The sequence below is a fragment of the Sporanaerobacter acetigenes DSM 13106 genome (assembly GCF_900130025.1).
Classification (GTDB): domain Bacteria; phylum Bacillota; class Clostridia; order Tissierellales; family Sporanaerobacteraceae; genus Sporanaerobacter; species Sporanaerobacter acetigenes.
This window is the reverse complement of record NZ_FQXR01000003.1, coordinates 171,670-229,340: the sequence shown is the minus strand read 5'-3', so window position 1 is coordinate 229,340 and position 57,671 is coordinate 171,670. Positions and strand designations below refer to the sequence as shown.

Annotated in this window: 61 protein-coding genes and 1 riboswitch (2 of these 62 only partly in view); of the genes, 57 read left to right on the top strand and 4 right to left on the bottom strand. The window is 31.5% G+C overall.

The genetic code is table 11. The features are described from left to right. The 9 genes from BUA21_RS03440 to spoVAE form a co-directional block, all read left to right on the top strand. Positions 1-317: the final stretch of a bifunctional 5,10-methylenetetrahydrofolate dehydrogenase/5,10-methenyltetrahydrofolate cyclohydrolase gene (locus BUA21_RS03440; protein ID WP_072743274.1), read on the top strand. The gene continues 532 nt to the left of window position 1, outside the view; 317 of the gene's 849 nt are visible here — the last part of the coding sequence; the start codon falls outside the window, past its left edge; it ends in the stop codon at positions 315-317. Positions 318-431: 114 nt separating this feature from the next. Beyond that, positions 432-776 (top strand): STAS domain-containing protein, encoded by a 345-nt coding sequence (locus BUA21_RS03435; protein WP_072743273.1) that lies wholly within the window; start codon positions 432-434, stop codon positions 774-776. A gap of 7 nt (positions 777-783) precedes the next feature. Beyond that, positions 784-1,224, top strand: a complete 441-nt coding sequence (gene spoIIAB / locus BUA21_RS03430; RefSeq protein ID WP_072743272.1) for an anti-sigma F factor — start codon at positions 784-786, stop codon at positions 1,222-1,224. Between the two features lie 5 nt (positions 1,225-1,229). Further along, positions 1,230-1,988: an RNA polymerase sporulation sigma factor SigF gene (sigF, locus tag BUA21_RS03425; RefSeq protein ID WP_072743271.1), complete on the top strand. Its 759-nt coding sequence runs from the start codon at positions 1,230-1,232 to the stop codon at positions 1,986-1,988. A 239-nt stretch (positions 1,989-2,227) separates the two neighbouring features. After that, a complete protein-coding gene (locus tag BUA21_RS03420) occupies positions 2,228-2,851 on the top strand; it encodes a stage V sporulation protein AA (protein WP_072743270.1) in 624 nt (207 codons plus the stop codon). A gap of 14 nt (positions 2,852-2,865) precedes the next feature. Then, entirely contained in the window at positions 2,866-3,282 is a 417-nt protein-coding gene (locus BUA21_RS03415; protein ID WP_072743269.1) for a stage V sporulation protein AB, read from the top strand. A gap of 18 nt (positions 3,283-3,300) precedes the next feature. Continuing rightward, the gene (gene spoVAC / locus BUA21_RS03410; RefSeq protein WP_072743268.1) at positions 3,301-3,750 is read left to right on the top strand and encodes a stage V sporulation protein AC; all 450 of its coding nucleotides are present in this window, start codon (positions 3,301-3,303) and stop codon (positions 3,748-3,750) included. Between the two features lies 1 nt (position 3,751). Further along, positions 3,752-4,768, top strand: coding sequence for a stage V sporulation protein AD (gene spoVAD / locus BUA21_RS03405; RefSeq protein ID WP_072743267.1), 1,017 nt, complete (start codon positions 3,752-3,754; stop codon positions 4,766-4,768). 14 nt (positions 4,769-4,782) lie between these two features. Next, positions 4,783-5,139: a stage V sporulation protein AE gene (spoVAE, locus tag BUA21_RS03400; RefSeq protein WP_072743266.1), complete on the top strand. Its 357-nt coding sequence runs from the start codon at positions 4,783-4,785 to the stop codon at positions 5,137-5,139. A 15-nt stretch (positions 5,140-5,154) separates the two neighbouring features. On the opposite strand, the gene BUA21_RS03395 is transcribed toward spoVAE, so the two are convergent. Next, complete coding sequence (locus tag BUA21_RS03395; protein ID WP_072743265.1) at positions 5,155-8,136, bottom strand: penicillin-binding protein 1A; 2,982 nt, start codon at positions 8,134-8,136, stop codon at positions 5,155-5,157. A 166-nt stretch (positions 8,137-8,302) separates the two neighbouring features. Between BUA21_RS03395 and yunB the strand changes: the two genes are divergently transcribed. From yunB to BUA21_RS03365, 6 genes are all read left to right on the top strand, one after another. Continuing rightward, positions 8,303-8,947 carry a sporulation protein YunB gene (gene yunB / locus BUA21_RS03390; RefSeq protein ID WP_072743264.1) on the top strand — a complete coding sequence of 215 codons (645 nt, stop codon included), beginning with the start codon at positions 8,303-8,305 and terminating at the stop codon, positions 8,945-8,947. Between the two features lie 65 nt (positions 8,948-9,012). Next, positions 9,013-10,299, top strand: a complete 1,287-nt coding sequence (hflX, locus tag BUA21_RS03385; protein WP_233242582.1) for a GTPase HflX — start codon at positions 9,013-9,015, stop codon at positions 10,297-10,299. 8 nt (positions 10,300-10,307) lie between these two features. Beyond that, positions 10,308-10,964 carry a HEAT repeat domain-containing protein gene (locus BUA21_RS03380; RefSeq protein ID WP_072743262.1) on the top strand — a complete coding sequence of 219 codons (657 nt, stop codon included), beginning with the start codon at positions 10,308-10,310 and terminating at the stop codon, positions 10,962-10,964. Positions 10,965-11,087: 123 nt separating this feature from the next. Beyond that, complete coding sequence (locus BUA21_RS03375) at positions 11,088-11,531, top strand: NUDIX hydrolase (protein WP_072743261.1); 444 nt, start codon at positions 11,088-11,090, stop codon at positions 11,529-11,531. A gap of 387 nt (positions 11,532-11,918) precedes the next feature. Then, complete coding sequence (locus BUA21_RS03370; RefSeq protein WP_072743260.1) at positions 11,919-12,563, top strand: hypothetical protein; 645 nt, start codon at positions 11,919-11,921, stop codon at positions 12,561-12,563. A gap of 107 nt (positions 12,564-12,670) precedes the next feature. Beyond that, positions 12,671-13,318 (top strand): YigZ family protein, encoded by a 648-nt coding sequence (locus tag BUA21_RS03365; RefSeq protein WP_072743259.1) that lies wholly within the window; start codon positions 12,671-12,673, stop codon positions 13,316-13,318. A 23-nt stretch (positions 13,319-13,341) separates the two neighbouring features. On the opposite strand, the gene BUA21_RS03360 is transcribed toward BUA21_RS03365, so the two are convergent. Continuing rightward, entirely contained in the window at positions 13,342-13,692 is a 351-nt protein-coding gene (locus BUA21_RS03360; RefSeq protein WP_072743258.1) for a sulfite exporter TauE/SafE family protein, read from the bottom strand. After that, positions 13,689-14,048, bottom strand: coding sequence for a sulfite exporter TauE/SafE family protein (locus BUA21_RS03355; protein ID WP_072743257.1), 360 nt, complete (start codon positions 14,046-14,048; stop codon positions 13,689-13,691). The genes BUA21_RS03360 and BUA21_RS03355 overlap by 4 nt, the downstream gene beginning before the upstream one ends. Before the next feature lie 119 nt (positions 14,049-14,167). On the opposite strand from BUA21_RS03355, the gene cysK reads away from it, so the two are divergent. The 23 genes from cysK to BUA21_RS03250 all read left to right on the top strand — a co-directional run bounded on the left by cysK (position 14,168) and on the right by BUA21_RS03250 (position 37,468). Then, positions 14,168-15,085, top strand: coding sequence for a cysteine synthase A (gene cysK, locus BUA21_RS03350; RefSeq protein ID WP_072743256.1), 918 nt, complete (start codon positions 14,168-14,170; stop codon positions 15,083-15,085). A 17-nt stretch (positions 15,086-15,102) separates the two neighbouring features. Next, entirely contained in the window at positions 15,103-15,822 is a 720-nt protein-coding gene (nadE, locus tag BUA21_RS03345; RefSeq protein ID WP_072743255.1) for an NAD(+) synthase, read from the top strand. Between the two features lie 64 nt (positions 15,823-15,886). Next, entirely contained in the window at positions 15,887-16,633 is a 747-nt protein-coding gene (locus BUA21_RS03340) for a YebC/PmpR family DNA-binding transcriptional regulator (RefSeq protein ID WP_072743254.1), read from the top strand. A 124-nt stretch (positions 16,634-16,757) separates the two neighbouring features. Continuing rightward, a complete protein-coding gene (locus BUA21_RS14870) occupies positions 16,758-16,931 on the top strand; it encodes a hypothetical protein (protein ID WP_199228949.1) in 174 nt (57 codons plus the stop codon). Between the two features lie 50 nt (positions 16,932-16,981). Beyond that, a complete protein-coding gene (locus BUA21_RS03335) occupies positions 16,982-17,629 on the top strand; it encodes a TIGR01906 family membrane protein (RefSeq protein ID WP_072743253.1) in 648 nt (215 codons plus the stop codon). Continuing rightward, positions 17,622-18,554, top strand: a complete 933-nt coding sequence (locus tag BUA21_RS03330; protein ID WP_072743252.1) for a restriction endonuclease — start codon at positions 17,622-17,624, stop codon at positions 18,552-18,554. The genes BUA21_RS03335 and BUA21_RS03330 overlap by 8 nt, the downstream gene beginning before the upstream one ends. 48 nt (positions 18,555-18,602) lie before the next feature. Continuing rightward, positions 18,603-18,695, top strand: a riboswitch (THF riboswitch). Positions 18,696-18,762: 67 nt separating this feature from the next. After that, a complete protein-coding gene (locus BUA21_RS03325; protein ID WP_072743251.1) occupies positions 18,763-19,524 on the top strand; it encodes a folate family ECF transporter S component in 762 nt (253 codons plus the stop codon). A 9-nt stretch (positions 19,525-19,533) separates the two neighbouring features. Beyond that, on the top strand, positions 19,534-20,127 hold the full coding sequence (locus tag BUA21_RS03320) for a flavodoxin family protein (RefSeq protein WP_072743250.1): 594 nt from the start codon (positions 19,534-19,536) through the stop codon (positions 20,125-20,127). A gap of 38 nt (positions 20,128-20,165) precedes the next feature. Beyond that, positions 20,166-21,290, top strand: coding sequence for a chorismate synthase (aroC, locus tag BUA21_RS03315; RefSeq protein ID WP_072743249.1), 1,125 nt, complete (start codon positions 20,166-20,168; stop codon positions 21,288-21,290). Between the two features lie 4 nt (positions 21,291-21,294). Then, positions 21,295-22,338, top strand: coding sequence for a 3-dehydroquinate synthase (gene aroB, locus BUA21_RS03310; RefSeq protein ID WP_072743248.1), 1,044 nt, complete (start codon positions 21,295-21,297; stop codon positions 22,336-22,338). Beyond that, entirely contained in the window at positions 22,332-23,588 is a 1,257-nt protein-coding gene (gene aroA / locus BUA21_RS03305; RefSeq protein ID WP_072743247.1) for a 3-phosphoshikimate 1-carboxyvinyltransferase, read from the top strand. Before aroB ends, aroA begins: the two co-directional genes overlap by 7 nt. Positions 23,589-23,678: 90 nt before the next feature. Continuing rightward, complete coding sequence (pduL, locus tag BUA21_RS03300) at positions 23,679-24,251, top strand: phosphate propanoyltransferase (RefSeq protein ID WP_072743246.1); 573 nt, start codon at positions 23,679-23,681, stop codon at positions 24,249-24,251. A gap of 16 nt (positions 24,252-24,267) precedes the next feature. Continuing rightward, the gene (deoC, locus tag BUA21_RS03295) at positions 24,268-24,924 is read left to right on the top strand and encodes a deoxyribose-phosphate aldolase (protein WP_072743245.1); all 657 of its coding nucleotides are present in this window, start codon (positions 24,268-24,270) and stop codon (positions 24,922-24,924) included. Positions 24,925-25,311: 387 nt separating this feature from the next. Beyond that, positions 25,312-26,535 carry an ABC transporter permease gene (locus BUA21_RS03290; RefSeq protein ID WP_072743244.1) on the top strand — a complete coding sequence of 408 codons (1,224 nt, stop codon included), beginning with the start codon at positions 25,312-25,314 and terminating at the stop codon, positions 26,533-26,535. 17 nt (positions 26,536-26,552) lie between these two features. Further along, positions 26,553-27,248 carry an ABC transporter ATP-binding protein gene (locus BUA21_RS03285; protein WP_072743436.1) on the top strand — a complete coding sequence of 232 codons (696 nt, stop codon included), beginning with the start codon at positions 26,553-26,555 and terminating at the stop codon, positions 27,246-27,248. Continuing rightward, positions 27,232-28,503, top strand: a complete 1,272-nt coding sequence (locus tag BUA21_RS03280; protein WP_072743243.1) for a radical SAM protein — start codon at positions 27,232-27,234, stop codon at positions 28,501-28,503. The genes BUA21_RS03285 and BUA21_RS03280 overlap by 17 nt, the downstream gene beginning before the upstream one ends. Before the next feature lie 205 nt (positions 28,504-28,708). After that, positions 28,709-29,830, top strand: a complete 1,122-nt coding sequence (locus BUA21_RS03275; protein WP_072743242.1) for a P-loop NTPase family protein — start codon at positions 28,709-28,711, stop codon at positions 29,828-29,830. 11 nt (positions 29,831-29,841) lie between these two features. Continuing rightward, positions 29,842-30,099 (top strand): hypothetical protein, encoded by a 258-nt coding sequence (locus BUA21_RS03270; protein ID WP_072743241.1) that lies wholly within the window; start codon positions 29,842-29,844, stop codon positions 30,097-30,099. Positions 30,100-30,145: 46 nt separating this feature from the next. Further along, positions 30,146-30,319: a hypothetical protein gene (locus BUA21_RS14655; RefSeq protein ID WP_158281633.1), complete on the top strand. Its 174-nt coding sequence runs from the start codon at positions 30,146-30,148 to the stop codon at positions 30,317-30,319. Between the two features lie 116 nt (positions 30,320-30,435). Next, a complete protein-coding gene (locus BUA21_RS03265; RefSeq protein WP_072743240.1) occupies positions 30,436-32,301 on the top strand; it encodes an FtsX-like permease family protein in 1,866 nt (621 codons plus the stop codon). A 19-nt stretch (positions 32,302-32,320) separates the two neighbouring features. Then, the gene (locus BUA21_RS03260; protein ID WP_072743239.1) at positions 32,321-33,523 is read left to right on the top strand and encodes a S8 family serine peptidase; all 1,203 of its coding nucleotides are present in this window, start codon (positions 32,321-32,323) and stop codon (positions 33,521-33,523) included. Between the two features lie 30 nt (positions 33,524-33,553). Next, positions 33,554-35,263, top strand: coding sequence for an ABC transporter ATP-binding protein (locus tag BUA21_RS03255; protein WP_072743238.1), 1,710 nt, complete (start codon positions 33,554-33,556; stop codon positions 35,261-35,263). Positions 35,264-35,602: 339 nt separating this feature from the next. Continuing rightward, a complete protein-coding gene (locus BUA21_RS03250; protein WP_072743237.1) occupies positions 35,603-37,468 on the top strand; it encodes an FtsX-like permease family protein in 1,866 nt (621 codons plus the stop codon). Positions 37,469-37,532: 64 nt separating this feature from the next. Here the strand turns inward: BUA21_RS03250 and ychF are convergent, their stop codons facing one another. Beyond that, a complete protein-coding gene (gene ychF, locus BUA21_RS03245; protein ID WP_072743236.1) occupies positions 37,533-38,627 on the bottom strand; it encodes a redox-regulated ATPase YchF in 1,095 nt (364 codons plus the stop codon). Positions 38,628-38,817: 190 nt separating this feature from the next. On the opposite strand from ychF, the gene BUA21_RS03240 reads away from it, so the two are divergent. The 19 genes from BUA21_RS03240 to ftsA form a co-directional block, all read left to right on the top strand. Next, positions 38,818-39,303, top strand: coding sequence for a YhcN/YlaJ family sporulation lipoprotein (locus tag BUA21_RS03240; protein WP_072743235.1), 486 nt, complete (start codon positions 38,818-38,820; stop codon positions 39,301-39,303). Between the two features lie 103 nt (positions 39,304-39,406). After that, entirely contained in the window at positions 39,407-40,678 is a 1,272-nt protein-coding gene (yfmF, locus tag BUA21_RS03235) for an EF-P 5-aminopentanol modification-associated protein YfmF (protein WP_084604120.1), read from the top strand. A gap of 17 nt (positions 40,679-40,695) precedes the next feature. Then, entirely contained in the window at positions 40,696-41,982 is a 1,287-nt protein-coding gene (gene yfmH, locus BUA21_RS03230) for an EF-P 5-aminopentanol modification-associated protein YfmH (protein WP_072743234.1), read from the top strand. A 70-nt stretch (positions 41,983-42,052) separates the two neighbouring features. Beyond that, positions 42,053-42,790 (top strand): prolipoprotein diacylglyceryl transferase, encoded by a 738-nt coding sequence (gene lgt, locus BUA21_RS03225; protein WP_072743233.1) that lies wholly within the window; start codon positions 42,053-42,055, stop codon positions 42,788-42,790. A 223-nt stretch (positions 42,791-43,013) separates the two neighbouring features. Continuing rightward, positions 43,014-43,445, top strand: a complete 432-nt coding sequence (gene mraZ / locus BUA21_RS03220; RefSeq protein WP_072743232.1) for a division/cell wall cluster transcriptional repressor MraZ — start codon at positions 43,014-43,016, stop codon at positions 43,443-43,445. 17 nt (positions 43,446-43,462) lie between these two features. Continuing rightward, the gene (gene rsmH / locus BUA21_RS03215) at positions 43,463-44,395 is read left to right on the top strand and encodes a 16S rRNA (cytosine(1402)-N(4))-methyltransferase RsmH (protein ID WP_072743231.1); all 933 of its coding nucleotides are present in this window, start codon (positions 43,463-43,465) and stop codon (positions 44,393-44,395) included. Positions 44,396-44,425: 30 nt separating this feature from the next. Further along, positions 44,426-44,899 carry a septum formation initiator family protein gene (locus BUA21_RS03210; protein ID WP_072743230.1) on the top strand — a complete coding sequence of 158 codons (474 nt, stop codon included), beginning with the start codon at positions 44,426-44,428 and terminating at the stop codon, positions 44,897-44,899. Positions 44,900-44,911: 12 nt separating this feature from the next. Further along, on the top strand, positions 44,912-47,086 hold the full coding sequence (locus BUA21_RS03205; protein WP_072743229.1) for a stage V sporulation protein D: 2,175 nt from the start codon (positions 44,912-44,914) through the stop codon (positions 47,084-47,086). Positions 47,087-47,157: 71 nt separating this feature from the next. Further along, positions 47,158-48,624 carry a UDP-N-acetylmuramoyl-L-alanyl-D-glutamate--2,6-diaminopimelate ligase gene (locus tag BUA21_RS03200; RefSeq protein ID WP_072743228.1) on the top strand — a complete coding sequence of 489 codons (1,467 nt, stop codon included), beginning with the start codon at positions 47,158-47,160 and terminating at the stop codon, positions 48,622-48,624. Positions 48,625-48,650: 26 nt separating this feature from the next. Beyond that, entirely contained in the window at positions 48,651-49,616 is a 966-nt protein-coding gene (mraY, locus tag BUA21_RS03195; RefSeq protein ID WP_072743227.1) for a phospho-N-acetylmuramoyl-pentapeptide-transferase, read from the top strand. A 22-nt stretch (positions 49,617-49,638) separates the two neighbouring features. Continuing rightward, positions 49,639-51,003, top strand: a complete 1,365-nt coding sequence (murD, locus tag BUA21_RS03190) for a UDP-N-acetylmuramoyl-L-alanine--D-glutamate ligase (protein WP_072743226.1) — start codon at positions 49,639-49,641, stop codon at positions 51,001-51,003. Continuing rightward, positions 51,003-52,106 carry a putative lipid II flippase FtsW gene (gene ftsW, locus BUA21_RS03185; RefSeq protein WP_072743225.1) on the top strand — a complete coding sequence of 368 codons (1,104 nt, stop codon included), beginning with the start codon at positions 51,003-51,005 and terminating at the stop codon, positions 52,104-52,106. Before murD ends, ftsW begins: the two co-directional genes overlap by 1 nt. A gap of 6 nt (positions 52,107-52,112) precedes the next feature. Further along, the gene (gene murG / locus BUA21_RS03180) at positions 52,113-53,216 is read left to right on the top strand and encodes an undecaprenyldiphospho-muramoylpentapeptide beta-N-acetylglucosaminyltransferase (RefSeq protein WP_072743224.1); all 1,104 of its coding nucleotides are present in this window, start codon (positions 52,113-52,115) and stop codon (positions 53,214-53,216) included. A gap of 84 nt (positions 53,217-53,300) precedes the next feature. Then, complete coding sequence (gene murA / locus BUA21_RS03175) at positions 53,301-54,554, top strand: UDP-N-acetylglucosamine 1-carboxyvinyltransferase (RefSeq protein WP_072743223.1); 1,254 nt, start codon at positions 53,301-53,303, stop codon at positions 54,552-54,554. A 53-nt stretch (positions 54,555-54,607) separates the two neighbouring features. Then, entirely contained in the window at positions 54,608-55,390 is a 783-nt protein-coding gene (locus BUA21_RS03170) for a cell division protein FtsQ/DivIB (RefSeq protein ID WP_072743222.1), read from the top strand. Next, positions 55,377-56,108, top strand: coding sequence for a DUF881 domain-containing protein (locus BUA21_RS03165; RefSeq protein WP_072743221.1), 732 nt, complete (start codon positions 55,377-55,379; stop codon positions 56,106-56,108). Before BUA21_RS03170 ends, BUA21_RS03165 begins: the two co-directional genes overlap by 14 nt. A 16-nt stretch (positions 56,109-56,124) precedes the next feature. Next, entirely contained in the window at positions 56,125-56,853 is a 729-nt protein-coding gene (locus BUA21_RS03160) for a DUF881 domain-containing protein (RefSeq protein ID WP_072743220.1), read from the top strand. Between the two features lies 1 nt (position 56,854). Continuing rightward, positions 56,855-57,199 (top strand): small basic family protein, encoded by a 345-nt coding sequence (locus tag BUA21_RS03155; RefSeq protein WP_072743219.1) that lies wholly within the window; start codon positions 56,855-56,857, stop codon positions 57,197-57,199. An 81-nt stretch (positions 57,200-57,280) separates the two neighbouring features. Then, positions 57,281-57,671, top strand: the start of a protein-coding gene (ftsA, locus tag BUA21_RS03150; RefSeq protein ID WP_072743218.1) for a cell division protein FtsA. Its footprint extends 854 nt past the window's final position; only the first 391 of its 1,245 coding nucleotides appear in the window; the start codon lies at positions 57,281-57,283; the stop codon falls past the right edge of the window.

The window sequence follows — 57,671 nt, the reverse complement described above, 5'->3', positions numbered from 1 at the left end:
TTTTAGGTAAAAATGCTACAGTGACTATTTGTCATTCAAGAACAAAAGATTTAAAGAAAGTTACAAAAAGTTCTGACATAGTAGTTACTGCTCTTGGAAGAGCTAAATATTTTGATGAAGGATATTTCAATGAAAATTCAGTGATAATTGATGTGGGGATTAGTTTAGATAAAGGTGGAAATATTTCTGGTGATGTAGATTTTGACAATGTAAATACAAAAGTAAAGAGTATAACTCCTGTACCTGGAGGTGTAGGCAGTGTGACAACTTCTATACTATTGGGTCATGTTGTAGTTGCATGTAAACATTTAAAATAGAGTCCTTTGACTCTATTTTTCTTTTTTTTACAAAACTAGTCATTTTTCATTGAAGGAATATTCATAAGCTTTGTAGAATAGTTAATTTAAAATTCAAGGTCAGGAGGCGGTATTTTGCGACTTATTTTAGATACCATTGAGGATATTTTGATAGTTAAGTTTAAGGGGGAATTAGATCATCATAGTACAGAAGAGGCAAGAGAGAAAATTGACATTTGGTATTTGGATGAAGGAAAGAAAAATATTGTATTTGATTTAAGAGAGTTAAATTTTATGGACAGCTCAGGAATTGGACTTATCATGGGAAGGTATAAGATGTGTGAAGAAAATGGTGGAAAAGTTTCTATTGTTAGTTCTAGTTCGAATGTGATTAGAATATTACGTATGTCTGGAATTCTAAAAATAATTGAGCTATACGATTCTATAGAAAATGCTATAAATAATAGTTTAGAGGGGTGAGAATACTATGAATAATAAAAATTATATGAAACTTGATTTTTTGAGCAAATCAACAAATGAGGCCTTTGCAAGAGTGGTTGTGGCTGCTTTTGCCTCCCAATTAGATCCTACCATTGAAGAAATATCTGATATAAAAACAGCTGTGTCAGAGGCAGTGACTAATGCTATTATACATGGATATGAAGATACAGAAGGAATTGTCACTATAGAGTCTAAAATAGAAAATCAAGAAATAGAGATATTAGTTTATGATAAAGGGAAGGGTATAGAGGACTTAGAAAAAGCTATGGAGCCTTTTTATACGTCAAAGCCTGAATTGGAGAGATCAGGTATGGGATTTACTGTCATGGAAACTTTTATGGATAAATTAGAAGTTGCTAGCCATATAGGAGAAGGAACAGTGGTCAAAATGAGGAAAAAGTTCCAAAGCCTTTCCAATAAGGAGTAGATAATATGGAGAATAGAGAATCTTATGAAAGCAATCTTTTGAGTCACGAAGAGACCATGAAATTGATTAAATTGGCTCAACAGGGAGATGAGGAAGCAAAAGAAAAATTGGTTTGTAGCAATCTAGGCCTTGTAAAAAGTGTTTTGAGAGGGTTTGCCAACAGGGGTTATGATATTGAAGATTTATTTCAAATAGGGTGCATTGGGTTGTTGAAAGCTATTGACAAATTTGATTCAAGCTATGATGTTAGATTTTCAACCTATGCTGTTCCCATGATTATGGGTGAGATAAAAAGATTTCTGAGAGATGATGGAATGATAAAAGTTAGTAGATCTCTAAAGCAAACGGCTACTAAAGCTAAATATGCTAAGGAAAAATTAACTAAAGAATTGGGTAGGGAACCTACAATACAAGAGATAGCTGATGAAGTTGATGTAGATAAAGAAGAAATAGTTGTAGCATTAGATTCAAGTTATCAGCCAGACTATCTGTACGATGTTATTAATCAAAGTGATGGTTCTCCATTGTATCTTATAGATAAGTTAAGCAATAAAGAAGACGAGATAGATGTTATTGATAGTATACTTTTAAAGGAACTCTTAAATCAGTTGAAACCTAGAGATAGACAAGTGATAGTCATGAGATATTTTAGGGATAAAACTCAAGTTGAAGTGGCAGAAATGCTGGGAATATCTCAAGTTCAAGTGTCTAGAATAGAAAAAAGAATATTGGAAGATATAAGAAATATGTTAGTTAAGGCATGAATACATGCCTTTTTTTTTGAATGAAAATTAAATAAGTGCAAATACTAAAATTAGAATTTTTAAATTGGAGTGATAGGGTGAAAAAATTTGCAACTAAAAAAATAATTATAGTTTTAGTTTTAGTATTATCTTTTTCAATTGGTTTAATATTTTATAGAACTAACAATTCTAACAAATATGTTCCTAAAAAAGCAAAATTCGTAAGTAAAATTACATATATAATTTAGGGAGTGAAAGACATGGATAAAGATCAAATATACATAAAATTAGAATCTAGGTATTCTGCTGAACCCAATAGTAATGTATTGCTAACAGATGTAGCTGAAATCTATTGCAAGAATTCTAATGTTCAAAAATATCTTGAAAATCTAAAAATATATAAAGCAAAAGAAGAAGAAATTTCGGATTTTGTTTCTGCCATAGATATTATCAATAAAATTGAAAATGAGAGAGATGATGTTGAAGTAAATATGGTGGGTAAAGAAGAAATACTTATTGAAGTAAAATCTTCAAAGAAAAAAAGCAATTTTTTTAAAATACTGAAGATGTTATTTGTATGTATAGCATTATTTTTAGGTGCAGGATTGGCGATAGTAAACTTTCATGAAGATGTAAATATGAAAGGTTCTATGGAAAAATTATATTTTATTGTGACTGGTGAAGGAAAGCACAATCCCCTCATAATGCTCATTCCTTATTCTATAGGAATAGGAATAGGAATGACAGCATTTTTTAGCTCCAATTTTAGCAATAGAACTAGAAGAAAAGAACCAGGACCACTGGAAGTGGAAATGGACTTGTACAATAAAAACGTAGATGAGTTTATCATACAAAAGATTAAAGATACAAATAATCCTCTTTAGAAGGTGGTAGGAAAATGCTAAAAAAGTTTTTCCTTATAGTTCTTTCTGTATCAGGGGGCATTGTTGTAGGAAATGCAGCAGCAGCTTTTATTACATTGCTTGGTATTATACCTAGACTTGCACAAATTTCAGATACTGACAAACATGTGGTATTGTATCAGAGAATGTTTACGTTGGGAATGTTTTTGTTTAGTTTAATTTTTTCATTAAACATTTCTTTTAAATTAAATAAATATATGTCAGTGTTCTTTGGATTGTTTTTTGGTATATTTGTTGGATTATTTGCATCCGCACTGGCAGAAGTGTTGAATGTAGTTCCTGTAGTAGCTAGAAAATTAGATTTAAGAGATTATGTTACTTATTTGATATTGGCAATAGTCATGGGAAAAGTGGTAGGTTCCCTTGCACATTGGCTAATACTTATAAAATGATATAGAAAGGAGTAAAATATGGATAAATTAAATAAAAAGGATTATCAAGAATATGCAGAAAGAAAAGTACCAAGACCTACTTATTTTAAAAATATATTTTGGGCTTTTGTAGTAGGTGGGCTTATATGTATATTAGGTCAAGTAATTAAAAATTGGCTTATAGGGAGAGGCTTGGATGAAAATGAAGTTGCAGCTGGAACATCTGTACTTTTAGTTTTTTTAGGTTCATTTTTAACAGGTATAGGGATTTATGATAAGATATCAAAGGTAGGAGGAGCTGGAGCTGCTGTACCTATAACAGGGTTTGCCAATTCCATAGTATCTCCTGCAATGGAATTTAAAAGAGAAGGATATGTATTTGGAGTTGCAGCAAAGATGTTCACTATAGCAGGACCAGTGCTTGTTTATGGTGTGGGAAGTTCTATAATGGTTGGAATTATCTATCTTTTGTTGGGAGGAGGTAAGTAATATGGCACTAAAAAAAATAGGAGAACAAACTATTAAATTTGAGAATCCTCCTTCTATTGTCAGCACAGCCACTATAGTAGGTCCCAAAGAAGGTGAAGGACCACTGAAAAATTATTTTGATTTAATTTTAGAAGATGATAAATGGGGACAAGAATCTTGGGAAAAATGTGAAAGTAAAATGCAAGAAGAGGCCGTCAAACTTGCTATTTCAAAAGGCAATTTGTCAGAGCAAGATATAGAATACCTTTTTTCTGGTGATTTGCTAAATCAAATCACAACATCTTCTTATTGTGCTAGGCAATTGGGTGTTCCCTATTTTGGATTATATGGGGCTTGTTCTACAATGTCTGAATCTTTGAGCTTAGGGGCTATGATTATAGACGGTGGTTTTGCTGACAAGGTAGCTTGTGCTACTTCCAGTCATTTTAGTACAGCTGAAAGACAATATAGATATCCTTTAGAATTTGGAACTCAAAGACCGTTTTCAGCTCAATGGACAGTTACAGGTGCTGGAGCTTCTATTTTGTCTTCAGAAGGTGGTGGCCCTTATATTACATATATTACTACTGGAAAGATTATAGATCCGGGAATAAAAGATGTAAACAATATGGGGGCAGCTATGGCACCAGCAGCGATAGATACTATTTCTATTCATTTTAAGGATACAGGCCATACACCAGATGACTATGATTTAATCATCACGGGAGATTTAGGGCATGTAGGAAAAGATATAGTCGTAGATTTTATGAAAGAGCAGGGATATGATATTTCCAAAGTATATACTGACTGTGGAATAAAAATATTTGATAGCAAAAAGCAGGATACCCATGCTGGTGGAAGTGGTTGCGGGTGTTCCGCCGTTGTATTCAATGGCTATATATACAATGAAATGTTGAATGGAAATTTAAATAAAGTGTTGCTCATTTCTACAGGGGCTTTACATTCACCAACTATGACACAGCAAGGTGAATCTATACCAGGGATAGCCCATGCAGTTACTATTTCCAATGAAAAATAATAGGAGGTAGAAATATGGAGTATTTGAGAGCTTTTATAGTTGGAGGACTTATTTGTGTTGTAGCTCAAATCATTATGGATACGACAAAATTGACTCCAGCTCATATTTTAGTCATATATGTCACATCAGGAGTAATTCTCACTGCTGTTGGAATTTATGAACCACTGATTAATTTTGCAGGTGCAGGGGCGTCTGTACCTCTCACAGGATTTGGGTATGCTTTGTGTAAGGGAGTATTTAAAGGGGTTGATAAAAGTGGGCTTATAGGAGCTTTTACAGGAGGATTGGAAGCTACAGCAGGCGGAATAGCGGCAGCTATTATTTTTGGATATATAATGGCTGTGGTATCTAACCCAAAAACAAAAAACTAAGGAAGAATATCTTCCTTAGTTTCCATTTCCATTATCATTTCCGTTATTTCCTGGAGTTTGGTCATTTTGATTGTTTCCATTTCCATTGTTTGGATTTTCCACATCGTTTTCTGGATTTTCTTCAATGGGTGGTTCTTCTTCACCATTGTTTTCTTCATTGAATTGCTCATCTATCCATTCATCTATAGCATTTTCTTGATTGTGTACAGGACAAATTTCCCATGGCGCAGTGTATTGATAATCTTTTGGCATAATGCCATTGTGATCTGCAGGATTGTATGGTGGTTCTCTCTTTATGAATACTTTACTTTGAATAAGCTCTTTAGGACAGTATTCATTTGCGATTTTTCCTGTAGTTGTGTCAATATCTAGTACTACATGAGTATTGCAATGTTCTCTAGGTTCAGTACCTTTGGCAAAGATTTCACTTATAATTGTATTTCCTCTAGGATCTCTGCTACATATTTCTGAAGGTAATTTTCCAGATTGACTACATATACTTACTTTTACTATATTTGGTGGCATTTCAAAATTTTGGGGCTCTAGATTTTCATGGACTTTTATCATTATATTTTTCCAAAGTTCAGCGGCCATGGCACTTCCTTTTGTTAACTTTATCGTAGGTGAGTCATTTCCTATCCATACAGCAGATACATAATATGGAGTGAATCCTACAAACCATGCATCTGCATTTTCTTGAGTAGTGCCAGTTTTACCTGCTGTAGGCATTTTGGGAATCTGCGCTCTTCCAGCAATTCCGTTAGCTACTGTAGTTCTTAAAATATCAGACATTATATAAGCTATTTCTGGTGATACCACCATATTTTGTTTAGGGTTGTTTTCAATAAGGACATTGCCATCTTTATCTAATATTTTTGTAAAAGTTATAGGTTCTGTGTAAGTTCCACTATTTGCAATTGCACCATAAGCTGCTGTCATTTCTAGTGGCGTTAATCCTTTAGTCATACCACCAAGGCCTAGTGCAGCTAAATTTTCATCATTATTTGCTTTATTTTCAGCTCTTGATATAAAATTGTCTTTTTCGGGATGTTCCTCATTAATTATCCCAAGGCGCTTTAAATATTCTAAAGAAGTATTTATTCCTATGGATTCTAGTACTTTTACTGAATTTACATTTATAGATTGTTCTACGCTATTCCTTAAAGTAGTAAGACCTCTATAGCCACTGTACCAGTTTTTTGGCCATAATTCTCCATTTTCGTTGTAGTGTGGAATATCATCTATGATTGAAGCTGCAGTAAATCCATTATCAAGAGCTGGAAGATATACAGCAATTGGTTTTATAGATGAACCTGGTTGCCTTTGAGAGGAAGTAGCTCTATTTAAAAGTTTGTTTCCTTTTATATCTCTTCCACCTACCAAGGCTTTTATTGCTCCGGTTCTATAGTCCATAATTACAGTTGCGGATTGTGGTTGCACAATTCCATCTTTACTCCTATAGAAATAATTTGAATTAATAATCAGATTGCCATTTTCATCAATTCTATGAAAATCTTCTTTTTGTGATAAAAAAGTATTTAGTATTAATACTTCACCGTTTTCTTCCATTCTAAATCCATCTTCAGGCAAAGTTAAACTGCCTACAGAATGAGTAACTAAATTTTTCTTATCATCAATAGCATAATAATCCCCAATATCTATATTATTTTTATATGGAGTAATTTTTTTATTGTTTATAGCTATATTTCCATCTCGAATTTCAAAAGTTCCCTTTTCTATTACAAGATTGAAATTTTCATCAAATAGATTTTCTTGTCTATAGTATATGATTTTTTTTCTTTCATCTACTATATTTTTGTTCTTGTCCAAAGACCAGTCAATAAGAACTGGACCTTTCAATTTTTGGGGATTTCCAAATAATATTTCAGTAAAATTCGTATAGATATCTTCTATCTTGTGTTGCATGTTTACATCCATAGTGGAATAGATTTTGAGTCCACCTGTGTACAATTCTTTTTCAGCTTGTTCTCTAGTATATCCCAATTTTCCCATCATTGCTTCTATTGCTTGTACTTTTACATAGTCTGTGAAATAAGAAGATATACCATTTATTTTCTTTTGTCCAGGTTTTAGAATTGTTTTAATATCTTCGTTTATTGCTTCGTTATATTCTTTATCAGTAATATATCCAAGTTCTTTCATTTTGCCTAAAACTACATGCTGTCTTTTAATAGCATTGCTATTACTTATGACAATGAATTTTTCTCCAAATTTATCTACTTGCCCAATTTCTTCTTGTGTATCACCATTAAAATCTTCAGGTCTAACTGTAAAATATGGTGAATACTTCGAAGGACTCTTTACTATTCCAGCCAAAAGAGCGCTTTCTGCAATGGTTAGTTCATCTACATTTTTTGAAAAGTATGTTTGAGCTGCCTCTTGAACCCCAAAGGCACCTTGACCTAAATCTATCCTATTTAAATAGGCCTCTAATATTTGATCTTTAGTCAAAGCTTTTTCCATTTGCATAGCAAGATAGGCTTCTTTTATTTTTCTATCTAATTTTTTGTCATTGTTTAAATATAAGTTTCTTGCTAATTGTTGTGTTATAGTACTAGCACCTCTGACAGTTGCACCGGCTTTTATATTATCAAACACGGCACTCATTATGCCCTTTGGGTCTACTCCAATATGTTTTCTAAATCTTTCATCCTCTATTGATATGAAAGCATTTTGTAAATGAGGTGGCATTTTTTCTAAGCTGACAATAGTTCTATATTCTTCTGTTTGAACTTTTTCTATTGTATTGCCATTTTCATCTAATATAAATGAAGTTTGACTAAGCAATGAACCAATATTAGTTGGATCTATTTGTGGGGCATCTTTTGCAATGGCTATGACCATACCAGTTACTGCACCAATTCCAACTACAAGAATCATCAACAATATCAATAAAAAGATTTTAAGTCCATTTTTTTTCTTCTTTTTCTTTTTCTTTTTTTCACTTTCTTGCTTTCTAGTATTATCTTCAGACATCAATATACCTCCTTAAATGAGAGATAGGTAAAATAATAGTTTAATTATACCACATAAAAAAAGCCTTGTTAACTCATAGAGTAGTTTCAATATTATTATAATATAAAATTAAAAAATACACACTATTAACTTTCGCTGCATATATTATATATAGGGGGGACTTTTTTTGAAATATAAAAACAAAAATAAAAGATTTATTTTATGGATAGTTTTGCCAGTTGTGATTATAGTATACATGTTCATCTATATAAATAACAATATAAAGGCTACTTTGATTGCTGTTTCTGAAATAAGGGCTAAGGCAGTTGCCACTCAAGCAATAAATGATGCAGTATCTCTAAAACTTGATGATAGGATAGATTATACAGATCTTATCTATGTAAAATATGATACAAAAGGGAAAGTGACTCTTATGCAAGCTAATACAATACTTATGAATAGCATAGCATCGGAAGTAGCTGTAGAAGTACAAAATCAACTTAAAAATATTTCAAAATCAGACATAAAAATTCCCTTAAATAATGCTTTTGACATTCAAATAGTGAAGCTTCCCAGTATAAAACTTCAAATAGTACCACAGGGTGCGGTATCTGTAGATTTTGCCACTGAATTTCAGGAGTCAGGAATAAATCAAACTAGGCATAGGATTTACTTGATAGTTGTGGCTGAAATAAAAATTATAGTTCCACTGGTATCAGAAAATATAAAAGTTACTTCCAATATTCCCATTGCTGAAACCATAATCATAGGAGATGTACCAAATCAATATGTAAATGTACCTAAAGATGATATACTAAATATTGTTAGATAATATTAGAAAAAAATGTTTAAATGTAATATAATAGTATATAATCTAATATAAAAATGGATGGTGATATTGTGGATTTTACACAAGATAAACTTGAAAGAGTGCTTGTTGTAGGTGTGGATTTGAAAAATGCTAAGTATGATATAGATAATTCCATGGATGAGTTGGAGGAACTTGTAAAGGCAGCTAATGGTGAAGTTATTGAAAGAATTATTCAAAAGAAAGACAGAATAGATGCAACTTTTTACATAGGTAAGGGTAAGGCAGAAGAAATAAAAAATTATTGCTATGAATTAGATATAGATACTGTTGTATTTAATGATGAACTTTCTCCTGCTCAAATTAGGAACTTAGAAAATATCATTGAAAAGAAAATAATCGATAGAACTAATTTGATATTGGATATTTTTGCAAAAAGAGCTACTTCGAAAGAAGGAAAACTTCAAGTGGAACTTGCTCAGCTTAAGTATAGGCTTCCAAGGCTCATAGGGCTTAGAGATTATTTGTCAAGAGAAGGTGGAGGAATAGGTACTAGGGGCCCTGGTGAGATGAAATTGGAAACTGATAGACGTCATATATTAAGAGAGATTGGGAATATTGAAAAACAACTAGATGAAATTGAAAAGGTAAGAGAAGTCAAGAGAAAAAAAAGAATAGATTCAAATTTGCCTGTTGTAGCATTGGTTGGATATACAAATGCAGGAAAATCTACTCTTATGAATAAAATACTAGAGTATAGTGAAGATTTTGATGAAGGAAAAGAAGTATTTGTCTATGATATGCTTTTTGCTACTCTAGATACTACTCTACGCAGAGGAAAATTATTAAATGGACAAGATTTTCTTATAACAGATACAGTTGGATTTGTGAGTAAATTGCCTACTCATTTAATTGAAGCCTTTAAGGGAACATTAGAGGAAGTTAAATATGCAGACTTGCTTCTTCATATAGTAGATGCTTCAAATAGTGATTTAGATATTCAAATAAAAACTACCTATGACATTTTAAAGGATTTAGATGTTTTAGATAAACCAATTGTCACTGTCTTTAACAAGATCGATATAGCGGAAATAGATAAATTAGTGTATGATAGTAAATTTGTAGATAAAAAAGTATTTATATCTGCTAGGGAAGGGCAAAATATGGATACCTTGCTTAAAATGATTGAAGAAAATTTGCCTTTTGAATATAGAAAAGTGACTATGCTAATTCCTTATGATAAGCAAAATATATTATCTTATATTCTTGACAATTACAATGTAGAAAAAATTTCACATAAAGAAGAAGGAACAGAAGTTATTGTTAGCTTAAATAGTATAGATTTTACTAAGTATTCTGATTATACATTGGAATAGGTGATATTATGCATGAAGATTTTTGGAAAAACATATCTAATGTAGACGATCATTATATAAGCTATTTTTTGTACAAAGAAGGAAAGTCATTAGAAACTATAGCTATTATCAGAAGAATGTCAAAGGGAGAAGTAGAGAAGGATATTATTAGATGTAAGATAGAGCAGGCAAACAAACAAAATAAAAAAGAAGAAAAAGAAGATGAACTGATAAAAATAATAAGTTTGCCTAAGAAAGAGAGATTATGTTATTTGAATAGTATGACCGATAAAGAAAAAGAATTTCTTTCCAAAGATATATATAAAAGGTATATAAAGTTTAAAAATCCAGAAGATAGAATTATACTCATATGGTTAATAGGAGAATTAAAAGATGAAAGCTTGATTCCTTTTTTGAAGATGGAGTTAAATAGCAAAAATGTCAACTATAGAAGGCTTTCTTGTTCAGCATTAGGAAAGATAAATAAAAAAGAGACAAAATCTTTGCTAGAGGAAAAGTTAAAAGATGAAAATTCTCAAGTTAGGCAATATGCTATAAAGGCACTGGCTTCAATTGGAGATAATAAAACTATAGAGTTACTTAAAAAAATAGTATTAAATGATGAGAAGGAGTATGTGAGAAGGAGTGCTTTAGATACTATAAACGAGATAAAAAATAATATATAAATATGATTAAAAACGTATTTATTACATAAGATATTATTAGAAGAATAATTTTCAGAAAAATATTGCAATTCTTTCTATTTTGGGGTATGATTATAATAATAAGAAAAAGGAGGCTGATTGCCAATGATAGTGAGAAGCTGTGCTGGCGGGATAGTTTTCCACAATGATAAGGTATTTATCTTAAAAAATGGAAAAGGCGAATGGGTTTTGCCAAAAGGTAAAATTCGTAACAATTCTCTACCTACGGATACTGCTTTAAACCGTATCAAGTTTGAAGCAGGGATAGATGCGAAAATTGTATCTACTGCAGGCGAGACTAGTTACGAATTTTATTCTTTATCGAGAAAACAGCCAGTATGCAATGTGATTACATGGTACATCATGGAGGCTCCTAGCAAAAAATATGAAGTGAATGAAGATGAAGGATTTTTGGATGGGGGATTTTTTAGTATAAAAGAAGCAATGGAAAGAATAACCTATAGTCAAGATAAATCTCTTGTAAATCTTTCTTTTAAAAAGTATTTAGTCTTTAAAGAATTCGAGAAAATGGAAGAAGTTTATGTTTAGGGCAGATATCTGCCCTTCTATTTTTTGGGGTTTTAAACACATGATACTAGAGGTACAAAATTATTTACATTGACTTTTTCTAAGACAAGTGGAACTAAATATGGATGAAATCATTGGTGAAAATTGAAGGCCCTAGGAATAATATTTTAGAAAACTCTTATGTATATTCTCATTATATAATCTATTAGTTTTACTAAATATTAATAAGCTTTATGCTATTAATATAAGTAGGACATGGCTGGAGGTGAAAATTATAATATATATTAGGGCAAAACCAAAGAAATTATAGGTATAATACTAGTGAAAGAATGTCTAAAAATTAAGGCGTAGGTGTCTAAATATATATTTGTATTTGACACTATAATTATGGAAAGGAGGAAGTTTTCTATGAGAGGTAAAAAAATATTATTGATGGTATTAGCTTTGATACTTACAACCATCACCGCTGCTAGTGCAACCAATATACCAAATAAAGAAAGTCCAGAAAATCAGCCAAAAGAAGCACTATATACATTGACAAATGATATGGGACATACAATAGAAGTTTATAATGGAATAGTTTATGAAGATGAGGAATTAGATACCAAGAAAGAAGAACGGATAAAATATATATTAAGAAATAAACAAACAGGACAATTTGTAAATGTCTATACTGGAACGGTAGATACTGAAGAAGTAAAAGATAATTTTGAAGTTATAATTCCAAGTGCACCTAGCAAACCTACAGAAATCAAATGGGAAGAATATACTTCCGATTGGAGTGGAACTGTTAATTTTACCTACACTAAATATGCATTTCCTAGTGGGGATTTTATAGCATGGGCTGATCAACCATTTTCTGTTGTTTTATATGATTACAAATATGATACTTCTTTTCCAAGGGTATATGCAAGACATACTAACGGACGCTATGAAGTAGAAACTGGTGGAGGAGATTTTACGTATTATTGCACACTTTCCAATACAAATAAAGGTGTGCCTATGACTAATGCGATTTATAAATCAATTCCATATTGTTGGCACAATAATTAATCATAGGAATAAAAATAGAGGCATGATTTGAATTTCAAATTATCCCCCTACTGAAATTGTTCATTTATAGTATAATATATTTAGCTTAAACATGAAAGGGGATTTAAATGAACATACGATATAAAACTATTCATAATATAGGAAAAGATGAAATAATTATAAATAAGTCTAGATTTATTGGATATGCTAAACCTATTGAAAATGAAGGAGAGGCTTTAGCTTTTATCGAAGAAATAAAATCTTTACATAAAGACGCAACCCATAATGTATATGCCTATGTAGTAGGAGATGACAACAATATTCAAAGATATAGTGATGATGGAGAGCCTAGTGGTACAGCTGGTATTCCTGCATTGGAAGTCATAAAGAAAGAGGATTTGAGAAATGTAGTGGTAGTAGTCACTAGATATTTTGGTGGAATAAAATTGGGAACAGGTGGGCTTATAAGGGCTTATACAAAAGGAGCAAAAATTGGATTGGAAGCAGGAAATATTATAGAAAAAGTACTTTTTAGGAAGGTTAAAATAAGGTTAGACTATACTCTATATGGAAAGGTTGAAAATTATCTAAAAACTAATGGAATCATAACAATAAATACTATTTATGATGACGCAGTAAATTTGTTTGTCTATGCAGATTATGATGATTACAATTCGTTTATAGGAATTATGGCGGATTTAACCAATGGTACAGTTATAGTTGATGATATTGGAGAAGAATATCTTTCTTTAAAAAATGGAGTAAAAATAGATTAGTCAAAAAAATGGGCTTTTATAGCCTATTTTTTTTGACTGAAAAATTCATATATTCCTATGATTAATAGAAATACACTGAATAACTTTTTAAGTGTATATGAATTTATATTGGTAGCTAATGTTGAGCCGATAAATGCTCCTACAATGCCGCCCATGATGAGATTAATTGCTAGCTTTAATTCTATATTTTTGTTTTTCAAATGAGTGATTAGAGCTACAAGTGCTATAGGGATAAATACAATTAAATTTATGCCTTGGGCTTCTTTTTGTGATAGTGTTGTAAAAAGCAGTAAGGAAGGTATAAGTATAGTTCCGCCACCAATTCCCATTCCACTGATTATTCCGGATAAAAAGCCAATGATGAGTAGTTTCATTTCATCAACAACCTTATTGCTGCAAATATCATAAATGAACCAAAAATTTTTCTTAAAATATTGGTAGGAACTTTGTTGAGTAAGTTAGAACCTATAAAACTCCCTGCAATTCCACCTATAGCTACTGTAAATGCCACATCATATTTTATAATGTTTTGCCTATAATATATTATAGTACTTATGATAGTTAAAGGAAGTATTACAGCTATAGCTGTTGCATGAGCTTTATGATCATCTATTCCTAATAAAAATATCATTGTGGGAACTATAATAGTACCACCCCCGGAACCAAAAAGTCCATTTATAAGTCCAGTTATAAGGCCTATGCTTATTATTTTAAGATTGTTTTTTTTCATATTTTCTCCTTTTAGAAACTTTATGATATAATATTATAAAAGTTATGTATTATATTTAATCTTGCCTAAATAAATTGACCTTATTCAAAATATTCAAATAAAAATTCTGGAGGTAAAAAATGAAAGTTGTAAACAATATTATAGAGCTCATTGGAAATACTCCTATGTTGAAAATTTCTCACATGACAGAAGAAAATTGGGCAGATGTATATTTAAAATTGGAATATTTTAATCCAGGAGGTAGCGTGAAGGATAGACCAGCGCTATATATGATAGAAGAAGCAGAAAAATGTGGAAAATTAAAAAGTGGTTCTGTAATCGTGGAACCCACTAGTGGAAATACTGGGATAGGTCTTGCAATGGTTGGAGCTTCTAAAGGATACCAAGTAATATTGGTTATGCCAGAAACTATGAGTATAGAGAGAAGAAATTTGTTAAAGGCCTATGGTGCAGAAGTATTTTTGACGCCAGGTGCTAGTGGAATGAGTGGTGCAGTAGAAAAAGCAGAAGAATTGGTTAGAGAAAATGAGAACTACTTCATGCCTTATCAATTTAAGAACAAAGACAATCCAAAGGCACATGAAAAGACTACTGCATTGGAAATAATAAATCAAATGGATGGTTCCATAGATGCTTTTGTTGCAGGCATAGGAACAGGTGGTACTATTACAGGTATAGGAAAAGTTTTAAAAAATGAAATACCAGATGCAAAAATAATAGGTATAGAACCAAAGTCTTCACCAATTATTTCTGGTGGCAAGCCAGGGCCTCATAAAATTCAAGGAATAGGGGCAAATTTCATACCTGAAATATTAGATGTTGAAATATTAGATGAGGTAGAAACTGTTTCAGATGAAGATGCGATAAATACTACAATTATGCTAGCTAAAAAAGAAGGATTGCTAGTAGGAATTTCTTCTGGTGCAGCAGCTTTTGCTGCTTTAAAGTGGGCTAAAAAAATGGGGAAAGGTAAAAAAATTGTAGCTATAGCTCCAGATACTGGGGAAAGATATTTAAGCACAGGTATTTATGAATGATATGGGGAGGAAAATACATGGAAAATGTTGAAAAAATATGTGATGAAATAGTTAAATGGATAAAAGAAAGAGTAGAGGAGTCAGGAAGCAAGGGTGTTGTATTTGGATTAAGTGGTGGAATAGATTCAGCAGTAGTAGCTGGTCTTTCTAAAAGGGCATTTCCAGAAGATAGTTTAGGAATCATCATGCCTTGCCATAGCAATCCAATAGACGAAAAACATGGCATACTAGTAGCTGAAAGTTTAAGTTTAAAGACTATTAAAGTTGATTTGACAGATACTTATGATGTTTTTATGAAAACTTTAATTGACAGTGGAGAAAATAAATTGGCAAAAGCTAATGTAAAACCAAGACTTAGGATGACTACTCTATATTATTTTGCTCAATTAAATAATTATTTAGTAGTAGGTCCAAGTAATAAAAGTGAATTGACTGTGGGCTATTTTACAAAGCATGGAGATAGTGGAGTGGATATACTTCCCATTGCTTCATTTGTGAAAAGCGAAGTGAGGGAAATGGCTAAATTTTTAAACATTCCAGAAATAATCATCACAAAGGCACCTACAGCAGGACTTTGGGAAGACCAGACAGATGAAAGGGAAATGGGATTTGGATATGATGTGTTGGATAATTATATAAAGACTGGTCGTGCAGAAGATGAATTAAAAGAAAAAATTGAGAGACTAAATAAAAGAAGTGAGCATAAGAGAAAATATCCTCCAATTTTCAAATTTTAGATGAAATAAATTGAAGTATATGTTAAAATATTTATGCTAGTAATTTAAGGAGGTAGAAACGACTATGTCAGGACATTCTAAATGGTCAAATATAAAACATAAAAAAGGTAAAGAAGATGCTAGAAGAGGAAAAGTGTTTACTAAACTAACAAGGTATATAATGGTGGCTGTGAGAGAAGGTGGAACTGATCCAGAATATAATACTGCACTCAAAGCTGCTATTGAAAAAGCAAAAGCAGAAAATCTACCAAATGACAATATAGAAAGAGCCATAAAGAAAGCTGCTGGAGATTTAGATGCAAACAATTTTGAAGAAATTGTATATGAAGGATATGGTCCTGCAGGCATAGCAGTGCTAGTATCTTGTTTAACTGACAACAGAAATAGAACTGCTTCAGATGTAAGACATGCCTTTGATAAATTTGGTGGAAATTTAGGTCAAACTGGCTGTGTTTCATTTATGTTTGACAGAAAAGGTGTACTTGCTATTGAAAGAGATGATAGTATAGACGAAGAAGAATTTATGATGGAAGCCATAGAACTAGGAGCTGAGGATTTTACAAGCGATGAAAATGGATATGAGATCATTACTTCACCAGAAGATTTCAATGGTATAAGGGATGCACTAAAAGAAAAAGGATTCAATTTTGTGACAGCTGAAATTTCACAAATACCACAAAACACAATTAGTTTGACAGAAGAAAAAGACATAAAAAACATGGTGAAACTCATAGATATCCTTGAAGATAACGATGATGTCCAAGAAGTTTACCACAATTGGGATATTCCTGATGATTTAGAAATTGAATAATCTTAAATATTTTTGTTAAAAAAGACTAACTTTAGAATTAAAGTTGGTTCTTTTTTTATTGAATAAAAAACGCTTTACTAAACATACTAAAAACATATAAATATATTTGCAGAGGAGTGTTGAAATGGAAAATGTGACTAATTTTGAGGAAATAAAAGAAAGGTTCAAAAATGCTAGCGTAGATGAGAAGATTGAAATATATACAACTGTTCAGGGGCTTACTGTAGAACAATATAAGGATCTACTCAGAATGTTTCCCATAAAATACTTAGACAAATTAGAACAGGCCATGTCTTAGACCCGATTTTTCGGGTCTTATTATTTATAACTTATTATTAGGAGGCATGTATGAAAAAAGGATTCTCAATAATGTTAGGAATATTTTTACCTATATCCATTTTTTTTATATGTATAAATTTTTTTGCATTCAATAAAAAATATTACGAAACCAAATATTTACAATACAACATTCCTAGTAGTACAGATTTAGAAATAAGTGAATTGATGAAATTGACCAATGAATTATTTGATTATTTTAGAGGACATAAAGACGAAGAATATTTAAGAATTTATTTCAATGAAAGAGAATTAGCTCATATAAAAGATGTGAAACTATTATTTAATAAGGGATTTTTAATTAGAGATATTTCAATAACTATATTTTTGACAAGTTTCACTTATTTATATTTAGTAGATTTTAATGTATTTATAAAGACTTTAAATTATTCTATTTGTAGTTCTTTTTTAGGTATAGGGATTCTATTTTTATTTTTAATTTTAGATTTTGATAAGTATTTTACCTATTTTCATTTGATGTTATTTAACAATGATTTATGGCTTTTAGATCCAAGTACAGATATTATGATTAGAATTTTTCCTGAAGAATTTTTTATTAGTATTGCAAGGAATATAGGGTTATTATTTATAACTTTCATGTCAATAATGCTAATAGTTATAAATTCATTGAAAGTGAGGATGAATAATAAAATTGAATGATGACTTATTAGATAAAATAAGTAGTTATATAAAAAAATTGAATAGGGATAAAAAAATCAAAAATTATTATTTGAAAAAAATGAAAGGTGGAAAAGGATATAATGCCGTTGTACTTGACAGTGTTTTGATTGAATTCATATTTTCCATTGTATTGCTTATTTATTTGTTTATACAAACTAATAATATTGTTTTTTCTATAATCATTTCAATATCAATGTTTATTTTTATTTTATATATAAGTTACTTTTTTAAAATGCAAAAATTCACGAAAAAAATATTCGATATAAATAATGACCTTAGCAAAAAGAAAATAATGAAAGAAATAAATACTTTTACCAATTATGAATTTGTCTTGTATGTAAAAAAAGCACTGGAGAAGTATTACAATGTATCTTTTATTGAATATGAAAATGATATTGATTTGATAGGGCAGATACATGACAAAATATATGCTGTCAAGTGTATAAGAATTGCACAAGATGAAAGGGTTACAACAAGGGACATTAAAAGTCTTAGGTATCATATGTCAATGATGGGGGTGGAAGAAGGAATTTGTATTACTAGTTCTTATTTTGTTGAAGGGCTAAAGGAGGAATATAAAAATATAAAGTTTATTGATTTTAAGAAATTACTTTCTATTTTAAAAGAAGTAGATATGTATCCATCAAAAGATGAGATAGAAGAGATAATTATAAGTAAATATGAAGAGGATAAAAACAAGTTTATGAATGTCAAAACTCATATTTTTAGCAGCGAAAAAGTATTTAGGTATTTATTTTTAAGTATGACTTTATATATTTTATCTAAAACTACGTCTTTCGGCTTATACTACAGGATTATGGCAATTTTTTCTTTGGCTTTTGGACTGATTTCAATATTTTATGGGGTAATTTATGAAATGATAATTAAAAAGTATATATATTGATTGTAATTTACAAAACAGGATTTTTCATGTATAATTCATATGAGAATAGACAGAGTAGATAGAGAGCGTTAAGTGTTAAGGGATGGGAAGTAGCCCTTAAACGAAAGATATTTTCTGCGGTTCTCTATTGCGTCCGCTGTCCATTAAAGAGCTTCCTTTTCTTTAGTGTGATAGTATGTCTATCACTAAAAAGAAGGGAGGTGTAGTCGTGGATAGAGCAAGAAAAAATATAACTACAAGAAAATTGGTAATGGCTAGTTTTTTGACAGCTTTAAGTGTAGTATTCACTAGATTTCTTTATTTTATGGTTCCCTTAGGAGGACTGCCAGCCATAAGGCTTAGTTTTGGTGAATCTCCTCTAATGCTTAGTGGTATATTGTTTGGGCCATTGGTTGGAGGTTTAAGCGGACTTGCAGCTGATTTGATAGGAGTAGTTGTGAATCCTCAAGGAGCATATTTTCCTGGAATTACATTGAGTTCTGTATTGTGGGGGGTTATACCAGGGCTTATTTCAAATTTCTTTAAGAAAAATAAAATTGAAAAAGATTATAGCATTGTCAATTCTGTCATTATTTTTCTTTTAGTTTTGGGTATGATAGGAGCTTTCTTTGAAGAAAAACTTCTATCAATAAATGAAGGTAAACTTTATCTTTATGAAAAACCTGTGTCATTATTGATTTCAATATTATTCATAATAATATTTGGAGCACTTGTATTTTTGCCAATATTTTTGAGAGGAAAAGAAAGTGGAAACAAGTTTTTTTCTTTTGACAAAGTAGTTTTCATGGTCAGTATTTCATATATTGTCATTTCCCTTGGATTAAATACTTATTGGCTATCTATAATGTTCAAGAAAGGTTTCTTGGTTCTTTTTCCTGGTAGATTACTAAGTAGTTTAGCAGCTATACCAATTCATTCTATGCTTATTTCAACCTTGCTTAGATATACCAAATATGCAATGAATGATTAGGAGGATTTTATGAAAAAAGTGATAGCCCTTATGGGGAGTCCAAGAAAAGGGCAAAATACAGATTTTATTTTGGACACTCTTTTAAAAGGCATGAGTGAAAATGATTATATTATAGATAAATTGTATTTAAAAGATTTAAAAGTATCTCCTTGTATTGCATGTGGATATTGTGAAAAGACTGGAGAATGTGCAATAAAAGATGATATGCAAATAGTTTATAAACATTTTGATGAGAGTGATATATTTATATTGGCTTCTCCACTATATTTTAATACAGTCAGTAGTTTGTCTAAAACAATTATAGATAGATGTCAAAAATATTTTTCATTAAAATATTCATTGAACAAGAAATATAGGAAAGATAAAGACAGGATAGGCGTTTTTTTGTCTGTAGGAGGAGCAACTTTTTCACATGATCAATTTGATGCTCCTGTGAAAACTGTTGATTTATTTTTTAAAGCTATTGATGTAAAATATTTAGGTAATTATTTTGTTTCTGAGACGGATGATTTACCTGTTCAAAGTAGAGAAGAAGTATTAAAAGAGGTATATAATATAGGAAAGAATATTGAAAGCATGAAAAACTTCTACCTTCATAGGTAGAAGTTTTTTGGTAAAATATATATAAGGGTGGTGAAAATATGATTCGTTTTTTGACATCAGGTGAATCCCATGGAGTTCAACTGACAGGCATAGTTGAGGGAATACCTGCAAATCTAGAAATAGATTTAGATTTTATAAACAATGAATTGAAAAGAAGACAAAAGGGTTTTGGTAGAAGCGAAAGAATGAGTATAGAAATGGATGAAGTAAATATATTATCTGGAGTATACAATGGTTTGACTACTGGAAATCCCATTGGCCTTTCTATAGCAAATAGAGGGCAGTTAAGAGGATCAACTGAAATAACAAGACCAAGACCGGGTCATGCAGATTTTTCAGGAGCTATTAAATACAATCAGACTAATATTAGAAATATATTAGAAAGAGCTAGTGCTAGAGAAACAGCTATGAGAGTAGCCATAGGAAGTATTTGTAAACTCTTCCTTAGAAGATTTAATATTGAGATATATAGCCATGTTATAGAAATAGGAGGTATTAAATCAAAGAAAACTTTGTATTCAGGAACATTTTTGGATGAAATAAAAAATGCTGACGCCTCTCCTGTGCGAGTCATAGATAAGAAAGCAGAAAGTGATATTTTAGGGGAAATACAGAAGACAAGTGAAACTGGAGATACTTTGGGAGGAAGTATTGAGATTGTAGCTAATGGAGTTCCGATAGGACTAGGAAGTCATATAAGTTGGAATGGAAAATTGGATGGGAAAATAGCTCAGGCAATCATGAGTATACCAGGAATTAAGAGTGTAGAGATAGGATTAGGATATGAATCTTGTGAAAGATATGGTTCGGAAGTTCATGATGAAATTTTTTATGATGGCAATGGATATTATAGAATTACTAACAATGCTGGAGGTATAGAAGGAGGAATATCAAATGGAGAAGATATCATAGTCAGATGTGCTATGAAACCTATACCAACATTGAAAAAGCCACTAAATAGTGTAGATATGTTGACTAAAAAAGTAGCATTGGCTCAAGTGGAACGTTCTGATGTATGTGCTGTGCCTTCTGCAAGTATAGTAGGTGAGCATATGCTTGGAATCGTACTAGCCAATGAAATGGTAGAAAAATTTGGTGGTGACAGTATAGAAGAGATGGATAGAAATTTTAAAGCATATATAAATTATTTATCTAGTAGGTGATGAGATGGAAAATGTTATTGGAGTTTCTTTATTTAAAGATATAAGACAATTTTTAAAAGAAAAAAACAAGAAGAATATTTTTCTCATAACTGATGAGAATGTGAGCAAATATTACTTAGAGGAGATACTTTATTATCTAGTACCCTTTAAAACTAGAGTGTATATTTTAGAGCCAGGAGAAAAAAGCAAGTGTCTAAAAGTTGTGGAAAATATTTATATGGAGCTCATAAATTATAATTATGACAGGTCTACTACAATCATAAGTTTTGGTGGTGGTGTAGTAGGAGACATTTCGGGTTTTGTGGCTGCTACTTATTTGAGGGGAGTTGACTATATTCAAATTCCGACTACTCTTTTAGCTCAAGTAGATAGCAGTATTGGAGGAAAAGTAGGTATAGATTTTGGTAAATATAAAAATATGATAGGTTCCTTTTATTTCCCTATAAAAACTTTTATAGATATTGATTTCTTAAAAACTTTAGATAGAAGGGAAATGACTTCAGGATTGGCAGAAGTTTTAAAATATGGACTAATAAAGGATTATGATTTTTTTAGATATATAAGAGATAATATTCAAGGTATCTATGATTTTGATGAGGAAATTTTAATAGAAGTTGTAGAGAAATGTGTATCTATAAAAACTGAAGTTGTAGCCATGGATGAGAAAGATAGAGGAATTAGAAAAATTTTAAATTTTGGTCATACTATAGGTCATGGAATTGAATCACTTTATGATTTTAGCAAATATAAACATGGAGAAGCTATTATATTGGGTATGATGTATGAAAGCTTTATTTCTAAAGAAATGGGTTTAATAGATGAAGAATATTTCTGTGAAATAATTGAAACATTGAAAGATTTAGTTGTACCAGTACATTTTTCTAATGAGGATATAACAAAGATATTGTCTAAAATGTCTCACGATAAGAAAAACCTAGATGAAAGAATAGTATTTGTTCTTCCTACAGGGAAAAACAAGGTAGATATATTTGACAATGTAAGTAAAGAAAATATGAGAAAATCTTTAAAGGGTGATTGGCTATGTTGAAAGGAGAAATAAGAGTACCAGGAGATAAATCTATATCTCATAGAAGTATAATGCTTGGTTCTATTGCTGAAGGCAAAACAGAAATAAAAAATTTTTTAGTTTCAGAGGATACCTTGGCTACTATGGAATGTTTTAGAAAAATGGGCGTTCATATAGATACAAGAAAGGACAATGTAGTAGTAGAAGGTGTCGGTAAAAGTGGACTAAAAAATCCAGAGAAAATATTATATTGTGGAAATTCTGGGACGACCATGAGACTTACAAGTGGAATACTTGTAGGACAAGATTTTCCTTCAATTCTTGTAGGAGACAGTTCTTTAAATAGTAGACCTATGAAGAGAATTATTTCTCCTCTTAGACAAATGAATGGGAATATTAAGGGAGTGGAAGATGAATATCCTCCCCTTGAAATTTATCCATCTGAAAAATTAAAAGGAATCCACTATAAAATGCCAATAGACAGTGCTCAAGTTAAATCAGCGATATTGTTAGCTTCTATTTATGCTCACGGCCAGACTTGTATTGAAGAAAAAGGCTTTTCTAGAGATCATACTGAAAGGATGCTAAAATGTTTTGGTGCTGACATATGTAAGACAGATAAATTGACTTGTATAAAAGATAATGCTAAATTAAAAGGACAAAATTTGTTTATTCCAGGGGATATTTCATCAGCTGCATTTTTTATAGTTGGAGCTTTGACATTAAAAGGTTCAGATATCTTGATTAGAGACGTAGGAATAAACGAAAGTAGGATAGGTATTTTGGAAGCCTTAAAGGAAATGGGTGGAGATATTGAAATTCAAAATAAAAGAATAGTAAATTATGAACCAATAGGAGATATAAGAGTGAGATATTCAAAACTAAAAGGTATAAATATAAATGGAAGTAGAATAATCACTTTAATAGATGAAATACCTGTTTTAGCTGTAGCAGCAGCTCTTGCAGAAGGAACAACTACTATAAGAGATGCCGAGGAGTTGAAATATAAAGAGAGCAATAGGCTAAATGCAATGGCAGTTGAATTAAATAAAATGGGAGCAAAAGTAGAAGAACTTGAAGATGGTCTTGTTATTGAAGGGGTCTCCTTTTTAAAACCAGCAACTTTAAACAGCCACAATGATCATAGAATAGCTATGGCCTTAAATATTGCAGCACTCAATGCAGATGGCAAGTCTCATATACAAAGAGGTGAATGTGTAAAGATATCTTTTCCTGGTTTTTTTGATGAATTGTACAAACTTTTAATCTGATGGTTTGATTTTTATATTGTAAAGTCATATAATAATTACGGTAATCAATAAGAAAAAACATTTTACATAAACATGAGGAGGAATTTTTATATGAGAACAGAATTGCCAGCAGCCATGTCTAATAAACACATACATCTATCTCAAAGTGATTTAGATGCACTATTTGGAGCAGGATATGAGTTAACTAAGAAAAAAGATTTATCACAGCCAGGTCAGTTTGCAGCTGAGGAAAAGGTTGACATAGTTGGACCAAAAGGAACCTTAAAAGGTGTAAGAGTATTGGGACCAGTTAGAAAAAATACTCAAGTAGAAGTTTCAATTTCAGATGCTTTCACTCTTGGAATAGAACCAATGGTTAAAAATTCAGGAGATATTTTAGGGACACCTGGAGTTAAAATAGTTGGACCAAAAGCTGAGATTGAAATAAAAGAAGGGGTCATTGTAGCAGCTAGACATATTCATATGCATCCAGAAGAAGCAAAAGAATTTGATGTTGAAAATGGAGATATTGTCAGTGTAAAAGTCAAAGGATTTAGAGGACTAGTGTTTAACAATGTACTTATACGTTCTGGAGAAGGACATAGACTAGAAATGCATATGGACATGGAAGAAGGAAATGCTGCAGGATTAAAAAATGGTGACCTCGTAGAAATAATAAAATAATGGAGGTTAGAAATTTATGAAAAACATAGCAAATATGATTGATCATACACTACTTAAGCCAGATGCTACAGCTGAGATGATTGTGGATCTTTGCAATGAGGCAAAGGAATACAAATTCTTTTCAGTTTGCGTAAATCCTTATTATGTGAAATTGGCTAAAGATGAATTAAAAGGAAGTAGTGTTAAAGTAGCTACCGTTATAGGTTTTCCTTTGGGAAGCACTCCAAAGGAAGTAAAAGCTTTTGAAGCTGTGGAAGCTATGGAAAATGGTGCTGATGAATTAGATATGGTCATAAATATAGGAGCACTAAAAAGTAAAGACTATGATACTGTGAAGGAAGATATAAAGGCAGTAGTTGATGCAGCTAAAGGAAAGGCGCTAGTTAAAGTAATCATTGAAACTTGTCTTTTAAATGATGAGGAAAAAGTAAAAGCTTGTGAAATTTCAGAAGAAGCTGGAGCAGACTTTGTGAAGACTTCTACAGGATTTAGTACAGGTGGAGCAACAGTAGAGGATGTAAAATTGATGAGAAAAACAGTTGGAGATAGATTAGGAGTCAAAGCTTCAGGTGGCATAAGAGATTATGATACTGTGAAAAAAATGATCGAAGCAGGGGCAAGTAGAATTGGAGCTAGTGCTTCCGTTAAAATAGTACAATCTATAGAAGAATAAAAAAACCATAGTTAACTATGGTTTTTTTATATATCGAATGAAAGTATATATTGTCGAGAGGATTAGATTGACAAAGGATATAGATAATCATAAAATAGTAATGAATGGATATATAGGTAAAATAAGGAAAATGATCATATAATTTTCTGCAAATTTCTCATCTAATAGTTTTGTTTACGTTTCATTTATTATGTTCAATGTAAAAACACTTCAAAGATATCCATTAATAATTAATGCAATCATAAAAATTTTTCATATTAAAAAAATATAAAATTTTCATTTAAAATTGAGCGAAAATTGCGATTATTGCGTTAAAAACAGAGACATGAAATTGGACTAGTTCTATAGTTTTCAAACAATAATAATGACTAAAGGTGGTTGATATTTATGTTTGTCGTTCATGCAATTCAAAAAAATGCTTTAAGGCACAAGAAGAAAAGCTTTCTGTCCATTCTGATTTCAGGTATGATTGTTTTATTTTTGCTATTGTATATTTCAAACATTGAGAAAAATCAAGCCCAGCTTATAAAGCTTGGAAGGACCATTCCCATTACAGGAAGCATATGCAATATTGACGGCAGTCAAGATGTAGGGCTTCAGATTGATCTTGAGATGCTGAACAAAATGCGTGATACAGGACTTATAAAAGACGAAGTTACTGCAATGGAAATATGTGCTGCTATGCCAAACACATATGATGAATCTGCACTTGGCTGCTTATGTCGTTTTGTTGGTACAAATTCTTTTTCTATATTTTCATCTTTTACGCCTAAGGATGTTTCATATATTGATGGTTATGATGAAAGTTTTTTAAAGGGAAAGGAAGCCGTGTGTATTGTAAGGGACAGGTTCATGAGGGAGCAGAATATTAAATTGGGAGACGAATTAGAAGTTGAAGCCTATGCACAGAAATATGATAAAGAAGGAGGACTGATAGATGATTTTGAAAGAATAAGATCTGTGAAGATGAAAGTGATAGGGAGTTTTAAGAGTAAGACTCAGTCGCGTAATGAAGCACCATATATTATAAGTCCAATTGGATTTGTTGAAAGTATTTATGAAGGAACGAATGTCAGGAGCTATGCAAGTGCTGCAAGATTTACCCTTAAGGATTCTCTTAAAGTTAACGAATTCAAAAATGAAATGCAGAAAATTGGATTTTCATCCACTAATATGCAAGGGGGTTTTTCACGAGTGGGGAAAGCTCTTACAATAAACGATGAGACTTTCATCATGTCAGCAACACGACTTACGGAAAGTTTGAACATGCTCAAAAGTTTTAAACCATTAATATTTATAATAGTTGCTGCAATTGGTTTTATATCATCATATCTGTTGATGCAGAGTAGACAAAGGGAATTTGCAATCATGCGTTCATTAGGTACGAGTAAGAATAAGTGCTTCAAAATTATTTTCTTAGAAAGTATGGTGTTAGTACTTTTAGGCAGTATTATAGGAGCTTTTGTATCTTATCAAATTGTAGATATTCATATCAAAACTGTAGGGATTACTTTACTTTCATTTATAATTTTCTATATGTTAGGAACAGCAGTTGCCTTATTGTTGCTAAGTAGATTTAGTGTAATGACAATACTATCTAAAACGGACTAAAGGGAGGTATGGTTAAATTGAGTATATTAAAAGCAGAGGAAGTAAGTTATGTATATAAAAGCAAATATCAAACAGTAGAAGCGGTTTCTGATGTTTCATGCACCTTTGATACAGGGAAAGTATATGCCATAGTCGGCCATTCTGGGAGCGGAAAGACTACATTTCTTTCACTTTTGGCAGGGCTTGATTTGCCTACAAAGGGAGAAATCTATTTAGAGGACAAACCTATGAGTACCTTAGACAGGGATAAATATAGGAGGAATACGGCATCTGTTGTATATCAATCCTTTAATTTGTTTCCACTTTTAACGGCTCTTGAAAATGTAGCCTATCCTATGGAGCTTAATGGGATTTCAGCCAAGGAAGCTAGAGAAAAGGCAAAAGAGCTGATTTCCAAAGTTGGACTTGAAGAGAGGATATATAATCAACTACCTCTCATGATGAGTGGCGGAGAGCAGCAGAGAGTTGCAATAGCACGAGCTCTAGCTGTTGGTGGTAAAATCCTCCTTGCGGATGAACCTACTGGAAACCTTGACACGGCAAATGGAAATATAGTTGTAGAATTGCTAGGAAAATTGGCCCATGATGAAGGATATGCTGTGATTATCATAACTCATGACATGAGTATAGCTGATAGGGCAGATGTTGTTTATACTATGAAAGATGGGAAATTGACAAATAGAGGAGGAAGTTTTAATGGAACAATTAGTTAAACAGTCTAAGCCATTGATTCTGACTTTCAAAACTCCGTTAGGATTTTATTTCTATGAAACAAATAGAAATGAAATAGTGGCAGTAAATGAACAATTATATAAATATATTGATGCTGTAATGCAGGATGATGAGCAGGAAATCCATCAATTTGGGGAGGAAGTTGTTTGTCAGTATGATGATTTGAAGGACTGTGGATATCTTTGTACAAATCATGTGAAAGAAATAAGACATCCTGCAACGGATGAATTGGAACTTTTTCTGGAACGAAAAATTGACAGTATTACTTTGCAGGTTACACAAAGCTGTAATTTACGATGTTCATATTGTGTATATTCTGAAGATGGCTATCCTAGTCAAAGAAGTCATTCTGAAAAAATGATGTCTTTTGAAACGGCAAAAAAAGCAGTAGATTTTTATTTCATGCATTCTATGGATACAAAACATCCTAATATCAGTTTTTATGGTGGAGAGCCTTTTCTAAATATAGAATTAATAAAACGAGTAGTAGATTATGCAAAGAAAGTATTTGAGGGACGGAATATTACATTTACTACAACAACTAATGCTACATTGTTAACTGACGATCTTATAGACTATCTTGCTGAAAATAAATTCAATCTTATGATCAGTTTGGATGGCCCGAAATCAATACATAATCAAAATCGGGTTTTTGCTGTGAATAGAAAAGGCTCCTATGATACGGTAATAAAGAATATCGGGAATATGTGGAAAAGACATCCGGAGTTTGCGAAAACTGTATCTATAAGTATGGTAATCAATCCAGAGAACAACTATGAAGAAATAAACAGGTTATTTAATGACAGATATATAAAGAAAATGAGATGCCTTCATTCGATTGTAGAAAAAGATGACGGAGAAATGGTAAACTATGCGGATGAGTATGTAAATGGAAGCCTTTATAACCAATTTATAGGCATTTTGTCTATGGTTGGACGATTCAAGAAAGATGGAGTTAGAAAAACAGCAATTGATGAAATTGAAAATATGGAGCATGAAATGCAAAAAATTAGGTATGGAGTGTTAGGTGATATAGCTGCACCAGGGGGGCCATGTATCCCTGGTAAAATGAGATTGTTTATAGATTATAAAGGTGATTTTTTCCCATGTGAGAGGATAAATGAGACATCAGAGTGTATGCATCTAGGATCTTTGGATACAGGTTTTGATATGAACAATATCAATTCATTACTTAATATTGGAAAGCTGACAGAGGATGATTGTAAAGATTGTTGAGCTTTTACGCAGTGCGTTATCTGCGGAAAGAAAGCCGACAAAAATGGAAAGCTATCAGCTGAGAAGAAAAGAAATTATTGTCAAGAATCAAAAACGATGGCTTTTTCGAAAATAAAGAATAAGGTTTTACTCTTTGAGTTAAAAAGACATTTGTCGGGAGAAACAAATTCATTGTTGTAAATATATTATAAGGGGTGAAAAAAGTATGGAAAAATTGGCGATATGTGCTGTTCCCTTTTCTGTGGAAGATATACCTGTTATCGTGAATTTGACAAAGTTTAAACCTGGATATGTTGTTGATTCAGTTGTTGCACCGACAGGGCTTGGATTGGAAGGAAAAGATATTGCTGTTATTGAAAACAGGGACGAATTAGGATACACAGTTACTTCAAATTTGAATGGCAGTGTAAAATCATCTGATACTGTACTTATATTATCAAAAGATAAATATGATCCTCTATATGATTATGCTGTAAAGGCAATAGAAGAGGCAATCAGGCAGAGAAAGGATATCATATGTTTGCTCAAGCTGGATAAAGAAACAATGAATCGGTATAAAGAGATATGCTGTAAAAAAAATATCGGCTTCCATTATATTTTTGAGGACAAACTTCCCAGGGTTTCATACGAAGATATTTCAGAACCTTTGTATCATCCCTATGCACCTGTTGTTTTTATTGGGGAGTTGGCAGAAAATGTTCAGGGATACGAGGTGTTTTGTAATTTGGTTAAACTCTGTCAAGATAAGAGCCTTAGAGTGTCTGCAATAGGCTTGGAAAGGGCAAATGGCTTGTTTGGTTTTCATACAATTGATTTTTCGGATATAAAGGGCGAATTGAGCAACCGTGTCTATAGGATAAATAAGTATATAAGGAATATTGAAGAACATGAAAATCCAAGTATTATCATCATCAAATTGCCTAAACCGATGATGAAGTTTGATGAAGACGTTAGGTATGATTTTGGATTATCTGCATATCTGATTTCTCAGGCTATTCCAGCAAGCTTTTTCATTGCCTGTTGTCCTTATGGCTTTTTTTCCGAGAAATTTTGGAAACCAATAAGTGACAGTTTTCAAGCAAAGTTTGGATATGAAATAGATGCAGTTCATATCAGCAATAAGTTAGTAGATAATACAGATGAGATGGATAAAAATAGACTTTCTTTTGTCCATATGCCGACCTGGAAGGTCCAGGAAATTATTGAAGAAATCTCTGATGAGTCTCCGTTTTTATTAGGCAATTTGACTGACCTGAAATATATGGACCGTGTTGTTGATGAAATAGAAGACAGTTTATTTCATGCACCATACGGGTTAATTGTATAGGGGGGAGAGTTGTGGATAAAAAAGAAATTGTCCAATCTCTAAAAAAAATTTTTTCTAAATATTTTAATATAGATGAAGAATTCAAGGAAGAAAATTTTGATAAAGCATTAACAGGATTTTTTTCCTTTGATTATTCAGATCTTGTATACCTTTATATTTTGATTGAAGAGATATTTAATATCACCATTGACGGTAGGCAGCTGAGAGAATATAGGTTCAATACCGTTAATGGTATCGTAAAAGTTGTTATGGAATCAATGCCTATATAGATTTTCATATCAGTGCATCTCAAATTAATACAAAGGAGGCGATAAAATGAAAAAGATCAAGAAAGTAAATCAAATATCTGCCCAGTCGGTATATTCTTTCGGATGTCCATGCAAAGGGTACTGTGCAACAAATTGTGGATGTAGGGCATCTGATTCACATAGTAGTAATGATGTAAATGAAATGAGTAGAAATAATCCACACAGAACAACGGGAGTATAAAAATAACAAAATATGTATAAATAAGCTATTTATAAGATGCATTGATTGAAATACGAGAGCCATTTGCGGTATCGCAAATGGACTCTCGTTCATTAATGAAGCGGAAGGTGAGATATATGTTGCTAAAAAATAGTTTAAAGCAAATGGGAAGAACAAAGGTAAGAACGATTGTTTCTTTTATATTAATAATACTGACAGTTACATTTTTGTCATTGGGAGTAAATCTTTGGCAGACATGTAATGGGAACTTGGGGAAATACGAAAGTGTTTTTACAACTATAGGAATAGTAGATCAAAAAGAAAATGTTATGGAGGTAAGTCAAAGTTGGGATGCTGCAACAAAGAGGTATACCTATTGGGATAAACCTATCTATGACACAATACTTCCAATTTCACTACTTGATTTTGAAGGCGCAAACTATATTATCAACCCTGAGCAGAGACCTTATTATGGAGCTTACTCTCCAGATATAAAAATCAGGGCTACCAAGGATGAAGAACATCAAGAAAGCAAACTTGATTCTGTTGTAGAAATAGTACCTTATGAAGATTGTACACCTGCAGGGCCTGTAAGAGTAAAAGTTAAAAGAGTATTACATGGGACATTTGATTTAGAAGGGTCTGATATTTGGTTTTGCGACCATTTTAACCATAATCCAGGGCTATTAGAAAAAGGAAATACATATATAACAGACATTGAACAGATTCCTAATTTTCATGAAGATTCTTATATGGAAAGATCTTATGAATTTATTCCACACAATCTTACTATTTCAACTCAAAAGAATAAGAAAGGAGAAATGGTTGCGAAGAAAGATACACCTGATGAAAAGTGGGAAGAAGTAACTGATAATTTTTATGAAACTGAGGCAGGAAAGAAATGGAAAAATCTAGGAAAAGCGATAGATAGATTCTTTAAGCATACCTTTCCTGTTATGCCAACAAACAAGACAGAGTTTCTAATGGAGTTCAATCAGGGAAATGCATATATTTATGATGGACGGGATATCACAGAAAGTGAGTATGAAGAGGGAGAGAAAGTATGTATTATTCCAAAGAAATTAGCTATGTTAAATGGATTAAAAGTTGGTGATAATATAAATCTTAAACTGTACTATGCAGATTATGAAAACTCAGCAAGTCAGGTATTTCCAGCAGGTGGTACTGTATTGTATTTTGGACTTCTTAATGTTAAAGGAGAAGCGTATCCGGTATTTGAAGACAGTGAGTATAAAATTATAGGACTTTATAGCAATACTGCTGACCCAGAAAAAAGATCTACAGGATATGAACTGGGGAGAAATGCTGTAGTCATTCCTTCCAAATCCGTGAAAAACAGTGATGAAGACAACATTGTAGGATACGGACCTATTAAGGGATACAACACATCATTTCAGATACCAAATGGGATGACAAAGGAATACCTAGAGAAATTCAAAGCTCTAGGCATAAACAATTTGGAAGTAGAGTTTTATGATGGAGGATATGAGAGATTATCTTCAGGAATGCGGAATTTGAAAACTGTAGCTGTAATTTTGGTAGCGGTAAGTGCTGCAACAACTCTAGCAATACTGTTTTTCTTTGTATTTTTGTTCATTTCAAAGCAGAAAAAGCGTACAGCTATAGAACGTTCTCTCGGAATGAATAAAAGGGAATGTACACTATCTATGCTCTACGGAATTATTTTGATTATATCCATAGGAGCAATTCTAGGAAGTTTTATAGGATTTAAGATAACTGGGACTATTATGTCTAATTCCATGGATAAAAAAACTGAACTTTACAGTACAGAATTTAGCAACTGGGTCAATAACTCAGATAAAATGGCAGAAGTTGCTGAAACTAGTGTACCTGTAAATTATTTGACATCAATTCTCCTATGTCTTGTAGTTATCCTTGTGTCTATTATTATTTCACTGATATTCATTAAGAATAACCTAAAGGCAGAACCCCTTGAACTTTTGAGCAAAAGCGATGAGTAAACAGGAGTGAAATATATTTATGGTAAAAAACAAACTGAAAATAGCAATTATAGATGACGGAATTAATATTGAGCTTATGCAAAGGCTGAGAAATAAAGAAAATGAAATCACTTGTTTGCAGATGCATAATGGTACTTGCGTTGTACAATATACAGCTCCTTTACAAATGATTAATCATGGAACAGTATGTACTCTAATATTGTTGGAAAGCTTGGAGGTAGAGAAGGTTTTAAATGATGTTGAAATTATAAGCATATCAATTGTTGATGAGGAAAAGCGGAATAATCTTCGTAAGTTAAGTGCTGCAATTCAATGGAGTATTGATTATGGAGTGAATCTGATTAGTTTGAGTATTGGATCAAAACAGTTTATTACCGCGGATGATATCATTGAAGTATCAAAAAAAGCTGAGAAGAATAATACAATTATAGTTGCCGCTGGTTCAAATGACGGTATCATTACTTATCCTGCATGTTTACCTTCTGTGATTGGTGTAAAGGCAGCTGATTTGATTTTAGAGAAAGAAACTACTTATATAAATCCGATAGACGGTATAGATGTTCAGGAGTATGTACCTGATTTAGCCGTGTTAAAAAAGCTGGAACAACATTTTAACTACTATTTATCATTAACTAACAGTATTATTGCACCAGTTGTGGCTGCACAGATTGCAGGTATTATTTTACAGGAAGAAAAAATTGACAATATTAGGGTTATAAAAAAACTACTTGCAAAGAAAAAAGGTTTAAAAATTATAGATGATAACGATTGTTATTCTACATTAAGTACTATAACAAAAATAAAAAACACAAAGGAAATACAAATACCGATAATAACTATGGTGTATCATCATTTAAATAAAAATAGTATTGAGGGCTTATCAAGAGCAGTGCAGAAGAAATTTATAAAAAATGAATATAACTGCGTATGTATCAGTGATATGATTTCTGAAAACTATTTTGAGGAAAACTGGTTTAGATTACCAATAGAAAACACAAAAGAGTGGTTATGTTTTTATGAGAACTTTTTAAATGCAAATATCATTATTCTTGTGATTGATGAAGAATGGTTAAATTTATCCGTATCATCCAATTTTATTGATGCAATTATTTCAGAAAAGAAAGGGCATTTTGATTGTCCGTGTTATTGCCTGAAATCAAAAGATGAGGATTTAAAATCTCAAAATCTTTTTAAATGGATTATTGGATTGTTTAGTGCTTAAGACAATACGAAAGGTAGAGTGAAATTTCATATGAAGAGCGAAAAATTTGATTTTGAGTTGCTTAAAAGAATGTTAAAATATTTAGTACCGTTTAAAAAAAGACTGTGGCTTATTATAGTCTGTTTTGCTCTGTCGACTGTAGTTGGTTTTTTTCAGCCTCTTACTATTCGGAGTATCACAGATGATGGTATGGCACAGAAAAACTTGAAGGTTATTATTTATTCTGTACTCATTTTGCTTGGACTAGTTCTTGTAAATCAGCTCCTTGAAGTTCTACAAGCAAAGCTTTTTATAGATATTCATAACGAATCAGAGTTCTTGCTTTCGCATCAGGCGTTTAACAAGCTCTTGCATCTTAAAACTGAATATTTTAACGATAAGAACAATTCTGAAATTATAAACAGCTTACAGATGGACGTAAGCAATGTATCAGCCATAACAGATCGTTTTATGGCAGTTAATATTAGTTACATATTTAGGGTGATCAGCGGTGTAGCAGGACTTATTATTATCAGTTGGAAACTTACCATTATAGTACTTGCAATGGCACCAATCAAATACTTTACGGTACTTACACTTTCTAAACGGAAGGGAAAAAAAACAGAAGAACTAATTGAGAACTATCGTGATTTTTCTGCATGGTTTGATGATAATATTGGCGGTGTGAAAGAGATTAAGTTATGGAATCTCTATAACAAGCGTTATAAAACTTTTGAAAAGAAGCAGAAAAACATTCTCAAGATTAGTAAAGAAAGCACGATGTTGGATACTTGGAATGTATTTTATGAGATTATGCTTGAATGGTCGGTGACAGGACTTCTTTATATACTTGGCGGAATTTTAATTGTTAATGGTTCACTTACAATTGGAGGGGTGTTTGCATTCCTTTCATATAGTAGTTATGTTACTGGTCCGATTTCTTCAATACTCAATATCAGATATTTCTTTTCAAGAATTTTTCCGTCTGCAAAAAGATTTTTTTCGTTTCTTGACATGGAAGAGGAAACAAACTTTGAAAATAGTATAGAAGTCAAAAATGAAAGTCAAAACATTCAATTCAAAAATGTATCTTTTTCATATGAAGAGAACAGGGAAGTCTTAAAGAATATTAACTTTGTTTTTTCAAAAGGAGAGAAGGTTGCTATTATTGGAGCAAATGGCAGTGGAAAGACGACTATATTGGATCTTTTATTGCGTTTTATTGAGCCTTCAAGTGGCGAAATATGTATTGGTGACAAAAATATAAACCAAATCAGCATAGCTAAATATCGCTCACTGTTTTCTGTTGTCAGTCAGGAACCTTATCTCTTTCATGATACAGTTCTAAACAATATCAATCTTGATGGTAATGCAGGCAAAGAAAAGGTAGAAAAAGCCTGCCGACAGAGTGGAGCAAGTGAGTTTATAAACAAATTACCCAAGAAAGAAAACAGTAAGATCGGAAAAAACGGAGCAAGGCTTTCGGGTGGAGAAAAACAAAAGATTGCAGTGGCGAGGGCAATTGTAAAGTATTCACCTATTGTTATACTTGATGAGGCAACTTCGGGATATGATGTGGAATCCGATTCATATCTTCATGATGTAATATTAAACGAACTTAAGAATAAATCTGTGATTATGATAACTCATAGATATGACAATTTAGAAGGTATGGATAAGGTATATCGCTTGTCTGAAGGCAGATTGGTAGAGATGAATAAATTGAAAAAAAGTTCAGAGAAAAATATTGATTATATATAGATTTTCATATCAGTGCATCTCAAATTAATACAAAGGAGGCGATAAAATGAAAAGAATCAAGAAAGTAAATCGAATATCTGCCCAATCGGTGTATTCTTTCTACTGTCCATGCGAGGGATATTGTTCAACAGTATGTATTTGTACAACACCTGATTCAACAAGTTCTAACGCAGAGAATTCAATGAGTGTTTATAATCCACACGGAGGAACACAAGTATAAAAGATAACAGATGATGAGGCAAACAACTATTTATAAGATGCATTGATTGAAATACGAGAGCCGTTTACGGTATCATAAACGGACTCTCGTTCATTAATGAAAAGCGGAAGGTGAGATATATGTTGTTAAAAAATAGCCTGAAACAAATGGGAAGGACAAAGGCAAGAATGATTGTTTTTCTCATATTAATAGTACTGACAGTTACATTTTTGTCATTAGGAGTGAATCTTTGGCAGACATGTAATGGAAACTTGGAAAAGTACGGAAAGGTTTTTACTACTGTCGGAGTGGTCAATCAAAAGGAAAATTCCGTAGAATTAAATCAGAGCTGGAATGCTGCAAGAAAGGAATATACTTATTGGGATGAACCAATATATGATTATATTTTACCGATTTCACTCCTTGATTTTGAAGGTGCAAATTACATAATTAAACCAGAACAGAGGCCCTACTACGGAGCTTACTCTCCAGATATAAAAGTTATGTCTTCAGAGGAAGAAGAATACGTTGAAGGTAAACTTGATTCTGTTGTGGAAATAATACCCTATGAAAATTGCATTCCTTCAGATCTAGTAAAAGTGAAAGTTAAAAGAGTACTTTATGGAACATATGATTTTGAAGGGACTGATATTTGGTTTTGTGACGAATTTAACGATAATCCCGGATTGATAGAGAAAGGAAAAACATATATAACAGTAGTTTCACTAATTGGCAATGAACATAAGGACTCTTACATGGAAGTACCTTATGAATTTTTTCCGCACAATCCTACTATTTCAACTCAAAAGAACATAAAAGGAGAAACGGTTGCGAAGGATAGTATACCTGATGATAAGTGGGTAGAGGTTACGGACAACTTTTATGGAAATGAAGAAGGAATGAAGTGGAAAAATTTAGGAGAAGCAGATGATAGATTCTTTAAACATACCTTTCCCATTGTTCCTACAAATAAAACGGAATTTCTAATGGAGTTTAATCAGGGAAATGCATATATTTATGATGGACGGGATATCACAGAAAGTGAGTATGAAGAGGGAGAGAAAGTATGTATTATTCCAAAGAAATTTGCTATGTTAAATGCATTAAAAGTTGGTGATAATATAAATCTTAAACTGTACTATGCAGATTATGAAAAATCAGTAAGTCAAACATTTTCAGCAGGACGTGTTGAATTAAATTTTGGTCTTCTTAATGCTGAAGGAGAAGTGTATCCGGTATTTGAGGATAGTGAGTATAAAATTGTAGGACTTTATAGTAATACTGCTGACCCGGAAAAGAGGCCCACAGGCTATGAACTGGGAAGTAATGCTGTAATTATTCCTTCGAAATCCGTGAAAAACAGTGATGAAGATAATATTGTCGGCTATGGTCCTATGAAAGGATACAACACATCATTTCAAATACCAAATGGGACAACAAAGGTATACCTAGAAAAATTCAAAGCACTAGGTATAAATAATTTGGAAGTCGAGTTTTATGATGGAGGATATGAAAGATTGTCTTCAGGGATGGGGAATCTGAAAACTGTAGCTGTAATTTTAGTGGCTGTGAGTGCTGCAACAACTCTAGCAATACTGTTCTTTTTCGTATTCCTATTCATTTCGAAGCAGAAAAAGCGTACGGCAATAGAACGTTCTCTCGGTATGAACAGGAAAGAATGTACATTATCCATGCTCTACGGGATTCTTATAATTATAGCCTTAGGGGCTGTTATAGGGAGTTTTGCCGGATTTAAGACGGCGGATTTTGTCATCTCGAAATCAACGAACATGGAAACGGAACTGTACAGCACGGCTTTTAGCAACTGGGTCAACAATGCAGATAAAATGGCAGAAGTTGCTGAAACTAGTGTACCTGTAAATTATTTGACACCAATTGTACTATGTCTTGTAGTTATCCTTGTATCTATTATCATTTCACTTATATTAATTAAGAATAACTTAAAAGCGGAACCTCTTGAACTTTTAAGTAAAAGTGAGGAATAAACAAGGGAAGAAAAGAGTGGGTTAGCAAATGGCCCCCATATTAGAAAATGAGGGCCATTTGCTATTATACATTGAATCTAAATACTACTACATCTCCATCTTGCATTATATAATCTTTTCCTTCTGAACGAATGAGTCCTTTTTCTCTGGCATGAGTATATCCATTACATTCGATCAATTCTTTATAGTTTATGACTTCAGCTCTTATAAATCCTCTTTCCATATCAGTATGAATTTTTCCTGCAGCTTGAGGTGCTTTTGTTTCCTTTTTGATAGTCCAAGCCCTTACTTCCTTAGGTCCTGCAGTTAAGAAGCTCATAAGTCCTAGAAGACTATAACTTGCTTTTATCAATTTATCCAATCCTGATTCTTTTAAATTCAATTCATTTAGGAACATTTCTTTTTCTTCCTTATCAAGTAGAGAAATTTCAGATTCTATCTTTGCTGAAACCACTATTACTTCGGAGTTTTCAAGTTCGGCATATTTTTTTACACTATTTACATATGAATTGTTTTCGTATCCTTCCATCAAATCATCTTCAGAAATATTGCAAATATATAAAACTGGTTTTAATGATAGAAGACTAAAGCTTTTTATCATCTCTTTTTCTTCTTCGGAAAAATCTAATGTTCTAGGAGATTTTCCATCTTCAATGGTCTTTTTTAATGTGGATAACAATTCATATTCTTTTAAATAACTTTTGTCTCCTTTTAGAACTTTTTCAACCTTAGACAATCTTTTATCTATTATCTCTAAATCTGCAAGCATTAGCTCTATATTTATGATCTCTATATCACTTATAGGATCTATTCGGCCTTCTACATGGGTTACATTTTCATCTTCAAAGCATCTAACTACATGTACTATGGCTTCTACTTCACGAATATGAGATAAGAACTTGTTTCCTAATCCTTCTCCACTACTAGCGCCTTTTACAAGGCCTGCAATATCAAAAAACTCAACAGTTGCGGGTGTTATTTTTTCAGGATTAACTAAATTAGCCAATTCATCCAATCTATGATCAGGCACAGGCACTATTCCTACATTTGGCTCTATTGTGCAAAATGGATAATTTTCTGCTTCTGCTTTAGAAGCTGTTAAGGCATTGAAAAGAGTGCTTTTTCCTACATTTGGTAGTCCTACAATTCCTAATTTCATCTAAATCTTCCTTTCAAAAAAATAGTAATCATTCTCTTAAACAATTATATATTATCAATTTTGTTTATTCAATATAATAGATATTTTAATTAGATTTTATTTTTCTTAAAATATCAATTTTTATTTCATAAAATTTTTATAAATAGGACAATATATATTAAAGGAGTTTTGTAAATAGGAGGATTGAAGTATGAAAGGGAAAAAAATTAAAGTGATTGTTTCAACTTTTTTAGCAGTATTTTTGGTATTTATAATGTGCAGTTGCCAAAAAAATGAGGTAAAAGTAGAAGAGGAAGATAATGAAGATGTGAGTACAAATGTGGCTGCAAGTAAAACAAATGAGTTTGTTGAGATGGCAGAAAACATCGCGGATAATGTTGTTGATTTGATAGGAGTAGAAGATGCTACTGCTATTATATATGGTGAGGATATTGTTGTGGCTGTAGAAATGTCAGATAAAAATACTTTGACTATTGGAATGAAGGGGATGATAAAAGATGTTGTTATGAATAATGACAATATGATAAACAATGTATTCATAACAGATGATGCAAAAATTTTTGAAAAAGTAGATACTATAGAACAAAATTTAATAAAAGGTGAAGATATAAAAAATTATAGAGAAGAGATAAATAAAATAAAAAAGAGGATATCCAGTGAAAAGAATAATGAGTGAAATCCGGTCTTTAGGCTGGATTTTTTCATATAATAATTAATAAGCCATATTATTTATATAAATGTGATATTATGAAATAAAAAGATTTGAGGAGGGTGGAATTGTGTCATTGTCAAATTTAAGAGTAAATATAACTGAAGGGATGAACTTAAATCTTATAAAAACTGATAAATTAAAGTCAAATTTGATTAGTTTCTATATCATAATGCCTTTAAATCGCAAGGATGCTACGAAAAACGCTTTAATACCATTGGTTTTGAAGAGAGGAACAAAAAATCACAATACAAATTTAGAACTTGAGAGAAAACTTGAAGAAATGTATGGTTCATCTATGAGTATAAACATAAACAAAAAAGGAGAAAGGCATGTTTTGAGATTTACTATAGAGTCTCCTAAGGGTATTTATGTAAATGATGAGGAATATTTTATAGATGCGATAAAATTGTTAAGAGAAATAGTATATGAACCTTATTTAAAAAACAATTTTTTTAGTCATAAATATGTAGAACAAGAAAAAGAAAATTTAAAGAGAATTATCGAAGGGAAAATCAACAATAAGAGAGACTATGCTATAAACAGATGTATAGAAGAGATGTGTAGAAACGAAAAATACAGTGTATATGAATATGGTTATACTGAAGATTTAGATGAAATAAATGAAGAAAATCTATATGAACATTATAGATATATTTTAGAAAATTTCCCTATAGAGATATTCTATGTAGGAGAATTTGATGAAAAACTTATAGATAATATAGTAAATGTTTTTAGAATTAATAGGAGAAATGTTGTTGAAGTTCCCAGAGAAAAAATAGCAAGCGTAATACAGACAAAAAATATGGTTTATGAAGATATGGATGTAAATCAAGGAAAGCTTGTTATAGGTTATAGAACTAGCCTTACTTATGAAGAACAGTTGTATAGTAGTGCAATACTAGCAAACTATATATTTGGGGGAGGCCCAAATTCAAAACTTTTTAGAACAGTCAGGGAAAAAGAAAGTTTAGCTTATTATATTGGTTCAAGTATGTACAAATATAAATCTTTGATACTTATAGATGCTGGAATAGATGTAGATAATTTAGAAAAAACAATAGAAATAATAAGAGAACAATTAGACGAAATGAGAAATGGAATATTCACAGAAGAAGAAATTAAAATAGCAAAGAAATCCATATCTAGTCAAATGAAGTCTATAGTAGATAGTAATTATTTGATAAGCGAATATTTTTTAAGTAGAGTTATATCTAATGATAATAGAACTATTGATGAAATTGTAGAAGATATTTATAAAACAAAGAAAAAAGATATCACAAAAGCATCAAATACCTTTTATTTAGATACAATTTATTTTTTGGGAAAAAAGAATTATTGATTTAGGAGGGAATTTTTTTGGATAAAAAAACATACAGGAACAACAAGATAAATGAAGAAGTTATTTTTTGTGAATTGGATAGTGGATTAAACATATGCTTTATACCCAAAAAAGGCTATAGCAAAAAATATGCAATTTTTGCAACAAACTATGGTTCAAATGACAATAGATTTATACCTATTGGTGAAAAAAACGTATTAGAAGTTCCACAAGGAGTAGCTCATTTTTTAGAGCATAAATTGTTTGAAGAGCCAGATGAAGATATATTTGATAAATTTTCAAGACTTGGAACAGATGTAAATGCCTATACGAATTTTAATCAGACAGCATATCTTTTTTCTTGTACAGACAATTTTTATGAGAGCTTGGAACTTCTAATAAAATTTGTTCAAAATCCATATTTTACAGATGGAAATGTGGAAAAAGAAAAAGGAATTATAGCACAGGAAATAAAAATGTATGAGGACAATCCTGGATGGAGAGTTTTTTTCAACTGTTTAAGTGGAATGTACTATGAACATCCAGTTAAGATAGACATAGCTGGAACAGTAGAAAGCATACAAAAAATCAATGTAGATATCCTTTACAAATGCTACGATACTTTTTACAATCCTAAAAATATGATTTTAGTTATGGCTGGAGATATTTCTTTTGATGAGGCAGTTGAAGTGATTGAAAGAGTTGAGAAAAAAGACAAAAGTTCTAGTGAAGACATAGTTCGAATATATAATGAAGAACCAAATAGTATCAAAGAAAAATATATTGAAGAAAAGCTTATTACCTATATGCCTATATTTACTATTGGGTTTAAAGAAAAGGATATTGGATGTTTGGGAGAAGAACTTATAAAAAGAGAGATGACGACAGATATGTTGTTAGATATGCTATTTGGTCAAAGTTCAGAGTTTTATCAAGAATTGTACAATGAAGGAATCATAGATGGAAGTTTTGGAGGACAGTATACTGGTCATGAGAACTATGGTCATTCTGTTATATCTGGTCAATCTAAAAATCCTGAATTAGTTCTTGAAAGTATAATTAAGTATCTAAATGAATTAAAAAATAAGGGTTTAAAAGAAGAAGACTTTTTGAGAATTAAAAAGAAAAGCATGGGCTCGGATTTAATGGGATTTAATTCAGTAGAATTTATAGCTAACAACTTTGTTAATTACTATTTTTTAGATTATTTATTTATAAATCTTTTAGATGTATATGATAAGATTACTTTTGATGATATATATCATAGATTTAATTCACATTTTGACAAAGATAATTACACATTATCAGTTGTAAAACCAATGTAGCCTGACTTTAAAAAAAATTAATTGTGTGTTATTATTAAAAGATACTGATAAATAGAAAGGGGGCGGCTATATGGACCCTGTAGCTTTCACATTATTTGGATTAGAAGTTAAATGGTATGGGATACTTATTTCTAGTGGGATTGTTATAGGAGCATTGTTGGCATTTAGGGAAGCAAAGAGAGTAGGATTTAAAGAAGATGATTTGATTGATGTATTGCTTTATGCTATTCCATTTTCTGTATTGGGAGCAAGACTGTATTATGTAGCTTTTACATGGGATTATTATGGGAAAAATCCCAAACAGATTCTAAATTTTAGAGGTGGAGGAATGGCCATACATGGAGCTCTAATTGCAGCAGTAGTTACAGCAATTATATTTTGTAAAAAGAGGAAGGTGAATTTTTGGCAATTAGTTGACATATGTGCTCCTAGTATTGTTCTTGGTCAGGCTATTGGCAGATGGGGAAATTATATAAATCAAGAAGCCTATGGCACTCCGACAGATTTACCTTGGGGAATTGTGATAGATGGAGTAAAAGTTCATCCTACTTTTTTGTATGAATCCATATGGGATTTTTTAGTTTTCATATTTTTGATGTGGTATAGAAAAAATAAATCTAAAGTAAGGGGAGAAACGTTTTTGTTATATTTGGTCCTATATTCTTTAGGCAGATTTTTTATAGAAGGTTTAAGGACTGACAGTCTTATGTTGGGACCTATTAGAATAGCTCAATTGGTAAGTTTAGTCACAGCAATAGCAGCAATGATTATAGTATTTTATAGGAAGAAAAAAGCAAGTATTTCATAAAAAACTTGTTAAAATAAAGTAGATTTTGTCTACTTTATTTTTTTTATATCTTTTTTTAAAAGAAACAGTCAAAAACAAGTAAAAATAGGCTAAAAGTCCTATGAAATATTCAAAAATTTTTTCATTTCATTGAAGGATTTTAAGAAACTATATAGAACTAATTAAGAAGTGGTTAAAAGTGGTGAGAAGTGGTTTGAAATGTTATACTTTTGGGGTGAGATAGATGTTTATTGGAGAATATCAACATACATTGGATGACAAAGGAAGAATTACAATTCCATCTAAATTTAGAGACGATCTTGGTTCTAATTTTATCATGACTAAAGGTCTTGATAATTGTCTGTTTATTTATCCCAAAAGTGAATGGCATATATTAGAGGAAAAATTGAAATCTTTACCTTTAACTAGTAGAGATGCTAGAGCTTTTGTGAGATTTTTCTTTTCTGGTGCCTGTGAATGTGAATTGGATAAACAGGGGAGAGTACTTATACCATCCAATTTAAGAGTTCATTCAAAATTAGAAAAGGATGCAGTAGTCATAGGGGTATCTACTAGAGTTGAAATATGGAGCAAGGATGAATGGAATTTGTACAATGAAGATGACAATTTAAGCTATGAAAGTATAGCGGAAAAAATGGCTGAATTGGGAATATAAAAATAGGAGTTGATAGTTTGAATTTTGAACATGTACCAGTTATGCTTAATGAGGTTTTAGAAGGATTAAATATAAAGGAAAATGGAATATATGTAGATGGTACTTTAGGCGGCGCTGGTCATTCTGTAGAAATAGCAAAGAGACTTAAGGGTGGCAAATTGATAGGAATTGATCAAGACATAAATGCTATAAAAAAAGCTGAAACAGTATTGGCACCATATGCTGATAGAGTCACTATAGTTAAGAATAATTTTAAAAATATAAAATTTGTACTTGCAGATTTAAATATAGAAGGTGTCGATGGAATATTACTTGATTTAGGTGTATCTTCCCACCAATTAGATGAGGAATCAAGGGGCTTTTCTTATCAAAAAGATGCACCACTAGATATGAGAATGGATTTAAGCCAAGAGTTTTCTGCTTGGGATGTAGTTAATAAATATAGTGAGTTAGAATTAGAAAAGATTTTATGGGATTATGGAGAAGAAAAGTGGGCTAAAAGAATTGCAGAATTCATAGTAGAAGAAAGAAAAGGTAGAGCTATTGATACTACTTTAGAATTGGTTTCGGTTATTAAAAAAGCTATACCAAAGGGTGCAAGACAAGCAGGACATCATCCAGCTAAAAAGACTTTTCAAGCAATTCGTATTGAAGTAAATGGAGAATTGAAGATTTTAAAAGATACAATAATAGATGCAACTCGTATGCTAAATGTAGGTGGTCGTGTATGCATTATTACTTTTCACTCGCTGGAAGATAGAATAGTTAAAGATACTTTTAAGGAGTTATATCAAGATTGTATTTGTCCAAAAGAATTTCCAGTATGTGTTTGCGACAAAAAAAGAGAAATAAATATAGTGACTAGAAAGCCTATTGTGCCTGACAAGGACGAAGTACAAACAAATTCCAGGTCTAGAAGTGCTAAGTTGAGGATAGCTGAAAAAATTTAATGTTCTATTCTAAAGGAGGTGTGAATAAATTTGTTAGTAGCTAAAACTGAAGAAAACTATTATTACAATGAAAATATTAGAGAGAATGTTAGAAACAACAATGTTTCAGAAAGAAGAAAAAATACAAATATAAAAAGCAATTCTAAAAATAAATTGCAATTTATTATGTCTGCAATTATAGCTTTAATGATTTGTTTATTAGTATTATATAGATATGCTCATATCACTCAGATGAGGCTTGAAATCACGCAATTGGAAAGCCAAAAAATAGAATTGGAAAAAGAAAAACAAGATTTATTAGCGGAACTTGACAGAGTTAAAAGTTCTTCTAAAATAGAAGAGGATGCAAAAATAAAATTGGGAATGGATTATCCAACGGAAGAGCAAATAGTTTATATTTCTATGAACGAAAGTGTTCAAGATGATGAACAAGTAGCAGAAGAAGGTTTCTTTTTAGTTCAATATATAAAAAGCATGATGGATGCGGTATTAAAATTATTCTAGGAGGTTTAATAGATGCCAGCACCTAGCAACATAACAAAGAAAAGATTAGTATTTATATTTTTTGCTGTATCTTTTATAACACTTTTTTTAACTTTAAAACTTGGATATGTACAGATTGTAAAAGGTGAAGAACTAAAGAAAGGTGCTCTTGAGCAGCAAACCAAAGGCATTGAGATAAAAGCTAAAAGAGGAATAATATACGATACTAATGGGAAGAAATTGGCTATTAGTGTTAGTGCTTATACTGTATGGTGTAGCCCAGCTGATATAGAAGAACCTGAAGTTACAGCTAAAAAGGTTTCAGAAATACTTAATATGGATGAAGAAGAAGTATATAAAAAAATAACTAAAAGGCAGAGAGTAGAAAAAATAAAGCAATGGATAACAAAAGAAGAAGCGGAAGAACTTAGAAAGGCAAATTTAAAAGGAATAGAAATAATTGATGACAATAAAAGGTATTATCCTTATGGAAGTTTTGCAAGCCATATTATAGGTTTTACGGATATTGATAATAATGGTCTATATGGAATTGAAAAGACTTATGACAAATATTTAAATGGTACACCAGGAAAATGGATAAAAAGTACTGATGCAAAACAAAGACAACTTCCTTATGGAAGTGAAAAAATGTATGAAGCTAAAGATGGACTAGGTGTCGTATTAACTATAGATGAAACAATACAACATTTTGCAGAAAAAGCAGCATTAGAAGCTTTGATTAAGAATAAAGCAAAAAATGTTTCTATAATTGTCATGGATCCCAATACTGGGGATATATTGGCCATGGCTTCAAAACCTGATTTTGATCCCAACAATCCTAGAGAACCTCTAGATGAAAATTTAAAAGAGGAATGGAAAAATCTACCCCAAGACGAACTTCAAAAGAAGTGGTATGATATGTGGAGAAATTTTGTAATAAATGATGCTTATGAGCCCGGCTCTACTTTCAAGATTATAACTTCAGCTGTTGGTCTTGAAGAAAATGTAGTATCTCCCGATAGCCATTTTTATTGTGGTGGATTTATCAATGATATACCTGGAGAAAAGTTGAAATGTTGGAGATATTACAATCCTCATGGGGATCAAACTTTTAAGGAAGGCGTTCAAAATTCTTGCAATGTGGTATTTGTAAATTTGGGAAGAAGAATTGGAAATGAAAGAATGTATAAATATATAAAGGCTTTTGGATTTGGTCAGACTACAGGAATAGATTTGACAGGTGAACAAGCGGGTATTATTCCATCTAGTGCAGAAAGTATGAAAGAAATAAATTTGGCTACTATATCTTATGGGCAGGGAATTGCTGTGACTCCTATTCAGCTTATAACTGCTATTTCTGCCGTTGGAAATGGTGGAAATCTCATGAAGCCTAGATTGGTTAAAGAATTAATAGACGTGGATGGAAATATTGTTCATAGTTTTGAACCTGAAGTAAAAAGAAAAGTTATATCAGAGTATACTTCAAAACAATTGCTCGATATATTGGAATCAGTTGTTTCAGAGGGAACAGGAAGAAATGCATATGTTCCTGGATATAGAATAGGTGGGAAAACTGGAACAGCACAAAAGGTTATTGATGGGAAGTATGCTCAAGGGAAATATATTTCTTCTTTTGCGGCTATAGCTCCAGTAGATGATCCTAAAATAGCTGTATTGGTCATAATTGATGAGCCTACTAATGGGGCTTATTATGGGGGAGTTATTGCAGGTCCTGTAATGGGCGAGGTAGTGGAAGAAACTCTTAAATATTTAGATATAGAACCTAAATATACAGAAAAAGAAAAAGAAGAGTTTAACAATAAAGTGAAGGTACCAGATGTTAGAAATAAAAATATAGTAGATGCTGGAAAGATACTTACAGATTTACAATTTAAGTACAACACAGAGACTATAGAAGTTACAGAAAAATCCATAGTCATAGATCAATTTCCATTACCTGGAACAGAAGTGAGTAGGGGTTCTATTATAGATTTGTATTTAAATGATAAGAGAAAAAATTCAAATATTGTAGTAATGCCTGAACTTACTGGTAAAAGTAGAGATGAAGTGATTAAGATTTTAGATGAGATGAATTTAAAATATAAATTTAATGGAAGTGGTACTGTCACAAATCAGAAACCAAGTTCAGGTACAGAAATTGATGAAAATATAATAGTTGAAGTTGAATTTTCTGACATTAAAGAGTAATATATTAAAGGGCGACTTTATAGTTGCCTTTTAATTGATTTACAAATAAAGGAAACTAAAGAGGTGAAATCATGGAGCTTGAAACTCTTGTTAAAGGATTAGAAATTGAAAGAATAAATGGAAGTTTAGATAAAGATATAGTTGGAATTTGTTATAACTCCAGAGAAACAAAAGAAAAATATTTATTTGTTGCAATTCAAGGTTTTAAAACAGATGGTCATAAGTATATAGAAGATGCTATTAAAAGGGGCGCTACTTCAATTATAGTTGAAAAAGATGTCGAAATATCAGATAGGAATATTACGATTATAAAAGTTAAAGATAGCAGGGCTAGTCTATCTAAAGTGAGTTCTGATTTTTATGATAATCCGTCTAAAAATATGGAGATGATAGGGATTACGGGTACCAATGGAAAGACTACTATTACTTATTTGGTGCAAAGTATTTTGGAATGTGCTGATAGAAAGACTGGAATTATTGGAACTATTGGAAGTGTTATAAATGGAGAATTGAAAAAGACTGAAAATACTACACCAGAATCATTGGTTATCCAAAAGTATTTACATGATATGCATAGAGGAGAAATAGAGTATTGCGTCATGGAAGTTTCATCTCATTCATTGGATTTAAAGAGAGTTATGGATTGTAATTTTGATGTAGGTATATTTACAAATTTGAGTAGAGATCATTTAGATTATCATGAAACTGTAGAAAATTATTTCAATGCAAAATTGAAATTATTTTATATGACTGGTAAATGCAATATAATAAATATTGATGATTTTTATGGACAAAAAATTGTTGAAAAAATCTCTTCCCTTGACATTCCTGTTCTTACCTATGGAATTAGAGAAAGCTCAGATATTTATGCAACTAATATAGAATATCATTCTAGAGGTGTGGATTTTGTATTGAATACACCAAAGGGATCTATAGATATAAACTTAAATATTCCTGGTGAGTTTAGCATATACAATTCCCTTGCAGCAGCTAGTTGTGGCTATTTTTATGGTATTGACCTTGAAACAATAAAGAATGGTCTGGAAGCTGTAAAAGGTGTAAAGGGAAGATTTGAACTTGTACCTACTGATAAAGACTTTACAGTAATAATAGATTTTGCTCATACTCCAGATGGTCTTGAAAAAGTTTTAACTGCTATTGAAAAATTTAGAGAAGGAAGAATAGTTGTAGTATTTGGTGCTGGAGGAAATAGAGACAAGACAAAGAGACCTATAATGGGAGAAACTGTTGGTAAGTATGCAGATTTTTTGATTGTCACTTCAGACAATCCTAGATATGAAGAACCAGAAAAAATCATTGATGATGTAGTAGAAGGCGTGAAAAAAGTCAATGATAATTATATAAAGATTGTTGATAGGAAAGAAGCTATAGAATATGCTATAAAAAATGCAAAACCTAAAGATATTATTTTACTGGCAGGAAAAGGTCATGAGACATACACTATTATTAAGGACAATATAATACCTTTTGATGAAAGACAAATTGTTTTGGATATTTTGAAAAAACTAAATGATTAGTTTTATACAAGAGAGGAGAAATTATAATGATTGAATATACAGATGCAATAAGGACTACTGTTATTTCCTTTGCTATAACCATTATTTTGGGCCCAATACTTATACCACTTTTAAGAAAGTTAAAAATTGGGCAAAATGTTAGAGAGGAAGGGCCTAAAACCCACTTAAAAAAAAGTGGAACTCCTACTATGGGCGGAGTGATCATGCTTATTGCATTAATTATTACAACTTTTACATCTGGAATGATGAATAGGGATATGTACGTATTGCTTTTATCTACCCTTGGATTTGGACTTATTGGATTTATTGATGATTATATAAAGGTAGCAAAAAAAAGATCTTTAGGACTAAAACCTTACCAAAAACTTATTGGTCAAATTATATTAGCAACAGTATTAGCAGTTTATCAGTCTCATACCTCTATATTGGGGACAAAAATACTTATTCCTTTTGCAGCAAATAAGTATTTAGATTTAGGAGCTTTTTATGTGCCTTTTATTGCTTTTGTTGTAGTTGGTACTGTAAATAGTGTGAATTTAACTGATGGACTTGATGGATTGGCTTCTGGTGTTACTCTTATAGTGCTATCCTTTTTTGGGCTTGTAGCTTTAAATTGGGGAATGACTAGTACTTCAATTTTTGCAGCAGCAATGGCTGGTGCATGTCTTGGGTTTTTGGTGTACAATTCTTACCCTGCTAGAGTTTTCATGGGGGATACAGGATCTCTTGCCCTTGGAGGTGCTGTTTCAGCTCTTGCAATACTCTTAAATCTGCCATTAGTTATACCTATTGCTGGTGGAATATACTTCATAGAAGCACTATCTGTTATTATTCAAGTAGTATCTTATAAATTGACTGGGAAAAGGGTGTTTTTAATGGCTCCATTACATCATCACTTTGAACAAAAAGGATGGCCAGAAACAAGAGTTGTAGCTGTTTTTTGGATTGCAACAGTTATACTTTGTTTAATTGGAATTGTAAGTGTAAATTAAATTAGAAAGCTAGGTGTTTGAAATGAATTTGAAAAATAAAAATGTACTTATTTTAGGATTAGGAATTAGTGGAGTTTCTACTGTTAAAGCTTTGAACAAATTGGGAGCAAGTATTATTATAAGTGATACAAAAAAAGAAGAAGAATTAAAGGATTTTCTAGAAGAGATAGATTCTTATGGAGCTAAATTGTATTTAGGAACAAATGATGTACCATTAGAAGATGTAGATTTGATCATAAAAAGTCCTGGAATTCCACTAGGATTACCTATTATACAAAAAGCTGAGGGACTTAATATCGAAGTTATGACTGATATAGAACTTGCTTATAGATTGATACCTGAAAATAAGTTTGTAGCTATTACCGGTACGAATGGCAAAACTACAACAACTACTCTAACGGGTGAATTTTTTAAGAATGCTGGATATTCATGTCATGTAGTTGGAAATATTGGTGTGGGAATACTTTGGGAAGCAGTAAATTCAAGTGCTGATGATATATTTGTTATAGAAACTAGTAGTTTTCAATTGGAAAGCACAAAATGCTTTAAACCTAAGGTGAGTCTTATTATAAATATTACTCCTGATCATATAAATTGGCATGGTTCCTATGAAAAATATATAGATGCTAAGAAAAAAGTACTTATAAATCAAGATAGCGAAGACTATACTGTATTAAATTATGATGATGAAATTTTAAGAAGTATCAAAAATGAATTACATTCAAATGTTTTATGGTTTAGTGTAAACAATGCTTTAGATAATGGTGTATATATAGATGAAGACTACATAGTTATAAATACTGGTAGCGAAAAAATAAAGGTTATGCCTTGGAAGGAAATAAAAATTCCTGGTAGGCACAATTTAGAAAATGCACTGGGAAGTGTAGCTATTGGATATGCTATGGGAGTAGATATTTCAACTATGGCTAATGTATTGAGAACTTTTGAAGGGGTAGAGCACAGAATAGAATATGTAACTACTATAGATAAAATAAAATTTTATAATGATTCAAAAGGAACTAATCCAGATGCAAGTATCAAAGCAGTTGAGGCTCTTGAAGGACCAATTGTACTTATAGCTGGTGGTATGGACAAAGGAAATGAATTTGATGATTTTGTTAAATCTTTTGATAGGAAGGTTAAAGCTTTAATACTTTTAGGAGAAACTAAAGAAAAAATCAAACAAACTGCAATTAATTATGGTTTCAACAATATATATATAGTAAATGATATGAAGGAAGCGGTGAATAAGTCTTTTGAACTAGCTAAAAGTGGAGATGAAATATTGCTTTCACCTGCTTGTGCAAGTTGGGATATGTATAAAAGTTACGAAGAAAGGGGCAGGGATTTTAAAAAAGCTGCTTTTGATTTAAAGGAGGAAAAGTGATGGCGAAAAAGAGAGCTAGTGATTTTACTTTGCTCTTATCTACTATCCTATTGGTGTTCATAGGAATTATTATGGTTTTCAGTTCTAGTTGGCCTGATGCAATATATAAAATGAAAGATGGGTACTATTTTTTAAGGAAACAGGTAATTGCCAGCGTATTAGGATTATTTGTTTTGTTTTTCTTCATGAATTTTAATTATAAAAAATTAGAGAAAATAGCTACTCCTATTTTCATTTTGTCATTGCTATCAGGGTTATTGGTATTTACACCTCTTGGCAGGGAATTTAACGGGGCTAGAAGATGGGTATATATAGGCTTCACTACTTTTATGCCTTCAGACTTAATAAAAATAGGCTCTATAATATATATGTCATATTTTTTATCTAAAGATAGGAACAAAATAAAAGATTTTAAAAAAGGTGTACTGCCATCTCTCATCATTATAGGAATTTCATGTGGGCTTATAATTGCACAAAAAGACTTAAGCACTAGTGTTACTTTGGGCTTGACTTTGATTAGCATGGTATTTGTAGCAGGAATACAAGTTGTATATTTAGTAGTTTTGGGGGCCATGGGAGGCTTTGGAATATATAAGGCAATTATGGCAGAAGAATTTAGAAAGATGAGAATGCTTGCATTCAGGGATCCTTTTCTATATAAAAATGATTATGGATGGCAAGCTGTTCAATCTCTTTATGCACTAGGTTCTGGAGGATTATTTGGCTTAGGTTTGGGAAAGAGTAGGCAAAAATTTTTTTATATTCCTGAGCCATATAATGATTTTATTTTTTCTATTATTGGTGAGGAATTAGGTTTTTTAGGTTGTTTAACGGTTATATTGTTGTTTTTACTGCTCATATGGCGAGGTATAAAAATAGCACTAAATGTTGATGATCTTTTTGGATGTTTTTTGGCTACTGGTATTACTGCACTCATCACAATACAAACTCTGATACATATAGCAGTAGTCACATCTTCTGTTCCTACAACTGGGATTCCGTTGCCCCTTATTAGTGCTGGAGGTACTTCTCTTATATTATATATGGGTTCTATAGGAATACTTTTGAATATATCAAGGCATACACAACTAGATAGGAGTTGAATATAGATGAATTTTTTAATTACTGGTGGAGGAACTGGAGGACATATTTATCCTGCATTAGCTATTGCCAATGAAATTAAAGAAAGACATAAGGATGCAGATATACTATATGTTGGCACTGAAAAAGGTATGGAAAGTGAGTTGGTTCCAAAAGAAGGATTTAATTTCAAAACTATAAGAGTACAAGGCTTTCCTAGAAAGTTTTCAAAAGATACTTTTAAGACTGTTAAAGAGTTGTTTCTTGGAATAGGTGATGCTAAAAAAATAATAAAAGAATTTAAACCAGATGTTGTCATAGGAACTGGTGGCTATGTTTGTGGGCCTGTAGTTTATGTAGCTAGTAAAAGAAAAATACCTACCCTTATTCATGAACAAAATGCATTTCCAGGAGTGACAAACAAAATTCTGTGTAGGTATGTAGATAAAGTAGCAGGTAGCTTTGAAGAATCCAAAAAATATTTTAAATATCCTGAAAAAGTTGTGATTACAGGGAATCCAGTTAGAAAAAGTTTAGCTACAATTGATAGAGAAGGGGCTTATAAAGAACTTGGAATTAGTCCAGATGCTCCTTTTGTCCTTTCTTTTGGTGGAAGTGGCGGCCAAAAAAAATTAAATGAAGCAATGTATTATGTCATAAGTGAAAATACAGACAATCCAAATATACAAATACTTCACATAACTGGGAAAAGATTTTATGATGATTTCATTCAAAAGCTAAGTCAGGATAAAATAGTTATCAAAGATAATATAAAAGTATTGCCTTATTTTTTTGATATGCCAAAAGGTTTAAATCTTGCAGATTTAGTTATTACTAGTGCTGGAGCTATAACTCTTTCAGAAATTACAGCTATAGGTGTTCCAAGCATTATAATTCCTAAAGCTTATACTGCTGAAAACCATCAAGAATATAATGCTCGTGCTCTTGAAAAACAAGGTGCAAGTCTGGTTATTCTAGAAAAAGATTTAACAGGAGAAAGTCTAAATGAATTTGTTTTGGAACTCTTAAATGATAAGGGAAAGTTAAAAGATATGGCGCAAAATAGTAAGAAGATGGGAAAGATAAATGCAGTCAATAAAATTGCCGATATGATAGATGACATGATAAAGTAATTTCTCTGTAACACCTTTTTTAGGATATGCATACAATGTAAATATATGTTATACATAGTTGTTGCATATTCTGGAGGTGTGATAATGGGTAAATATATAATTAATGGAGGGAAAAAGCTAGCAGGAGAGGTTAATATTTCTGGTGCAAAAAATGCGGTACTACCTATTCTAGCTGCTACAGTTGTTGGTCAAAATAGGAGTACCATATTTAATACTCCTAATTTAAGAGATGTAGAAATAATGGAAAAAATATTACTTTCTATTGGTTGTGTAGTAGATAGAATGGATAATATTATATATGTCGATTCAAGGCAATTGAATAGTTTTGTTATTCCTGATGATTTAGTAAGAGAGATGCGTTCCTCTATAATACTTATGGGAGCAATGCTTTCTAGATGTGGAGAAGTTATAATAAGCTATCCAGGTGGATGCGAGATAGGACCAAGACCTATAGATTTACATTTAAAAGCTTTAAAAGAAATGGGGGTAACAATAGAAGAATCACATGGCTTTCTTCATTGTAAATGTGAAAAACTACAGGGATGTGAAATTCAACTTGATTATCCAAGTGTAGGGGCTACTGAAAATACAATACTTGCTGCTGTAAAGGCAAAGGGAACTACAATCATTAGAAATGCTGCGAGAGAACCAGAGATTATAGATTTACAAACTTATTTAAATAAATGTGGAGCTAAAGTTTCAGGAGCAGGTACTAGTATTATAAAAATTGAAGGTGTAGACAAATTTAAAGATGTAAAGCATACAATAATTTCAGATCGAATAGTTGCAGGTACTTATATGGCGGCTTCTACAATAACAGGTGGAGAAGTGGTTTTGAAAAATATTGAAATAGATTATATTCAAGCAATTGTAGCTAAATTAAAAGAAGCTGGTTCTTTAGTTTATTATGATTCTAATTCTTTAAAAATTGTTGGCCCAAAAAAGCTAAATTCCATAGAAATGGTTCAAACATTGCCTTATCCAGGATTTCCAACGGATATGCAGGCTCAAATGATGGCCTTATTAAGTATAGCAAATGGTACAAGTATTATTTCGGAAACAGTTTTTGAAAATAGATTTAAACATGCAGAAGAGCTTATACGTATGGGAGCAAATATTAAAATCATAGGTCGTGTAGCTGTAGTTAAAGGTGTAAAGGAATTGACGGGGGCAAAAGTGAAATCAAAGGATTTAAGAGGTGGAGCAAGTTTAGTTTTAGCAGGCCTTACAGCTAAGGGAACTACAGAGGTAGACAATATATGTCATATAGAAAGAGGATATGAAGATTTTGACTTAAAATTAAGAGAACTAGGGGCAGATATTGAAAAGGTGAAATAGCAGCATTTTGCTGCTATGATACGAACGGACAAGCTATTATAGGTGGTGCACTTATGGGTAAAGAGGAAAGAATAGACAAAAGAATTAAAAAGAAGAGAAGAAAAATTGCATTTATAATTTTATTGTTGCTATTTGGAACATTTTTGTTAGTTTCTTTTAAGACAACTTTTTTCAATATATCTAATATCGAAATCATTGGGAATAAAAAAATTTCTAATGATAAGATAATCAAGGCCTCTGGAAATCCAATGAAAGAAAATATTTTTAAAGTAAATATTGGCGAAATTGAGAAAAGTTTAAAAAAACATCCTTATATAAAAGAAGCAGTTGTGAGACGAAGACTTCCAAATAAATTAATCATTGAAATAGAAGAAAGAAATGAAAAATTTATATTAGCTCATGGGGGTTCAAATGTTTATTTAGATGTTGATGGAATTGTGCTCAAGATCAATTCAGAGCCCAACAACAAATTAACTGTGTTGAAAGGTGCCAATATAGATAAACCAGATGTAGGGTATAAGATAACGAGTGAAAATGAAGAATTTGTAGATAGTATATTAGGCTTTATAGATATTAGCAATAAGACGAATTTGTTAAAAGAAATAAATACCATTGATGTTTCTAACAATGAAAACATTATTATGGAATTGAGGGATGGTGTTCTTGTTGATTTTGGACCATTAAATAATGTAGAATATAAATTAAGGTATATAAAAGAAATTTTAAATGATTTAAATGAAAAAGGTATTCCTTGTAAATATATTTATTTAAATAAAGGAGAAAATCCTATTGTCGTAACTGATAATGAGCGGGAGGATTCAAATGAAGAACAATAAAGGTCAAATAGCAATTATGCTGGTATGTGTATTTCTTGGAATTGTTTTAGCTATACAAATTAAAACTGTAAATGAAACAGTAGGTGAAGGGTTATTACCTACCCAAAGGGCTCAACAGTTAGGTTTAGAATTGAAAAAGCTGCAAGATGAAAAAGAAGCCTTAACTAGAGAGTTAAGTGATGTAGAAAGTAAAATAAATAAATATGAGAAAAATGAGGCAGATAAAAGTGTATATACAGAAAATCTATACAAAGATTTGGAGAAGTATAGAATGTTTTCAGGATATTCAGATGTAGAAGGACCAGGAATAGTTTTAGAAATAAATGATCCTCCTATGGATGTGCAGTTTGGAGAAGAATCGAGTATAGTAGATGAATTAGACATATTGCTACAAATTATTAGTGCATTAAATGCCTCTGAAGCAGAAGCAATATCTATAAATGATCAAAGATATACAGCTTACACTGAGATAGTTAGAGTAGGGAATCATATTGAAATAAATGGAGTGTCTATAAGTCCGCCTATAGTTATTAAAGCCATTGGAGATCCAGCATTGTTAGAGTCTTCTTTAGCACTAAAGGGAGGAATATTGTGGCATTTGGAATATTATACTGATTATATTGTTCAAATTAAACAGGAAAAGAATATTATGATTTCTAAATATAAAAAAACCAAAGAGTTTACTTATGCAAAGCCATTACCTGAAATAGCTAAATAACCCTAGGGGGATGAATATGAAGAGAAAGGGCAATGTAAATATAATACTATTATCTTTTAGTATATTGTTAGGTTTTATGTTAGTGGTCCAGATGAAGCAACATGTTGAAAGCTATAATTTAGTTACTTTAAAATCCATACAGATTAAAAAAAATGAGATAATTAATTCTGAAAAAGAGATAGAGGAATTAAAATTGCTTATTAAAGAAAAACAAGGGGAATTAAAAAAATTAGAAGAATTTAACTATAAAGGGGAAGATATGCAGGAACTACTTGTAGAAGAATCAAACAAAAATAAAGTTATAGCAGGTTTTACTGATATGGAGGGCCCTGGTATAGTTATAAAAATGCAAGACAATCAAAATATCGAAGTAGTAGGTTCAGAGATTAAAGATGATGTTATCCATGATGCAGATATACTTGAAATTTTAAACGATTTGAGGGTAGCAGGTGCTGAAGCAATTAGTATAAATGGTCAAAGGGTTATGCCCATGTCTGAAATAAAGTGTGGAGGGCCTATCATAAGAGTTAATGGAAAGAGTTTGGGAAGCCCTTTTGTTATAAAAGCTATTGGAAATTCTAAACAATTATATGCTGCGATAAATGCACCTGGGACTTTTGGATATACATTGAAAAATGTATATAAAATATCTATAGAATCAACTGTAGAAGATAAAATTCACATTCCTGCATATTCTGGATATTTTAGTTTTTATTATGCGAAACCAATAAAAGAAGGTGATTAAATTGTTTTATGCAATAATTGGTACTTTAATAGGTGTTGTAGTGGGTTTGCTTTTGCCAATAACATATAGTCCAACTTATGCACTATATGTATCCGTTGCAATTTTGGCTTGCCTTGACTCGGTTTTTGGAGGAGTAAGAGCTAATTTAGAGGATAAGTTTGATGTAAAAATATTCATATCAGGTTTTTTTGGAAATGCAATACTAGCAGCTTTTTTGGCTTATATTGGAGATCGATTGGGAGTACCTCTATACTATGCTGCAATTTTTACTTTTGGCAGCAGATTATTTGAAAACTTTGCTACTATTAGAAGACTTCTTTTATTTAAAAACAAAGAGAAACAATAATATGTTTTTATACCAAAACAATCAAAAAAATGATATACTTTTTAAAAGGCTATTGTTTTTTTGTCCAAAGGGGGCATACTTATGGGTGAATATATTACCTCCATTGATTTGGGAACGTCCAAGGTTTGTGTTATCATTGGCCAGATAGATAGGAATGGTCAGCTTCAAATAGTTGGAGTTGGAAATTGCCCTTGCGAGGGAATAAAAAAAGGCGTAGTTGTGGATATTGAGTCAACTTCCAATGCTATAAATTACGCTTTGGAGCAGGCTGAAAACATGGCAGATGCCGAGGTATTTGATACTTATGTAAATATACCAGGTGGATATACAAAGCTCATAAGGAACAAAGGTATAATAGCAGTATCTGGAGAAGACAGAGAAATAAATTATGATGATGTAAAAAGGGTTCTAAATTCGGCAACAATTATTTCTATGCCTCAAGATCAGCAAATTATTGATATCATTCCTATCC

Coding starts and splice junctions, on each gene's coding strand:
- BUA21_RS03255 (WP_072743238.1), top strand. CDS start 33,554: ATGAAGAGCGAAAAATTTGATTTTGAGTTGCTTAAAAGAATGTTAAAA.
- BUA21_RS03375 (WP_072743261.1), top strand. CDS start 11,088: ATGATAGTGAGAAGCTGTGCTGGCGGGATAGTTTTCCACAATGATAAG.
- BUA21_RS03275 (WP_072743242.1), top strand. CDS start 28,709: ATGGAAAAATTGGCGATATGTGCTGTTCCCTTTTCTGTGGAAGATATA.
- BUA21_RS03335 (WP_072743253.1), top strand. CDS start 16,982: ATGAAAAAAGGATTCTCAATAATGTTAGGAATATTTTTACCTATATCC.
- BUA21_RS03370 (WP_072743260.1), top strand. CDS start 11,919: ATGAGAGGTAAAAAAATATTATTGATGGTATTAGCTTTGATACTTACA.
- aroB (WP_072743248.1), top strand. CDS start 21,295: ATGGAAAATGTTATTGGAGTTTCTTTATTTAAAGATATAAGACAATTT.
- aroC (WP_072743249.1), top strand. CDS start 20,166: ATGATTCGTTTTTTGACATCAGGTGAATCCCATGGAGTTCAACTGACA.
- lgt (WP_072743233.1), top strand. CDS start 42,053: ATGGACCCTGTAGCTTTCACATTATTTGGATTAGAAGTTAAATGGTAT.
- BUA21_RS03380 (WP_072743262.1), top strand. CDS start 10,308: ATGCATGAAGATTTTTGGAAAAACATATCTAATGTAGACGATCATTAT.
- ychF (WP_072743236.1), bottom strand. CDS start 38,627: ATGAAATTAGGAATTGTAGGACTACCAAATGTAGGAAAAAGCACTCTT.
- cysK (WP_072743256.1), top strand. CDS start 14,168: ATGAAAGTTGTAAACAATATTATAGAGCTCATTGGAAATACTCCTATG.
- BUA21_RS03420 (WP_072743270.1), top strand. CDS start 2,228: ATGGATAAAGATCAAATATACATAAAATTAGAATCTAGGTATTCTGCT.
- BUA21_RS03320 (WP_072743250.1), top strand. CDS start 19,534: ATGAAAAAAGTGATAGCCCTTATGGGGAGTCCAAGAAAAGGGCAAAAT.
- aroA (WP_072743247.1), top strand. CDS start 22,332: ATGTTGAAAGGAGAAATAAGAGTACCAGGAGATAAATCTATATCTCAT.
- BUA21_RS03280 (WP_072743243.1), top strand. CDS start 27,232: ATGGAACAATTAGTTAAACAGTCTAAGCCATTGATTCTGACTTTCAAA.
- BUA21_RS03240 (WP_072743235.1), top strand. CDS start 38,818: ATGAAAGGGAAAAAAATTAAAGTGATTGTTTCAACTTTTTTAGCAGTA.
- BUA21_RS03340 (WP_072743254.1), top strand. CDS start 15,887: ATGTCAGGACATTCTAAATGGTCAAATATAAAACATAAAAAAGGTAAA.
- spoIIAB (WP_072743272.1), top strand. CDS start 784: ATGAATAATAAAAATTATATGAAACTTGATTTTTTGAGCAAATCAACA.
- murA (WP_072743223.1), top strand. CDS start 53,301: ATGGGTAAATATATAATTAATGGAGGGAAAAAGCTAGCAGGAGAGGTT.
- BUA21_RS03205 (WP_072743229.1), top strand. CDS start 44,912: ATGCCAGCACCTAGCAACATAACAAAGAAAAGATTAGTATTTATATTT.
- BUA21_RS03165 (WP_072743221.1), top strand. CDS start 55,377: ATGAAGAACAATAAAGGTCAAATAGCAATTATGCTGGTATGTGTATTT.
- sigF (WP_072743271.1), top strand. CDS start 1,230: ATGGAGAATAGAGAATCTTATGAAAGCAATCTTTTGAGTCACGAAGAG.
- ftsW (WP_072743225.1), top strand. CDS start 51,003: ATGGCGAAAAAGAGAGCTAGTGATTTTACTTTGCTCTTATCTACTATC.
- BUA21_RS03160 (WP_072743220.1), top strand. CDS start 56,125: ATGAAGAGAAAGGGCAATGTAAATATAATACTATTATCTTTTAGTATA.
- BUA21_RS03355 (WP_072743257.1), bottom strand. CDS start 14,048: ATGAAAAAAAACAATCTTAAAATAATAAGCATAGGCCTTATAACTGGA.
- pduL (WP_072743246.1), top strand. CDS start 23,679: ATGAGAACAGAATTGCCAGCAGCCATGTCTAATAAACACATACATCTA.
- nadE (WP_072743255.1), top strand. CDS start 15,103: ATGGAAAATGTTGAAAAAATATGTGATGAAATAGTTAAATGGATAAAA.
- BUA21_RS03395 (WP_072743265.1), bottom strand. CDS start 8,136: ATGTCTGAAGATAATACTAGAAAGCAAGAAAGTGAAAAAAAGAAAAAG.
- BUA21_RS03265 (WP_072743240.1), top strand. CDS start 30,436: ATGTTGCTAAAAAATAGTTTAAAGCAAATGGGAAGAACAAAGGTAAGA.
- BUA21_RS03170 (WP_072743222.1), top strand. CDS start 54,608: ATGGGTAAAGAGGAAAGAATAGACAAAAGAATTAAAAAGAAGAGAAGA.
- spoVAC (WP_072743268.1), top strand. CDS start 3,301: ATGGATAAATTAAATAAAAAGGATTATCAAGAATATGCAGAAAGAAAA.
- BUA21_RS03260 (WP_072743239.1), top strand. CDS start 32,321: ATGGTAAAAAACAAACTGAAAATAGCAATTATAGATGACGGAATTAAT.
- mraZ (WP_072743232.1), top strand. CDS start 43,014: ATGTTTATTGGAGAATATCAACATACATTGGATGACAAAGGAAGAATT.
- BUA21_RS03365 (WP_072743259.1), top strand. CDS start 12,671: ATGAACATACGATATAAAACTATTCATAATATAGGAAAAGATGAAATA.
- spoVAD (WP_072743267.1), top strand. CDS start 3,752: ATGGCACTAAAAAAAATAGGAGAACAAACTATTAAATTTGAGAATCCT.
- spoVAE (WP_072743266.1), top strand. CDS start 4,783: ATGGAGTATTTGAGAGCTTTTATAGTTGGAGGACTTATTTGTGTTGTA.
- deoC (WP_072743245.1), top strand. CDS start 24,268: ATGAAAAACATAGCAAATATGATTGATCATACACTACTTAAGCCAGAT.
- BUA21_RS03250 (WP_072743237.1), top strand. CDS start 35,603: ATGTTGTTAAAAAATAGCCTGAAACAAATGGGAAGGACAAAGGCAAGA.
- murD (WP_072743226.1), top strand. CDS start 49,639: ATGAATTTGAAAAATAAAAATGTACTTATTTTAGGATTAGGAATTAGT.
- BUA21_RS14655 (WP_158281633.1), top strand. CDS start 30,146: ATGAAAAAGATCAAGAAAGTAAATCAAATATCTGCCCAGTCGGTATAT.
- murG (WP_072743224.1), top strand. CDS start 52,113: ATGAATTTTTTAATTACTGGTGGAGGAACTGGAGGACATATTTATCCT.
- mraY (WP_072743227.1), top strand. CDS start 48,651: ATGATTGAATATACAGATGCAATAAGGACTACTGTTATTTCCTTTGCT.
- BUA21_RS03200 (WP_072743228.1), top strand. CDS start 47,158: ATGGAGCTTGAAACTCTTGTTAAAGGATTAGAAATTGAAAGAATAAAT.
- BUA21_RS03415 (WP_072743269.1), top strand. CDS start 2,866: ATGCTAAAAAAGTTTTTCCTTATAGTTCTTTCTGTATCAGGGGGCATT.
- BUA21_RS03290 (WP_072743244.1), top strand. CDS start 25,312: ATGTTTGTCGTTCATGCAATTCAAAAAAATGCTTTAAGGCACAAGAAG.
- BUA21_RS03360 (WP_072743258.1), bottom strand. CDS start 13,692: ATGAAACTACTCATCATTGGCTTTTTATCCGGAATAATCAGTGGAATG.
- BUA21_RS14870 (WP_199228949.1), top strand. CDS start 16,758: ATGGAAAATGTGACTAATTTTGAGGAAATAAAAGAAAGGTTCAAAAAT.